Source organism: Acetivibrio saccincola (assembly GCF_002844395.1).
GTDB lineage: Bacteria > Bacillota > Clostridia > Acetivibrionales > Acetivibrionaceae > Herbivorax > Herbivorax saccincola.
This window is the reverse complement of record NZ_CP025197.1, coordinates 1,095,760-1,153,430: the sequence shown is the minus strand read 5'-3', so window position 1 is coordinate 1,153,430 and position 57,671 is coordinate 1,095,760. Positions and strand designations below refer to the sequence as shown.

At 33.9% G+C, this 57,671-nt stretch carries 41 protein-coding genes and 2 CRISPR repeat arrays (2 of these 43 only partly in view); of the genes, 15 read left to right on the top strand and 26 right to left on the bottom strand.

Annotated features, from left to right (window positions below):
- The 6 genes from glgA to HVS_RS05125 form a co-directional block, all read right to left on the bottom strand.
- Nucleotides 1-513, bottom strand: the 5' portion of a protein-coding gene (gene glgA, locus HVS_RS05150) for a glycogen synthase GlgA (protein WP_101299848.1). It extends 933 nt beyond the left edge of the window; only the first 513 of its 1,446 coding nucleotides appear in the window; it begins with the start codon at nt 511-513; the stop codon falls past the left edge of the window.
- A gap of 301 nt (nt 514-814) precedes the next feature.
- Entirely contained in the window at nt 815-2,182 is a 1,368-nt protein-coding gene (locus HVS_RS05145; protein ID WP_101299845.1) for a cache domain-containing protein, read from the bottom strand.
- A gap of 233 nt (nt 2,183-2,415) precedes the next feature.
- A complete protein-coding gene (locus HVS_RS05140) occupies nt 2,416-3,096 on the bottom strand; it encodes an RluA family pseudouridine synthase (RefSeq protein WP_101299843.1) in 681 nt (226 codons plus the stop codon).
- Complete coding sequence (locus HVS_RS05135; protein WP_101304080.1) at nt 3,093-3,962, bottom strand: class I SAM-dependent methyltransferase; 870 nt, start codon at nt 3,960-3,962, stop codon at nt 3,093-3,095. The genes HVS_RS05140 and HVS_RS05135 overlap by 4 nt, the downstream gene beginning before the upstream one ends.
- Before the next feature lie 276 nt (nt 3,963-4,238).
- A complete protein-coding gene (locus HVS_RS05130) occupies nt 4,239-6,341 on the bottom strand; it encodes an RNA degradosome polyphosphate kinase (protein ID WP_101304078.1) in 2,103 nt (700 codons plus the stop codon).
- A 7-nt stretch (nt 6,342-6,348) separates the two neighbouring features.
- Entirely contained in the window at nt 6,349-7,896 is a 1,548-nt protein-coding gene (locus tag HVS_RS05125) for a Ppx/GppA phosphatase family protein (RefSeq protein ID WP_101299841.1), read from the bottom strand.
- 260 nt (nt 7,897-8,156) lie between these two features.
- On the opposite strand from HVS_RS05125, the gene speD reads away from it, so the two are divergent.
- Nucleotides 8,157-8,966, top strand: a complete 810-nt coding sequence (gene speD, locus HVS_RS05120) for an adenosylmethionine decarboxylase (protein ID WP_101299839.1) — start codon at nt 8,157-8,159, stop codon at nt 8,964-8,966.
- 13 nt (nt 8,967-8,979) lie between these two features.
- Here speD and HVS_RS05115 read toward each other — a convergent pair whose 3' ends face one another.
- The 3 genes from HVS_RS05115 to HVS_RS05105 all read right to left on the bottom strand — a co-directional run bounded on the left by HVS_RS05115 (nt 8,980) and on the right by HVS_RS05105 (nt 11,134).
- Nucleotides 8,980-9,354, bottom strand: a complete 375-nt coding sequence (locus HVS_RS05115; protein WP_101299837.1) for a hypothetical protein — start codon at nt 9,352-9,354, stop codon at nt 8,980-8,982.
- A 188-nt stretch (nt 9,355-9,542) separates the two neighbouring features.
- Nucleotides 9,543-9,902 carry a hypothetical protein gene (locus HVS_RS05110; RefSeq protein ID WP_101299835.1) on the bottom strand — a complete coding sequence of 120 codons (360 nt, stop codon included), beginning with the start codon at nt 9,900-9,902 and terminating at the stop codon, nt 9,543-9,545.
- A gap of 185 nt (nt 9,903-10,087) precedes the next feature.
- Nucleotides 10,088-11,134: a patatin-like phospholipase family protein gene (locus HVS_RS05105; protein ID WP_101299833.1), complete on the bottom strand. Its 1,047-nt coding sequence runs from the start codon at nt 11,132-11,134 to the stop codon at nt 10,088-10,090.
- A 149-nt stretch (nt 11,135-11,283) separates the two neighbouring features.
- On the opposite strand from HVS_RS05105, the gene HVS_RS05100 reads away from it, so the two are divergent.
- The gene (locus HVS_RS05100) at nt 11,284-11,586 is read left to right on the top strand and encodes a hypothetical protein (protein WP_101299830.1); all 303 of its coding nucleotides are present in this window, start codon (nt 11,284-11,286) and stop codon (nt 11,584-11,586) included.
- Nucleotides 11,587-11,602: 16 nt separating this feature from the next.
- Nucleotides 11,603-12,031: a hypothetical protein gene (locus tag HVS_RS05095; RefSeq protein WP_101299828.1), complete on the top strand. Its 429-nt coding sequence runs from the start codon at nt 11,603-11,605 to the stop codon at nt 12,029-12,031.
- Nucleotides 12,032-12,049: 18 nt separating this feature from the next.
- Here HVS_RS05095 and HVS_RS05090 read toward each other — a convergent pair whose 3' ends face one another.
- Nucleotides 12,050-12,901 (bottom strand): sporulation peptidase YabG, encoded by an 852-nt coding sequence (locus HVS_RS05090; protein WP_101299826.1) that lies wholly within the window; start codon nt 12,899-12,901, stop codon nt 12,050-12,052.
- Nucleotides 12,902-13,122: 221 nt separating this feature from the next.
- Here HVS_RS05090 and HVS_RS05085 point away from each other — a divergent pair, with 221 nt between their 5' ends.
- Both HVS_RS05085 and HVS_RS05080 read left to right on the top strand, forming a co-directional pair.
- The gene (locus tag HVS_RS05085; protein WP_101299823.1) at nt 13,123-13,329 is read left to right on the top strand and encodes a hypothetical protein; all 207 of its coding nucleotides are present in this window, start codon (nt 13,123-13,125) and stop codon (nt 13,327-13,329) included.
- Nucleotides 13,330-13,715: 386 nt separating this feature from the next.
- Entirely contained in the window at nt 13,716-14,873 is a 1,158-nt protein-coding gene (locus HVS_RS05080) for a D-alanyl-D-alanine carboxypeptidase family protein (RefSeq protein ID WP_101299821.1), read from the top strand.
- A 157-nt stretch (nt 14,874-15,030) separates the two neighbouring features.
- On the opposite strand, the gene HVS_RS05075 is transcribed toward HVS_RS05080, so the two are convergent.
- The gene (locus HVS_RS05075) at nt 15,031-16,326 is read right to left on the bottom strand and encodes a glutamate-5-semialdehyde dehydrogenase (RefSeq protein WP_101299819.1); all 1,296 of its coding nucleotides are present in this window, start codon (nt 16,324-16,326) and stop codon (nt 15,031-15,033) included.
- Between the two features lie 93 nt (nt 16,327-16,419).
- Nucleotides 16,420-16,740 carry a hypothetical protein gene (locus HVS_RS05070; RefSeq protein ID WP_101299817.1) on the bottom strand — a complete coding sequence of 107 codons (321 nt, stop codon included), beginning with the start codon at nt 16,738-16,740 and terminating at the stop codon, nt 16,420-16,422.
- Between the two features lie 185 nt (nt 16,741-16,925).
- Between HVS_RS05070 and HVS_RS05065 the strand changes: the two genes are divergently transcribed.
- Complete coding sequence (locus HVS_RS05065; protein ID WP_101299815.1) at nt 16,926-17,561, top strand: YhcN/YlaJ family sporulation lipoprotein; 636 nt, start codon at nt 16,926-16,928, stop codon at nt 17,559-17,561.
- A 279-nt stretch (nt 17,562-17,840) separates the two neighbouring features.
- Here the strand turns inward: HVS_RS05065 and HVS_RS05060 are convergent, their stop codons facing one another.
- From HVS_RS05060 to HVS_RS04995, 14 genes are all read right to left on the bottom strand, one after another.
- Nucleotides 17,841-18,050, bottom strand: coding sequence for a DUF1657 domain-containing protein (locus tag HVS_RS05060; protein ID WP_101299812.1), 210 nt, complete (start codon nt 18,048-18,050; stop codon nt 17,841-17,843).
- A gap of 55 nt (nt 18,051-18,105) precedes the next feature.
- On the bottom strand, nt 18,106-18,459 hold the full coding sequence (spoVAE, locus tag HVS_RS05055) for a stage V sporulation protein AE (RefSeq protein WP_101299810.1): 354 nt from the start codon (nt 18,457-18,459) through the stop codon (nt 18,106-18,108).
- Between the two features lie 31 nt (nt 18,460-18,490).
- Nucleotides 18,491-19,492: a stage V sporulation protein AD gene (spoVAD, locus tag HVS_RS05050; protein ID WP_101299808.1), complete on the bottom strand. Its 1,002-nt coding sequence runs from the start codon at nt 19,490-19,492 to the stop codon at nt 18,491-18,493.
- Entirely contained in the window at nt 19,493-19,972 is a 480-nt protein-coding gene (gene spoVAC, locus HVS_RS05045) for a stage V sporulation protein AC (RefSeq protein WP_101299806.1), read from the bottom strand.
- Between the two features lie 273 nt (nt 19,973-20,245).
- Nucleotides 20,246-21,106 carry a DUF421 domain-containing protein gene (locus HVS_RS05040; protein ID WP_101304076.1) on the bottom strand — a complete coding sequence of 287 codons (861 nt, stop codon included), beginning with the start codon at nt 21,104-21,106 and terminating at the stop codon, nt 20,246-20,248.
- Nucleotides 21,107-21,117: 11 nt separating this feature from the next.
- Complete coding sequence (locus HVS_RS05035) at nt 21,118-21,324, bottom strand: DUF1657 domain-containing protein (RefSeq protein WP_101299804.1); 207 nt, start codon at nt 21,322-21,324, stop codon at nt 21,118-21,120.
- 319 nt (nt 21,325-21,643) lie between these two features.
- A CRISPR array of direct repeats spans nt 21,644-34,626; the repeat unit is 30 nt; unit sequence GTTTTTACAGTACCTATGAGGAATTGAAAC.
- 217 nt (nt 34,627-34,843) lie between these two features.
- Nucleotides 34,844-36,286 (bottom strand): TIGR02710 family CRISPR-associated CARF protein, encoded by a 1,443-nt coding sequence (locus HVS_RS05030; protein WP_101299801.1) that lies wholly within the window; start codon nt 36,284-36,286, stop codon nt 34,844-34,846.
- Nucleotides 36,276-37,598, bottom strand: coding sequence for a TIGR02221 family CRISPR-associated protein (gene csx2 / locus HVS_RS05025; protein ID WP_101299799.1), 1,323 nt, complete (start codon nt 37,596-37,598; stop codon nt 36,276-36,278). Before csx2 ends, HVS_RS05030 begins: the two co-directional genes overlap by 11 nt.
- Nucleotides 37,599-37,616: 18 nt before the next feature.
- Nucleotides 37,617-39,665, bottom strand: a complete 2,049-nt coding sequence (locus tag HVS_RS05020) for a TIGR03986 family type III CRISPR-associated RAMP protein (RefSeq protein WP_101299797.1) — start codon at nt 39,663-39,665, stop codon at nt 37,617-37,619.
- Between the two features lie 3 nt (nt 39,666-39,668).
- Complete coding sequence (locus HVS_RS05015; protein ID WP_101299795.1) at nt 39,669-40,034, bottom strand: hypothetical protein; 366 nt, start codon at nt 40,032-40,034, stop codon at nt 39,669-39,671.
- Between the two features lie 5 nt (nt 40,035-40,039).
- Nucleotides 40,040-41,362 carry an RAMP superfamily CRISPR-associated protein gene (locus HVS_RS05010; RefSeq protein WP_101299793.1) on the bottom strand — a complete coding sequence of 441 codons (1,323 nt, stop codon included), beginning with the start codon at nt 41,360-41,362 and terminating at the stop codon, nt 40,040-40,042.
- Nucleotides 41,362-42,951, bottom strand: coding sequence for an RAMP superfamily CRISPR-associated protein (locus HVS_RS05005; RefSeq protein ID WP_101299791.1), 1,590 nt, complete (start codon nt 42,949-42,951; stop codon nt 41,362-41,364). The genes HVS_RS05010 and HVS_RS05005 overlap by 1 nt, the downstream gene beginning before the upstream one ends.
- Nucleotides 42,944-43,618, bottom strand: a complete 675-nt coding sequence (locus HVS_RS05000) for an RAMP superfamily CRISPR-associated protein (RefSeq protein ID WP_101299789.1) — start codon at nt 43,616-43,618, stop codon at nt 42,944-42,946. The genes HVS_RS05005 and HVS_RS05000 overlap by 8 nt, the downstream gene beginning before the upstream one ends.
- A gap of 12 nt (nt 43,619-43,630) precedes the next feature.
- A complete protein-coding gene (locus HVS_RS04995; RefSeq protein ID WP_101299787.1) occupies nt 43,631-45,079 on the bottom strand; it encodes a Cas10/Cmr2 second palm domain-containing protein in 1,449 nt (482 codons plus the stop codon).
- A gap of 509 nt (nt 45,080-45,588) precedes the next feature.
- Here HVS_RS04995 and cas6 point away from each other — a divergent pair.
- The 9 genes from cas6 to cas2 all read left to right on the top strand — a co-directional run bounded on the left by cas6 (nt 45,589) and on the right by cas2 (nt 54,003).
- A complete protein-coding gene (gene cas6, locus HVS_RS04990; protein WP_242971691.1) occupies nt 45,589-46,260 on the top strand; it encodes a CRISPR-associated endoribonuclease Cas6 in 672 nt (223 codons plus the stop codon).
- Between the two features lie 15 nt (nt 46,261-46,275).
- On the top strand, nt 46,276-47,940 hold the full coding sequence (locus HVS_RS04985; protein ID WP_101299783.1) for a hypothetical protein: 1,665 nt from the start codon (nt 46,276-46,278) through the stop codon (nt 47,938-47,940).
- Between the two features lie 3 nt (nt 47,941-47,943).
- Nucleotides 47,944-48,825 carry a type I-B CRISPR-associated protein Cas7/Cst2/DevR gene (gene cas7i / locus HVS_RS04980; protein ID WP_101299781.1) on the top strand — a complete coding sequence of 294 codons (882 nt, stop codon included), beginning with the start codon at nt 47,944-47,946 and terminating at the stop codon, nt 48,823-48,825.
- Between the two features lie 17 nt (nt 48,826-48,842).
- Nucleotides 48,843-49,565 carry a CRISPR-associated protein Cas5 gene (cas5, locus tag HVS_RS04975; RefSeq protein ID WP_101299779.1) on the top strand — a complete coding sequence of 241 codons (723 nt, stop codon included), beginning with the start codon at nt 48,843-48,845 and terminating at the stop codon, nt 49,563-49,565.
- A 31-nt stretch (nt 49,566-49,596) separates the two neighbouring features.
- Nucleotides 49,597-51,864 carry a CRISPR-associated helicase/endonuclease Cas3 gene (locus HVS_RS04970; protein ID WP_101299777.1) on the top strand — a complete coding sequence of 756 codons (2,268 nt, stop codon included), beginning with the start codon at nt 49,597-49,599 and terminating at the stop codon, nt 51,862-51,864.
- A gap of 161 nt (nt 51,865-52,025) precedes the next feature.
- Nucleotides 52,026-52,523 carry a CRISPR-associated protein Cas4 gene (cas4, locus tag HVS_RS04965; protein WP_101299774.1) on the top strand — a complete coding sequence of 166 codons (498 nt, stop codon included), beginning with the start codon at nt 52,026-52,028 and terminating at the stop codon, nt 52,521-52,523.
- 22 nt (nt 52,524-52,545) lie between these two features.
- Nucleotides 52,546-53,538 carry a type I-B CRISPR-associated endonuclease Cas1b gene (gene cas1b, locus HVS_RS04960; RefSeq protein WP_101299770.1) on the top strand — a complete coding sequence of 331 codons (993 nt, stop codon included), beginning with the start codon at nt 52,546-52,548 and terminating at the stop codon, nt 53,536-53,538.
- Between the two features lie 8 nt (nt 53,539-53,546).
- Nucleotides 53,547-53,762 (top strand): hypothetical protein, encoded by a 216-nt coding sequence (locus tag HVS_RS04955; RefSeq protein WP_159063396.1) that lies wholly within the window; start codon nt 53,547-53,549, stop codon nt 53,760-53,762.
- Nucleotides 53,740-54,003 (top strand): CRISPR-associated endonuclease Cas2, encoded by a 264-nt coding sequence (cas2, locus tag HVS_RS04950; protein WP_101299766.1) that lies wholly within the window; start codon nt 53,740-53,742, stop codon nt 54,001-54,003. The genes HVS_RS04955 and cas2 overlap by 23 nt, the downstream gene beginning before the upstream one ends.
- Before the next feature lie 265 nt (nt 54,004-54,268).
- A CRISPR array of direct repeats spans nt 54,269-57,671; the repeat unit is 30 nt; unit sequence GTTTTTACAGTACCTATGAGGAATTGAAAC; it runs 6,897 nt beyond the window's last position.

Sequence of the window (57,671 nt, the reverse complement as noted above, 5' to 3'; positions counted from 1 at the left end):
TTGGTACTTAAGGTTATGTATGGTGTAAACAGTCCTTATATCCCGGTAAAATTCCAAATGCCTGTAATGTGCATTAAGGAGTAAGCTAACAACCCCCGTCTGCCAATCGTTACAGTGGATAATGTCCGGTTTAAAATCAACAACAGGCAAAAATTCTATTACTGCTTTGCAGAAAAAAGCAAACCTCTCTGCTTCATCATTATAGCCGTAGTACCCGTCCCTGCCAAAATAATATTCATTGTCCAGAAAATAATATACAACTCCGTCCTGCTCCAGCTTTAAAATAGCACAAAACTGATGCCTCCATGAAACGTCAACATATATGTAGCCTAAATATTCCATCCTGTCAACATACTCTTTGGGTATGTTTTTGTACTTAGGCATAACAACTCTTATATCCTGGCCTAAAGTACCTAATGCCTTAGGAAGAGAAGCAGCTACATCAGCTAATCCCCCTGTTTTTGCAAATGGATCAACTTCTGATGATGCAAAAAGAACTTTGTAATTTTTCATAAAAGACCTCCTGCGTATTATTTTTTAATGCCTAACGTATTATTTTTAAAAATGCCTGTCTTGATTTACCTTTGATTCACCTGAAAAAGGCAGGTTTTTTTGACGTGCTTTTTTTATTATAAACAATTGCCTCACTTATATTATAATAAACATTTTAAATAAGTAAATGATTTTTTACATAAATTATAAACATCTTTTTTAAAATTTTTCAATATGCAAGAAAAAATGAAAATCAGCATTAGAAAATAAAAAAATTGAAGGCGGGAATCTCTCCCCGCCTTATTTTTAAGAAAATATAGTTTTAGTTTATATTTGTCTGAAGCCTCACATCAAAGTTCCTAATATCCGATGCCATCTTTATGGACAAACGCAGGAATGTTATAAATGCTATTATAATAGCTAAAAGACTAATTTGGGTTATTCTTTTTCTTATACCTGTTATGTGGCTTACTGCTACTTTTTTCTCAATTCCATTAGCCCACATTCCGACTATCTTGCCCTCACTGTTTTTAATTGGCACATATTTTGTTATGTATTTTTTGCCGTCGATAGAGGTTTCTGATATGTATTCATTTCCTCCTTTTAAAACATTTTCTATAACCTTGTTAGAGGCTTTAGCCCCTAAAGGTCTTGTCCCGTCGGATTTTAAAATGTTTGTAGAAACTATTGTATCCCACATAAAAATGGTTAAAAAGGAGTTTATATCAGAAGTAATCCTGTCTGTTATGTCAAAATCCCCGTATAAGTTCTTCTCTCCTTTATACAAGGAGTTATATTTAGCTATCCAGTCGCCTTCATATATCTCATCAATTAACATATACCCTAATTCTGAATTAACTGTCAGTATGTTTTCTATATTATCATTTTCAAGCTTACTAACTACATTACCAACGGTAAAGCCCTGTATAACAAACCAAATCAAAAAGAATGTAAATGTCAGCAATAAAGACATCATTAAAACTTTTTTCTGTGTTTTATCGCCGCCGGAATCAGATTCAATAAATGAAACTTTAAGAGTATCTATATCGCTAAGATATTTTTTTGAATATAGCAGCAGTATTATACAGCCTAATATACCACAGAGTATGGAAACCACAACAATGGATATCCTCATTGTAAATATTTGTTTAGCCTGTTCCCCCACATAAGCTTTTGGCATGGCAACAGACCACATTCCAATTATTTCATCTCCACTGTCCTTTATAGGCATGTATCTTACAACATATTTCTGACCGGCAATACTTTCTACATTCCTGTATACAGAACCGTTTTCTAAAACCCTTTTTGCTACATCCCCCGGCGCCTTCATCCCGACAATTCTTTCCCCTTCATTGTCTAAAATGCTACTGGTTACTATTTCGTCTTTAAGATATATAGTAGCAAAGGTGTCTATATTTCTTTTTATCTCATCTACAATTTCATAATTGTAGCTTATGGGTTTCTCCCCTAAAAACAGCCTGCCGTCTTTAACATTCCAGTTGCCTTCATACCTGCTCTCAATAATGTCAAGGGCAAATACCGAAACAGAATCTAATTTTGCAAACATATTGTCTTCTATTAAATTGTTAACTCTGTTGTCTGTAACAAAAAATACGGTGGCTGTAAATAGTATAATGATGGCAATAGAAACCCTCATTAATTTCTTTCTCAACCTAGGCTTGTTTTTCATCCTCACATCTCCTCCCAATATAAAAATAAACATTATCCTTTTAAAAAATCATCTTATAAACCCCTAGAAATGCACTTATTTTTTAAATCCATTATTGAAGGCGCCCTTTGAAACTGCAAAATTATATTTCTATAAAAATTATAATTCTCTATTAAAAATGCAAATATATATTTCTAAACACAATACTACACTATGTAGAAAAAATTTGCAATACCTTTTTAAATCCGTCTCATTTAAAACCAGTTCCAAGGCTCTATGTTAGGAGGGTTACATTCAAATTTTAGATTTTTTTTAGTTGTAGGGTGGGTAAAACTTATTTCACAAGACCATAATGCTATTTGCTGCCCGGGAAAATTGACGGCCTTTCCGTATTTCTGATCCCCATATAAAGGATGACCTGCACCGGAGAATTGAACCCTTATTTGGTGGGGACGCCCGGTATGTAAGTTTATCTTTACCAGGCTAAAATTTCTGCTTTCACTTAAAACACTGTACTCTAAATAAGCATATTTTGCTCCTTTTGTGTTTTCATCCACTACATTTACAATATTGTTTTTTTTATTTTTTAGTAAATAGTCTTCCATTTTCCCCTTTTTATCTTTTAAAACACCGTGGACAACAGCTAAATATGTCTTATAAAACTCCCTTTTTCTTATGGCATCAGAAAGCCTTGACGCTGCTTTAGAAGTCTTTGCAAACACCATTACACCGCCTACCGGGCGGTCTAACCTGTGAACAAGCCCTAAATATACATTGCCGGGCTTTTTATATTTTTCTTTTATATATTTTTTTAAAACCGTCAGCAAATCCTCATCGCCTGTAGAGTCCCCCTGAACAGGCATATTAACAGGTTTTTTTACCACCAACAGATGGTTGTCTTCATAAATTACATCTATGGCACTTTTTAATGTCATCCCTTTGCCTCCCAGCGCCCATAAATACCGCAAGGCAAAATAACACCTGTCTTGGTGGCAGGTATTCCCACTTCCCCACAGGTAATGGTGCCCTTGTACTTCTTTTGAACCGTCATTTTAAGAATATTTGACATTACTGTTGGAGAAAAACCCGTTGTATATGAATTTATAAGGAAAAACAAAGGTTTTGGGGACAAAACTTTCAAACACTCTTCTACAAACATAAAAAGAGAATCTTCTATCTTCCACAGTTCACCCCTTGGACCCCTGCCATAGGAAGGGGGATCCATAATTACAGCATCGTATTTATTTCCTCTGCGCTGCTCTCTTTTAACAAACTTAATGACATCATCAACTATAAACCTCACCGGTCTGTCTGAAAGACCGGACAGAGCCAGGTTTTCCTTTGCCCACTTTACCATTCCCTTAGCAGCGTCAACATGGCACACTGAAGCCCCTGCATACGCTGCCGCCACAGTGGCTCCTCCTGTATAAGCAAACAGGTTTAAAACATTAATCTTTCTTGGGGAGGAACTAATTTTTTCTATTATCCAATCCCAGTTAACCGCCTGCTCCGGAAAAATTCCGGTGTGCTTAAAACCTGTTGGTTCCACAAAAAAAAACAGCCCCTTATATGAAATTTCCCACCTTTGGGGTAGCTTCTTTTTAAAACTCCATTGTCCCCCGCCTTTTGAACTTCTATGATAAACGGCATCCGCCTTTTTCCACAATCCGCTTTCTTCCCTGATGGGCCAGATAATTTGAGGATCCGGTCTTCTTAAAATATATTTTCCCCATCTTTCTAATTTCTCCCCATCACCAGTATCAATAAGTTCATAATCTTTCCAATCTTTTGTAATTAACACAATTACTCCTCCATTTAAATCGTTTAAATTATATATCTGTATATATCTGTTTAAGTTATATATCTGTTTATATATAGATATATCACTGCATAAATATATTACTGTATAAATATATCTTTTATTCACTCTTTTTTTCACAGTTTTTTTAATAACCGCTTTACCTAAACCACTTTTATTAAAACTTTGCTGTTATACTTTATTTTCTGCTATTATATCATTTTACTATAGGTCTTTTTTACCCGCAAATCTTTTTCTATATCCGCTATAAATTATTTACTATAAATCTTTTTCTGTTTTCTCTAAAACGGCTTTTTGAGCTTCTTCAATTGCTAACTTACAAAAATATTCCTGACAGTTTAACCTTTCCTTCCCCTTTCTGCTCACCTTTAAATAATTGCCGTCCTTATCCAGCATCCTGCCTTTTTCAGTATCCTTAAGACAAGCATCCAATATTCTCATTAGTCTCTTTTTAATATCAGGGTCTTCTATGGGAAACAGTATTTCAACCCTGCGGTTTAGATTTCTTCCCATCCAGTCTGCACTAGACAAGAATACCAGCTCTTCACCGTCATTATAAAAATAATATATCCTCCTGTGTTCCAAAAAACGCCCCACTATACTCTTTACCCTGATTCTCTCACTAAGTCCTTCAATCCCGGGTCTTAAGCAGCATATGCCCCTTACTATCAAATCAATTTCAACCCCCGCCTGGGAAGCTTTATAAAGCTCATTTATTATCCCCTCATCCACAAGGGAATTTAAATTGGCAATTATCCTGGCTTTCTTTCCTTCCCGGGCATTTACAGCTTCCTGGCGTATAAGCTTTTCAAATTTCTTCCTCAACGTAACAGGTGCAACAGCCAGCTTATACATTTTGTTTAGTTTTGAATACCCTGACAGCATATTAAAAATTGCCGATGCATCTGCACCAAAATAAGGATTTGCTGTAAACAGCCCTAAATCCGTATAAATTTTTGCCGTTATATCATTGTAATTTCCGGTACTCATGTGGACATATCTCTTTATGCCGTCTTCTTCCCTTCTTACCACCAGAAGTATTTTGCAGTGGGTTTTCAAGCCCACCAGACCGTATATTACATGGCAACCTGCCATTTCAAGGCGTTTTGCCCATATAATATTGTTCTGCTCATCAAATCTGGCTTTAAGCTCCACTAAAACCGTAACTTGTTTTCCATTTTCTGCAGCCTGGGCTAAAGCCTCAACAATAGGTGAATTTCCGCTCACCCTGTACAAAGTCTGCTTTATCGCCAAAACATCCGGGTCATTGGCTGCCTGCCGTACAAACTCAATTACAGGGTAAAAGGTCTGATAGGGATGGTGAAGAAGTATATCCTTTTGGGAAATTACGCTGAAAATATCTTCCTTGCCAATGAGCTCTGGCACCGGCTGGGGCACATACGCCGGATACCGCAAGTGGTCGTAGCCCTCTATTGACTGGACCTTCATTAAAAAAGTCAAATCTAAGGGTCCGTTTATTTCATAAACAGTTTCCCTGGGCACTTCAAACTCCCTGATTAGTATTTCTAAAAGCTCCGTCGACATATCTTTCTCTATTTCCAATCTTATAACCATTCCCCATTTTCTTTTCTTAATATACTGCTGGATGGCTTCTAAAAGGTCATCTGCTTCCTCTTCATTAAGCCCCTGGTCGGTATTTCTGGTAATGCGGTAGCAAGCCATGGTTATAATATTATGTCCTTCAAAAATAGTTTTAATATACATTTTTATTATATCTTCCAGCAATATAAAACACTTTTCATCATCTTCCCCCGGAAGCTCAACAATCCTGTCTAAAACTGAGGGAACCTGTACTGTTGCAAATATTGGTCCTTCATTCTCCTCCTTATTTTCTAGAAGAAGTGCTATATTAAGGCTTTGATTTAAAACAAGAGGGAAAGGTCTGCTCCTGTCCACCACCATTGGAGTAAGTACAGGATAAACAGTATTGTAATAAAATTTATCAATAAATTCCTTTTGCTTTTCATTGAGTTTTTTAGGCTTTAATATAATAATATTTTCTTTTTTAAGGGCAGGTATTATGGAATTATTATAACACTTATACTGGTCCTTTATCATTTTATGAACCCTGAGGGCAACCAAATCAATCTGCTCCCTTGGGGTAAAACCCGCAATATCAGGTTCATTGTATCCCGCCAGCATCTGGTCAAACAAGGATGCAACCCTTACCATAAAAAACTCATCAAGGTTTGAACTTACAATTGACAAAAACTTAAGCCTTTCTAAAATGGGATTGGTATTGCTATTACATGCTTCATTAAGGACCCTCTCATTAAATTCAAGCCAGCTTAGCTCCCTGTTAAAATAATTTGTATTTAGTTTATACTCAAATTTTTTCATAAAAACATCAACCCCTACGTCTAATAACAGGTTTATATCCCATAACTTCTTCAAAAAAATCAGAATTGCTTGCAAAACTCCATTCTTCCAGCATAATATCCTCATCCGACCATACGTCAAAGTACAGCTGCCGTGAGCGCCTGCTAATTTCTACTTTCTTTATTTTTTGTTTGTGGGAAATATCCAAAGCTTCAGCTATCCTTAAAATTACCACAAGCTTTGAAACAATTATTTTCTCCCTGGCATCAAGTACATAGTAATTATCATGCGACAAATCAGGAATTTCATCGCTGTGGTACCTTGCTATATTTGCAACAATATTTAATTCACTGTCTGAAAGTGCCATAATATCCTGAAAACGGATTATGTTATAAGAGTGTGCATCGTGTTTGTTGTGATTTACATATTTTCCAATATCATGAAGTATGGCCGCCACCCTCAAATAAAGTTTTTCAGTTTCACCAAGAACATGAATATCCCTCATCTGGTCAAATATAGACATTGAAATTTCCTCAATAAATTTACTGTGAACTTCATCTATAGAATACTTTTTTCCAATATGCCATACAGAAGCAATTATGTCATTGTAGCTCTCTTTTTTGCCCTTGGTGTTAAATCTGTCATCCACCATATCAACTAAAAGACCGTGTCTTAAGGATACCATAGGTGCGTGTATTGTATTTGCATTGGTCATTTCCAAAAAACTATTAAACAGTATTATAGAGGGCACGAGAATTTCTGCCTGATGGCTGGAAATTTTAAATTCCTCTATTATCTGGGGGGTTGTCAGCCTGTAAACTCTATCATACAGATTTTTAAGCTCTTCTTTTTTTATTTTAGGTTTAAATTTATTGTCTTTTTTCTTAGAAGACAATTCTATAATGGTTTTTAATTCCCCTCCAAGACCAACAAAGCCCTTGATATTAAATTTAGGAAGTATTTGTTTCATAAAATCTATCCTGCTGTCAATAAACTCCTGCATTAATCCCGGAAAGTCAAGGCTTCTCCTTTCAAGACTGGCTAAAATCTCCTTAAGCCTTAAAGAACCGATTTTTAAATATTCAGTAAGCTTTAAATCCCCTTTGTCATATACTGAAATTTCCACGCCTCCTGAACGTATATCCACTATCAATGTGCCTTTATCTAAAAATTTCATTTCACTGGACATATAGTTTCTTATGGCTTTAGACATTAAAAATCGTTCCTGGGCGTTATTGATAACTTCAACTTCTAAACCCGTTCTGGTTTTTATCTGATCTAAAACATACTCCCTGTTTTCTGCTTCCCTAATCCCGCTTGTACTTACAGCCCTGTAGCTGTTAACTTTATAGTCTTTCATGACTTTCAAAAAACCTTTTAATGTCTCGCAGGTATCGTGAATTGACTCAAGCTGGATTCTCCCAAAGGAAAAAGTGTCCCTTCCTATGTAAGTAGGCATATACAAGTCTTCAAGAGGAATAATTTCTCCTTCTGATGTAACCTGTGCTATCATCATTCTGAGTGAATTTGAGCCTACATCAATAGCAGCCATTACTTCATGCTTTTCTTTACACATAAGGCTACATCCTTTCTTTATAAAATCGTCCTTTTTTAAAAATATGCCTGAAAAATAATAATTTTGAATATATTATATCATTTTATCCGTTATTTTTAAACTATCTCTTAACGATAGATAATATACATATTTTTATTGTTTCATTTACAAAATACTATTATAAATTTATAATAGTGTTTAAGTATAGTTTGCTATATTTTTTACATTGCAACATTTTTTGGTGAAAAATGCTTAAAATATTTTATATAAGGAGGAAAACAATGAAGAAAACCAAGCCTCGAAAAAAATTACAATTATACGGTTTTAATAACCTGACAAAAAGTTTAAGTTTCAACATATACGATATATGCTATGCCAAAGACCCTAATGACCGGAAAGGCTATATTGACTATATTGACGAACAGTACAATGCTGAAAGGCTGACTAAAATTTTAACAGATGTGGCATCAATAATAGGTGCTAACATCCTGAACATTGCAAGTCAGGATTATGAACCCCAGGGAGCCAGCGTAACAATGCTTATATCAGAAGAAAAAATTCTTGATGCACCTATAGATGAAGTCCAGTCTGAATCCCCCGGCCCGTTGCCTGAAACGATACTAGGACATCTTGACAAAAGCCATCTTGCTGTGCATACCTATCCGGAAAGTCATCCTGACGACGGTATCAGCACTTTCAGAGTAGATATTGATGTTTCCACATGTGGAAGGATATCACCTCTTAAAGCATTGAACTACCTGATACACAGCTTTGATTCGGATATAATTACAATTGACTACAGGGTAAGGGGCTTTACAAGGGATGTATCCGGAAAAAAGCTTTTTATTGACCATAAAATCAACTCTATACAAAATTATATATCCGCCAATACAAAAAATTTGTATCAAATGATTGATGTTAATGTATATCAAGAAAATATATTCCATACAAAAATGATTTTAAAGGATTTTGATTTGGACAATTATCTGTTTGGAATATCAAAAAAGGAGCTCAAGCCCGGTGAGAGAAGGAAAATAAAGGCGAAGCTGAAGAAGGAAATGACTGAAATATTTTACGGCAGAAATATTTAGTTTTAAACCAGTTTTAAACCAATGCATCGTACACTTTTAGCATTTTATCAACTATTCTTTTTTCTTCACCGCCAAGAACAGGCTTTATAATGCTGAGAGCCTGTGCAATTTTGTCTGCGTCAAAATTTTTTGCATATGTACTAAAATGCTTGTTAATATTGTTGCAGGCTTCTAAACACAGTTTGCCGTTCATTAATTTTGCCCCTAAAACTTTCCTCTCTTCCTGAGGTGCATATTGTGCAAGTATATCTAATATTTTACATGCACCGGTTAAGGGATTGGTTTTGTGCATCCCTTTTCTGTTTTGCTGTAAATAAAGCACTTCACTTATTTTTGCTGCTGCATATATTCCGTTTGCTATATTATACAGCGTACTATATCCCCTCAACGTTTTCACCTCTTTTAAAACTTATTTTGAAAATAACTTTAATTTTATAATATGAATAAGGGCCGTCCCCGGTTACTTTCTATAACCGGGTTTTTATAAAGCGGGATTTTCATAATACCGGGCTTTGACTTTTATAAGGCAAAAATTTAAAGGGGCTAAAAGCCCCCCTTTGATTTGAATTTACATAATTACAATGGCTGGTTGTTTTGGTTTACCTGCCATCCATATCCTTTTGTGCATTCCTCCAGAGCGTCACAGCCAAAGTCCACCCTTGGCCTTTTTCCTTTATTATGCATAAATATGCTGCTCAAAACATCCCCGCTTTCTGCCAACACTTCACATATGCAGTCAATGTCAACAAATTTAATGACGCTCCTGTTTACGCTGGCCATAAGCAAATTCCCCACAACAGCTTCAACACAAACGGTCTGCTTACACCCTGATCTTAAGACAATTATAACTTTTTCGCCCTTAAGGAGTTTAAGCAGTTTTTTTATGTTGTCAGGAAATTCATTCTGCTGTCCAAATCCAAAATTACCACAATACATAGTACAAACCTCCCATAGTAGTTTCTACTATATAATATGTTTAAAATATTTTATTGCTACCTGTTACGTTTACTTGTTATGTTTATTGTAAAAATTTCTTTATAAATAAAAGCATAAATAAAAGCACTAAAATAAACTTTCCGTTAAAATACCAGTAATTAATCCCCCTTTTATTTTTTTTTTTTTTAATTTCCCACTGATTTATATCCGGATTCTATAAGATAATTTATTTCATTTTCATCTAAATCAAAATCCAGAAAAGATATATCAGATACATCTATTTTGATGATATTTTCAGGATTGAAACTCACTTTTTCCGGCATTCCAATATTGTATAAATTCGAAATGATGTTTTTAAGTATATTTAAGGGATTTAGTCCTTTAGAAGATTTCTTGCCCTCTAATTTTATCCCTATGACAGGTATATCACTACTTTCAATTAGCCAAAAGGGAAAATTGTCAAATATACCCCCATCCACAAAGTAGTGGACTTTCTCCCCGCTATCCGTTTTCCTTTTAATTTCAACAGGTTTAAATACAAATGGCACACTTGTGCTCATTCTCACTGCCTTTGCAACTTCAAAATCATCCGGCTGTATACCATAAAACTCTAAGTCATCAGGCAAAACCACAATTTTGTCCCTGGTGGCATCCACCGCCGTCATTCTCATTTTGTACCCCCTGGGGTTTACCCTGTCCTTTAGCCCTCCCCTTAAATCCCCAAAGGTTCTTATCCCCTTCTTTTTCAAAACATCATACATCCACTCTTCTAAATAGTTCCCGTCAAAAAGGTAACCCTTATTACAAAACTTAACTATTTTTTTTACAACACTGCAGCGCATATTATATAAATCCAGCTCATTAAAACCGTCAAAACCACATTCACAGTCTTTTTTTAACTTTTCCATTACCAAAAAAAATTCCCTGTTTTCTTCATTTAAAACCCTCTGGTTTTGAATAAAGTCAATATATTCTGATATAATAGGTATTTTCCTTACAACATCTGTTCCTTTTATTTTTTCAAAATTGAAATTTTTTAAAATATCCATTAAAGCACGTGGACTATAGCCTGACGCAATAATACTTCCCACCATGGCTCCTGCTGATACCCCTGCTATATTTAAAACTTTCCAACCATCCAGATCCAGCGCCTTAAAGGCACCTATATATGCTATCCCCTTAACGCCCCCGCCGCTCAGTACCAGATTTAAGCTTTTATTACCTTTAAACACCCTCTACTACTCCTTTTAAAACACTTAATTTTCCCAATATATTTATATTTTAAAAAAAATTAATCTTAGAATGTAACATTTTAAGCACATTAGTAATATACTGTAATGAAAAAAACTAAACTTAAATTAGCTAAGAAAGGATTGGTCAAATGGATTGCAACAACTTAAATAAAACTCTTTCGGGTATTATGGGAAATATGGATAAAAAATCTTTACAGGATAATTTATCAAAGGCATTGGATATATTAAAAAACAGTGATGCAAATGAACTTGCAAAACAAATAAACTCTGTGTGCAACTCAGATACACCTGATAAACAGCGTTTAGAAAAATTAAATATTAATACCGATGCAGTAAAAAATATCAACCCTTCAGATTTGGAAAAACTTATTAATTACATAGGCAGTCACGGGGACGAAATTAAAAGTAAGCTAAAGGATGTTATAAAATAATACCGGGGGAATGTTTATGAGTGAAGACATGGACAAGAACATACAAAAAGCAATAGAAATAATAAATAAACCTGAAACTTTGCAAGGACTTCTGAATATTTTAGGAAATACTGCAAGTAAACCATCGGACAGTGAAAATCCAACTGATACAAAAAATGAAAACCCATATATGGCAAAAGATATGGGGGAAAATACATTTTTTCCAAAGGACATAGGTGAAAATTTGGAACTTTTGCAAAGGGTTAAAGATGCTGTAAGTGTATTAAATTCTAATAAAGACCCCAGAATTAACCTTTTAAAGGCCATAACACCTTTTATGAACAAAAAGAGGAAAAAGGCAGTTAATGACTGCATACAGCTTTTAATGGTTTCACAGCTTTTACCTGCTATATTGAGCATAAATAACCTGAATATAAATAACCTAAATAAAAGTCCAGGGATATAATTCCCCGGACTTTTAAATTTATATTAGTTTTAATCTTCCTCTTGTATCCACCCCTCCTATTCCCTTTGTTCCTGAATAAGTGCCCATTACCGCCTGTTTTGGAGTTATAATTCTATTATGAGGTGTTAAGGCAATTCTGGAGGCCAAAGTGACAGGGTCTGTTGAATGTATCAGCACCCTGGCGGGAGAACTAGCATAGGTAGCGCCTGCCGAAATAAGTGCTTCATAATAGGACTGGCATGCTCCTGCATATACAAACAAACCTTCAGGGTCAGGCTGGTATGCCCTGGCTTCACTTACCGCCTGATAATAATATCTTGAATATGTATAACTCCCAAAAGATTCGATATCAGTAGCATCTTTACGCAATCCGTCATGACCAGTAAAAACTACAATATCCGGATTGTATTTACTTAAAAGGCTTCTTGCTAAATTGGGCTGTTCCGGTTCATCCACATATACTCCTACAGGATTTAAGCCCAATATTTTATAATACGCCATACTTGAATTTAAAAATTCCCTGCTCCCGTCTATATGTAGTACCTTCCCCGGTATTCCTCTCCTTCTCACATGTCCTATATTAAATAAATTTATGCTTTTGTATAATTGATTAAAAAAACGCTGTCTTTTTAATCCATAAATGTTTCTTTCTGCACTAAGTTTTGCAACCTTAGGGTTTATTTTTACTAAATCATCTTTATCTGCATCAGCTACTAACCTTACAGTCAAACCCTTTAGTACATACCTTTCCCTTCTTTCACCCTCTTCTATACTTCTTTCAACATCCTCTACAATGTCAGAAATTACAAATACAACATCCTTTCCATATGATTTTCTTGCCACAAAATCACCTATACTATAATCCGGCAATGCAAAACCCCCTTTTCCAGGCTAAAATATCCATTAAAATAGCACATTACATCATATGCAAATGCATTTATTTTTGATAATGAAATTGGAGGTAACTTTTATATTGAGGGGTAACATTTTAATATGGAATAGCAACATTTTAAATGAATATGAATATATTGTATTACCACCCATGGTATTTTCATGTTTAAAACAATTTATTTGGAAAGGAGTATGTTGATATGTCTGACGACAGGATTTTCCCAGGAACAAGTCCATCAGTAGGTACAGGTACAACATCCAACCAGTGTGTAAGTTCCCCGTCAATATGTACTGGTATAAGTCCTTTTGCGGGAGGCTTTGAGCTTTTACTTATTATATTATTAATAATCCTTCTTCTTTGCTTCATTGGTTCTTGCTGTTTTGGAGGCTTTGCACTGGCAAATTAAGCATACCGGTTAATTTGCATACCGGTTATTAAAAGGGGGATAATCCCCCCTTTTGGACCACCCGCCCTTTTTCACCTGGGCACTTCTATTTCATAACTAATAAAATTTTCTCCTCTTACATGGTGGCAAATAATGGTTTTTGTCTATTTTGGCATTTATTTATTTTTTGGCACTTTTATATTCTATAAGATTAGATAATCAAAAAGCAAAAAAGGTTTAAAATATTTTTTAAAAAAACAAAACCAAGGCAAAATTTACATTTGTACAGTTGAATAATTTAATGTTAACATAATATAAAAGCATGTTTAATTTTAAAAAAAATTAATGAAGTTAATTTGTAGTTTTTACATAATATTACTTTGTTGTATACAGGGGTGTTAACATTTATGAATAATTTCAAAATATTTAAAAAATTATCTGGAATTATTATTTTATTAGTAATTGTTTTTAATTTTCATGCAAATGCTTTTGCACAATTTGAAACAGCGGCAGGTTCGGCCATTTTAATGGAGGCATCTACAGGGGAAATTCTTTATGAAAAAAATTCTGATGTTCCTCTTCCACCTGCCAGCATTACAAAAGTAATGACCCTTTTAATTGCCTTTGAGGCTATAGAACAGGGTTTAGTTGACTGGAATGATGATGTAAGCATATCTGAAAAAGCCTGGAGAATGGAAGGCTCAAAAATGTTTTTGCAAGTTGGGGACAAAGTAAAATTAGGCGACATAATAACAGGTATTTCAGTTGTGTCAGCTAATGATGGCTGTGTTGCACTTGCAGAACACCTATACGGCAGTGAAAATGCCTTTGTGAATGTTATGAACCAAAGGGCAAAAGAGCTTGGAATGACAAACAGCACATTTAAAAATTCAAGCGGGCTGCCAAGTGAAGGGCATGTAATGAGCGCAAAGGATATAGCTATTTTATCACGGTTTATAATAGAAAACTACCCTGAAATTTTAGAACTGGAATCACAAAGGGAATTTACCTATAACAATATAAGGCAGTTTAACCGCAATCCCCTTCTTGGTGTTTTTGAAGGTGCTGACGGTTTAAAAACAGGCTGGACTGAAGAAGCCGGATACTGCCTTGTGGGAACTGCAAAACAGGATGATATCAGAATGATATCTGTAGTTCTCAATACAAAAAGTGAACAGGAAAGGTTTGAAACTTCCCAAGAACTTCTGACTTATGGATTCAGGAATTTCAAAAAAGCAGATTTTGTTGAGGCAGGTGAAATAATTGAAACCCTCAATGTGAAAAATGGCACCAAGGAAACTGTATCACTGGTGGCTAATGACAGCATTTCACTGGTAATACCTGTTTCCCGGGAAAAGGACATTGAAATAATAACCTCCTTTGATGACGAAACTGTAAAAGCGCCTGTTAAAAAGGGGGAGGTTTTAGGTAAAGTAGAGGTGGTACTTGATGATAAAGTGCTGGCAAGCTCTGATTTATCAGCATCTGAGGATGTTTCACGTTTAGGGTTTTTTAAAATTTTAATACGCAATATAATTAACTTTTTTAAATTCTTCTCTAAATAAAAAACTAAACTCACCATATTTAGAAAGGCACTTCAAAAAGCATCAGGCGGATCTCCCCTCCGCCTGATTCTGCTTTTAAAAAACTTTCTTATCTTTTCCTAAATTCTTTCATATTTTTTACTTAAATTATAGTGGAAAATCAGATTATTATAGATTATTATAATGGAAAATCAGCGTCTTTTTTAATATGCTTAAAAGTCTTAACTCTTTTTGCATAGTCATCTACAATATGACCATTTCCAATAACCTTGTATTTGTAAATTAAAAGACCGTCCAGCCCTACAGGACCTCTTGAATGGATTTTAGAAGTGCTTATACCCACTTCTGCACCAAATCCATATCTGAATCCATCGCTAAACCTTGTTGAACAATTCCAAAATACATTGCCTGAGTCCACCAGGTTCATAAACAAAGCTGCATTGTCTTTATCATCAGTGATAATGCTGTCAGTGTGACCTGAACCATAAGTATTAATGTGGTCAATGGCTTCATGAATATCATCTACCACTTTAATAGACAGCTTGTAGTCTAAATATTCAGTCTTCCAATCTTCTTCAGCAGCCGGTGAAACAGGTATAATTTCCTGGGTTTTTGGACATCCAACCAAAGCTACTTCCTTTTCATCAAGGGCTTTCTTAATCTCAGGCAGCACTTTAGGTGCCACATCTTTATGAACTAAAAGAGTCTCTGTTGCGTTACACACTGCAACGTATTGGGTTTTAGAATCAACTACAATTTTTACTGCCATGTCAATCCGTGCATGTTCATCAATATAGCAGTGGCAAATACCGTCTGCATGTCCCATAACAGGTATTCTTGAATTGTCCATAATATATCTTACAAACTCATTTGAACCACGCGGAATGATAAGATCTATATACTCATCCATCTTTAGCATCTCATTAACATCTTCCCTGGTTTCCAAAAGACAAATCCAGCCTGTAGGAATACCTGCCTTGTCTGTGGCTTCAGCGATAATATCAGCCAGTATACGGTTGGTGTTCCTTGCCTCAGAACCGCCCTTTAGCATTACTCCATTACCACTTTTTAGACATAATGTAGAAATTTGAACAAGGGCATCAGGTCTTGATTCAAAAATCACACCTATAACTCCTATTGGACATGTAACTTTATATAAATCCAGTCCCTGGTCAAGTTCAGTGCAAAATACCGTCTTTCCTACAGGGTCTTCTAACTTTATAAGACTGTTTATTCCGTCAACAACATCTTTTATTTTTGCCTCGTCAAATTTCAGCCTTTTTAAAAGTGGCGCAGCTAAGTTTTCTTCTTCGCTCCTTTTTAAATCCTCAGCATTAGCTTTTATAATCTCGTCTTTTCTATCCATAAGTGCCTTGGCAATTTGAGCTAATGCCTGGTTCTTAAGTTCTGTACTTGCTGCTGCTAATTTAACGGATGCTTTTTTTACATTAAATGCCTGTTCTTTTAACAACATAATATCTCCTCACAGCTGTTTTATTTTACACGATTATAACATATCACAGTAATAGCTGCAAGCATGGGAAATTTGTTGTAATATAAAGTTTTATTATGACCTGTTTAAGGAATCGATATCTCTGGAAGTTTTTTTATCCACATCAGATTTGCAGCAGTCTTCGCCTTGGACATTACGGGATTCTAATTTAGATGCTTCCATTACTTTTTCCATAATTATTTCTTTTATTTCTTCTGTAGTTTCCTCAAGATTAAATGTATTTTTTATTTCTTCTAAAAGCTTACCGTCTGAAGAAATTTCTGCTAAGTCTATGTCTAAACATTTATCGTCTGTGCACAGTCTGAATAATGCTTTGTATTCATAATGATCCTCCGTGATATTCAGGTTAACTACTTTTAAGTCTCTGCACTTCATATTTTTTCCTCCTATTTTAAATTATTTTTTATAATTAATTATATACCACCCTATTTATATATTAAAACAAATTTCTATTTATTTGTTAAATTTTTTTAAAATTCAATGGAAGCTGATAAATCCACATTTTCCTAATATAAAATAATATAAATTGAGAAGAATAATTTTGTGGAGGTGTTTTGTATATGAAAAATAAATTTAAAGTAATTTTATTAGTATTTTTAACAGTATGTGTACTAACTTTTACATTCACCGGATGTGCCCGGCCGGACACAGATGAGCAGAACCAGACTGAAACGCTCCCGGAAAGAGACATGCCGGCTGTACCAGGTGATGATATGGGAAGAACTCCTACCCCTAGAACCGGAAATAGAAACGGGAATATTTTAAACAACGACCTTGATGATGACCTTAATATTAATGAGACACCGGGGGTAAATAACGGAAGAAATACAAATGGATTAGACCGTGAAACTCCTGTACAGCAAACAAATTTTGACAAGGAAAGGGCGGACAAAATAACAACCCAGCTTGAAAAAGTTGAAGGCGTTGATGAAGTCAGCGTTGTTGTAAACGGAAATACCGCTGTTGTTGTCTATACCCCAACGGATCCTGATAAAGCTTCAAATGAAACAGATAACATGGTAGTAGAAAAGGTTAAAGACATAGACAATGGTATAACCAAAGTTGAAGTAAGCCGTTCTGCTGCTGCAATGACAAAAATAAGAAAACTTATAGACGACATTGGAAAAAACAAACCCATGGAAGAATTAAATGATATGTTTGAAGATTTAATGCGTATTATAAACCCTCAAAGTTAAACATTTTAGTAATTACACATTTTAGGACAGGCTATACAGGCATTTTCAGGACAGGCAGGTTTGTCTTTTTAAATTCAAGACTAAAAGACAAACCCCTGTCCATATCTAAAAGAGTTTGCCTGATATTTTTTAATAATGATATTTTTTAATAAAAACAAGCTTTGTAAATAACGACCCGGTATCATGCGAAAATCAACAGAGAATCAGCAAAAAATCAACAAAAAATGTGATGCAAATATTTTTTTAGGTTTTGCATCACATTGCTTTTTTAGCTTTTATTTATTGCTGTCTGTATTGTGATTCCTGCTGTTGGATATACTGCTGTCTTCCCTTTAGTTGTTCTAGTGCATTCTCCAGATTATCGGCTATTTGCTGGAATGTCTGTTTAGCCTGTTCATCCTGTGTTTCAAGGGCAAAGGTTTTCATTATTGTCGCTGCAGCACTTTGAATACCTGCTATGGCCTGCTGCATTTGGGTTTCCACCGTCATTTATTCTCTCCACCTCCCTTCTCTTATCAAAATAAACAGCCATTATATCAAATAATCAGCCTTTAGGTCTGAAAATCAATGAACTTATAAATCCAAAAATTATTGCAGAGGAAATACCGGCGCTGGTTATTTCAAAAATACCTGTAAGCACCCCTACAATGCCTGTCTTTTCTGCTTCTAAAAGGGCACCTCTTACCAGGGAGTACCCAAAACTGCTAATTGGAACTGAAGCCCCTGCTCCGGCAAATTTAATAAGAGGTTCATAAAGTCCTAAACCTCCTAAAATTGCCCCTAAAACAACAAAAGTACACATGGTGTGGGCAGGAGTTAGTTTAAAGCCGTCCATTAAAATTTGTCCTATCGCACAAATAAGACCTCCGATTAAAAACGCCCAGATATAGCTTTGCATTTTTATAAACCTCCTTATATTGCATCTTGTATTACATTTCTAAAGAAACTGCATGAGCAATACATGGGATAAACTCTTTTTGCTGGTATGACATAGGAGACAACAGAGCACCTGTTGCTACCACCAGGATTTTTTTCAACTCGCCTTTTTTCATTCTGTTTATAAAATGTCCATAGGTAGTTACTGCTGCACATCCACAACCACTTCCACCTGAAAAAACAGGTTGCTCATCCTTATATATAATCTTGCCGCAGTCGGTAAACTTTTCTTCCGGCAGGCTGATACCATGCTTTTTTAATAATTCTTTGGCAATTTCATGCCCCACTCTTCCCAAATCCCCTGTGGCAATAATATCATAATCTGATAAATCAATATTTAAATCCCTCATATGGGCTGAAATTGTATCCACCGCTGCCGGTGCCATAGCCGCCCCCATATTAAAGGGATCGGAAAGTCCCATATCCACAACACGTCCGATAGTGGCACATACAACCCTTGGTCCTTCTCCCTCCCGGGCAACTAAAGCTGCTCCGGCTCCTGTAACTGTCCACTGTGCAGTAGGAGGTTTTTGAGCCCCATACTCTGTAGGGTATCTATATTGCTTTTCGCATGCTGCATTGTGACTGGAGGTAGCCGCCAGGGCATTATTTGCAAAATTGCCGTCCACTAAAATAGAAGCCAGAGCCAGCCCTTCCACAGAACTTGAGCAGGCACCGAAAATGCCTAAATACGGTATTCCCAATGTACGGGCAGTAAAGCTGCTTGATATTATCTGGTTTATTAAATCGCCGCTAAAAAAAAATTCAACATCTTCTTTTTTGACTCCGGCCTTTTTTATGGCTATCTCACAGGCATGTTCTAAAAGCTTTCTTTCCGCCTTTTCAAAACTGTCCTGCCCAAGCCATAAATCTTCACTGAACATATCAAAATCATCTGCTAAAGCACATTTTGATTCAAAAGGCCCTCCAACCGCTGCACTTCCTGCAATAACAGGTTTTGATTCAAAAACCCATGTTTGACGGCCCTGCAACAATTACATCCCTCCTAACCCTTGAATTATCAGTTTTATAATTGCTACAACAAAGGCTGAAAAAACGCCGAATACAATAACCGGTCCGGCAATTTTAAACATATTCCCTCCCACTCCCAACACATATCCTTCAGTCCTATGCTCTAAAGCAGCCGAAGTAATTGTATTGGCAAACCCGGTAACAGGTACTGCAGTCCCTGCCCCTGCCCACTGTGCAATATGGTCGTAAAATCCTAAGGATGTAATAAGTGCAGAAATAAAAATCAGCACCGCCGAAGTAGGGTTGGATGCGGTTTCCTCTGTAAATCCAAAATAGTTAACAAACACCGTTTTAATTGCCTGTCCGAGGGTGCATATCAATCCTCCAGTAAAAAAGGCTTTAACTGTATTTAGTACTATAGGACGTTTTGGCTCTTTTGACTTTGCCAGTTGTTGATATTCCTGCTGGGTTGGTGTAAGTTTTTTCTTCTTTTTATCTGACATATTATCCACCTTCTAATTGCGTAGTATTGTTTAGGTAATTATTGTTTTGTGTAGTAGTAATTGTCTGCATTAATGTTATTGTATGTTTTATTGTTATCGCTCCATTATGTTATTGTTTGTTTTAATGCAATCGTTACATTAATATTGTTGCCTATTTTATTGTCTGTTTTAGTGTTATTGTCCCCTTATGTTGCTCACCTTTTTTAATGTTATCGTTTAATTAATGCTATTGCTTGCCTTAATGTTATTGTTTACCTTTAATAAAGTTATTGTTTACCTTAATAAGTAGGGTTCTAATTTTTCCTTTAACTCTTTTAATTTTTGTTCATTTTTCTGATACATATTTTTAGCCTCTTCATTTTTGGTTTCAAGGGCATATTTCATAAAATCAGCATGACACTTTTCTAAGTTTGCATACAGCATTTCCTTAACTTTTGGCTGCGGTATATTTATGGAATCGTCAAAAAGGTCAACATACAGATCCCCAGATGAATCCACCTGTCCTATAAAAACATTGTCAATGGATACCCCCATTTTATCCAGCTGGGTTTTTAACCATCCCTGATTAAGTCCTAAAGATGTTAATGGCTCATTTAAAGGAGTTCCGTCCAGTATCACCGTTTGAGATTCTGACCGGGGAGCAACTTTTTTGCCTATATCATGGGCAGTTAAGGGCTTTTTATCACTTTTCATAAATACATTTATTTCACCATTTGATTCCATAAGTGCAAATTCCACATCAGCTAAGTTAAAAACATTTTTAGACCTTAAATCCCTTAAAAGTTCTTCCCCGGTTATTCTTGCCCTAAGCAAGTTTTCTTCCATAATTTTACCGTTTTTAATAAGTACTGTCCCTTTTCCAATTACAATATCGTGAATCAATTTACTTTTTATTGAAAGATAATCTATTGCAACAGGAAGTAAAACCCATACTCCTAAAGCAATAAATCCAAAGGCGATATTTTTTATAACTTTTGTTGATATTAAAGCAGATATAACTGCAATTGCTATATAGCTCATAAAAGTAAAGGGGGTCACATTTGCCATGTTTTTTTTGCCTATAACTCTGGCTGAAAATAAAACTAAAACCAGCAATGAAAAAGATCTTAATAGTATTTCAATGCATTCCTGCATAGCATCACCCATTAGTTTCCTTCATATTGGGGTTCTTCAAATTCTAAAGTTTGAATTCTTTTTTCCAAATCTTCTACGATGCCGTTTATAGTGTTTATTGCTTCATTAAAGACGGTTTTTGTTTCTTCATCCTGTGATTTGACAGAGTATATCCCTAAAGTCCCCTGAATACCTTTTAAATTTGCTAAAGTTTGTTTAACTTGTGAAGCAACAGTCAATTTAATCAACCTCCAATTTTAAGTTTATTATTACACCAATTGTTATTTTTAATCCGTTATAATGTCAGGTAATTTTTCACATATACATTTCTGTTGTATAATAATTAGTGTAAGTGTAAATGTAGTTAAAGCACATAAATATATTTTTGAAAATTTGTCGATGTCCGATAGCGTAAAAAACCCCGGGGGTCGACAACTTTCATTTTTTTGCGTCAAATGCAGTTTCCTTCCGGCTTTGCAGTTTTTTCTCCTGCCTTACTTGACTTTTTATATTACATGAGGTTAAAATATGAATGTAGGCGTCATGCGATGCCTACGGGTTTTTACAGTACCTATGAGGAATTGAAACGCACTTCATCAGCTATCTTCTCTTTAGCATAAAAGGTTTTTACAGTACCTATGAGGAATTGAAACACGTTCGACGCAATCGGATATGTACCTTCATAAATCGTTTTTACAGTACCTATGAGGAATTGAAACGATACCTTAGAATTAAAAATAATTTGCAACAAAAAGGTTTTTACAGTACCTATGAGGAATTGAAACTCCAAATCATAATATGTTACTATGTCGTCACAGTATGTTTTTACAGTACCTATGAGGAATTGAAACCCCTAAATATTCGCCTACATACGCGCCAACATTGTCTAGTTTTTACAGTACCTATGAGGAATTGAAACGTTTATACCGGGTATTTTCTTCCACACCCATTCTAAAGTTTTTACAGTACCTATGAGGAATTGAAACAATACTGAGTGAACTGAAAGCTACTGTTCCATTGATGGTTTTTACAGTACCTATGAGGAATTGAAACGCCATTTCGTGCAGTTTTTGTGCTGTAATCCAAGTAGTTTTTACAGTACCTATGAGGAATTGAAACAATACATCATTTGACGCTCACACAGGGCAAACCCTGTGTTTTTACAGTACCTATGAGGAATTGAAACAATTAATGATTGGAGTTGATAAAATGACGGACAAAGTTTTTACAGTACCTATGAGGAATTGAAACGCCCTCCTCAACGACCTTTCCCTGCTATCTGTATCCGGTTTTTACAGTACCTATGAGGAATTGAAACAGCGTCACGTAGTAAATATAGGCACGAACTGTTTTTAAGTTTTTACAGTACCTATGAGGAATTGAAACATATAAAATAATAATCAAAGGAGGTTTTAAAATGTTGTTTTTACAGTACCTATGAGGAATTGAAACATATTAAAGAGAGAGTTTTTAAACTCTCTCTATTTTAGTTTTTACAGTACCTATGAGGAATTGAAACATATATAGTATACTTATATTATAAGGTACTTTAACAGTTTTTACAGTACCTATGAGGAATTGAAACTAATATAAGGTATTTTAATTTTAAAGTACCTTAAATAGTTTTTACAGTACCTATGAGGAATTGAAACATTAATGTTATGTAATATAAAGAGAGAGTTTTATACTCGTTTTTACAGTACCTATGAGGAATTGAAACATGGTACAAGTCACTTGCTTGGCTTTAGTGTCGATTAAGTTTTTACAGTACCTATGAGGAATTGAAACTTTTTTTTCCTGGCCACTATTCCATTCCTGGCCACTAGTTTTTACAGTACCTATGAGGAATTGAAACTTCATACCTCTTTTACAAAGTTCTAATTGATAATCAAGTTTTTACAGTACCTATGAGGAATTGAAACTTCCAATTTCCATTGAATACTTCTACATCGTCCATTGTTTTTACAGTACCTATGAGGAATTGAAACTAGCTTCTAGTGCCTCTTTTCTCATTTCTTTTTCTTTGTTTTTACAGTACCTATGAGGAATTGAAACACTGTCATACCATATCGGCTGGACACGAATTGCAGTGTTTTTACAGTACCTATGAGGAATTGAAACATTTCATTTGATTTTCTCTTTCCCATTCATCAGCCAGGTTTTTACAGTACCTATGAGGAATTGAAACATAGTCAATTGCGGTTTTCCCGACACTTGAATAGTTGTTTTTACAGTACCTATGAGGAATTGAAACAGATTTAAATCAGTAAGCATTTTTTTTATATTTTTTGTTTTTACAGTACCTATGAGGAATTGAAACGATTAGGTCTCGTATTTTTTTGAAAGTCTTCTTCAAAGTTTTTACAGTACCTATGAGGAATTGAAACAATACTTCGTGGTGCAAGTCAGCATAATATCCACTATGTTTTTACAGTACCTATGAGGAATTGAAACAGATTATTTAATCAAAAGTTATTGACTTTAATATTAAGTTTTTACAGTACCTATGAGGAATTGAAACAAGTACCTTAAATAATTAAATAAGGAGCTGATTTTGTTTTTACAGTACCTATGAGGAATTGAAACAGTGTCACTTCTGTATTTTTGATAGTACATGTTATTTGTTTTTACAGTACCTATGAGGAATTGAAACGATATAAAATTCACTAAGTTTTTTGATTTTATAAAGGTTTTTACAGTACCTATGAGGAATTGAAACCTACGTGGATAAATCGTCAACAGTTCGTGACCTAAATGTTTTTACAGTACCTATGAGGAATTGAAACAATCAACGAACGCAGAAAATGCTTTTTCATCGAAGTGTTTTTACAGTACCTATGAGGAATTGAAACTGGAGCATCTGTAAGATGCATAAACTTCATCAATCAGTTTTTACAGTACCTATGAGGAATTGAAACATTCATATCTTAGCGCTGTTTCCATTTAACCACCTAGTTTTTACAGTACCTATGAGGAATTGAAACATGTAAATGGAAGCTGAAACCTTGTTGTTACTTTTAATGTTTTTACAGTACCTATGAGGAATTGAAACTCCCATGAAGAGTTGGCGTGATTTTTTCAAATATCGTGTTTTTACAGTACCTATGAGGAATTGAAACATGTTAAGGGGGAAATTTCCCCCTTAACTTAAAATTGTTTTTACAGTACCTATGAGGAATTGAAACGCTTCAAAAAATTTTCCGCCTGAGATGATGACAGAAGTTTTTACAGTACCTATGAGGAATTGAAACATCACTTGACCGTTAATAATGAGTTTTGGTATGTACGTTTTTACAGTACCTATGAGGAATTGAAACTCACACAATTATATATAATATGCCTTATCTTAAAGCGTTTTTACAGTACCTATGAGGAATTGAAACAAACATATGTTCTATATAAAAGCAAAAAACCTGGCCAGTTTTTACAGTACCTATGAGGAATTGAAACTCAACTTCTTCTATCCTTTTTGTTTTACAAAAGCCGGTTTTTACAGTACCTATGAGGAATTGAAACAGGGCGATTTCCCTTATCATGTCGATTTCTAACCCAGTTTTTACAGTACCTATGAGGAATTGAAACATACCATATGCGGTATTAATAATTGTAAATATCGCGTTTTTACAGTACCTATGAGGAATTGAAACATATATGGTACAATATAATTAAGAGGTTAAGAAAAAGTTTTTACAGTACCTATGAGGAATTGAAACAGTTTTAAATGGCGAACTGCATGGGACTACAAGGAGGGTTTTTACAGTACCTATGAGGAATTGAAACTCAAATATAAAGAGTATAAAATAGGCAAATTCAACGAGTTTTTACAGTACCTATGAGGAATTGAAACATAAATAATAATTTTGTCGGTGCTGCTAATGAACTTCGTTTTTACAGTACCTATGAGGAATTGAAACTGTACTTTTTTATCTTTGAAAAAATTTTTAAAACTATGTTTTTACAGTACCTATGAGGAATTGAAACTACATTTTAAAGCCCCCTTTTATATGTTTTTATTTCCGTTTTTACAGTACCTATGAGGAATTGAAACCCCTGCTTTTCTTGTAGGAGGTGTAAAATGGACTTGAGTTTTTACAGTACCTATGAGGAATTGAAACTCTGCCTCAATAAATCATCTGGAAAATCTCTATAATCGTTTTTACAGTACCTATGAGGAATTGAAACATAGATTTACAGCTATCGTATATACTTGCTTTTATGGTTTTTACAGTACCTATGAGGAATTGAAACTCAGTTACATATGGTGCACCCGCTGCAGTTGTGTTATGTTTTTACAGTACCTATGAGGAATTGAAACTGGAAACTTATATTTTGTAAGGAGGAAAGAAAATGAGTTTTTACAGTACCTATGAGGAATTGAAACGTGTCTCCTGACGGGTGATTATGACAAATTATAATCGGTTTTTACAGTACCTATGAGGAATTGAAACTTCGGCTGTATAACTTTTGTAAGATGCTACAAGCCGGTTTTTACAGTACCTATGAGGAATTGAAACAAAGTAATATATTATATATGTAACTAAAAATGAAATAGTTTTTACAGTACCTATGAGGAATTGAAACTCTTATCCTTCATTCGCTTAGGTATATTTTCTTTTATAGTTTTTACAGTACCTATGAGGAATTGAAACTTGGAAAATGGAAAACTGTTGATTTGTATCGTGATGGTTTTTACAGTACCTATGAGGAATTGAAACCCGAACAAATTCACTTCAAAATTTTTATTACCTACAAGTTTTTACAGTACCTATGAGGAATTGAAACTTGAAAATTCTATAATTGCTGAATTGTGGAACCAAGGTTTTTACAGTACCTATGAGGAATTGAAACGACTCAGCCAAAACCTCATCCGCCATTTTTTCCTTAGGTTTTTACAGTACCTATGAGGAATTGAAACTCGTTCCTTCTGGCAACCTACCCCCTACAAGCTGAGGTTTTTACAGTACCTATGAGGAATTGAAACTAATAAAATCAAATTATTATGGCTTTGAGAATGGCAGGTTTTTACAGTACCTATGAGGAATTGAAACACAATAGGAGTCAATTATTAATCTATTTAGTTAATGCGTTTTTACAGTACCTATGAGGAATTGAAACGCTGCCTCATCAACCTTTCTTATCAAGTCCTCATCCGTTTTTACAGTACCTATGAGGAATTGAAACTGCTATTTTATAAAAAGCACTTGCAATTAATATTGAGTTTTTACAGTACCTATGAGGAATTGAAACATCGTAAAGTCCCTGCGTTTGCAGGCTTCACGATAGTTTTTACAGTACCTATGAGGAATTGAAACTTCTACAATATAGTTCTTCACCTAATTCACGGAAAGTTTTTACAGTACCTATGAGGAATTGAAACTTCTGAAAGTTTAGGGCTGCGTTTTCTCTAGTCCGTGTTTTTACAGTACCTATGAGGAATTGAAACACACACGTAAAAGAACTAGGTGGATTTATAAGAGTGGGTTTTTACAGTACCTATGAGGAATTGAAACTGATTTGCTTCGCTGTCGTTTCAATTTCTTTGCCGTTGGTTTTTACAGTACCTATGAGGAATTGAAACATGCTCGCCGCCGCTCTGCTAGCCTGTTTTCTAGCCGTTTTTACAGTACCTATGAGGAATTGAAACAAGCCAACGAATTGAACCAATTCTGGACCTCATCAATGTTTTTACAGTACCTATGAGGAATTGAAACAAGCCCTCCGGCAATTCAGTTGCACCTTCCGGCAACGTTTTTACAGTACCTATGAGGAATTGAAACGAAAATTAGAACAATATGAAAAGATGCTTAAAAAATGTTTTTACAGTACCTATGAGGAATTGAAACACTACATAATAATAATTATATAGGGAATAAATAATAGGTTTTTACAGTACCTATGAGGAATTGAAACTAGCCAAAGTTCGTTACTATTATACACTTAGGATATTGTTTTTACAGTACCTATGAGGAATTGAAACTCGCATAACTGACAGCCTTTTCATAATCCCATATAACGTTTTTACAGTACCTATGAGGAATTGAAACGAAATATTTCTAACTTATACTTTAATTGTACACTATTGTTTTTACAGTACCTATGAGGAATTGAAACTACCATAAGCAGTATGTATTACTGTAAATACGGCTTGTTTTTACAGTACCTATGAGGAATTGAAACAATGTTACTACCCTTTGACCATTGAACTCTTTGGCTTGTTTTTACAGTACCTATGAGGAATTGAAACGTCAACCGGATAAACAAAACATGACAGTTCATCGAGTTTTTACAGTACCTATGAGGAATTGAAACATAAAAATTACTTTTCATAACTCAAATATTCAAAATGGTTTTTACAGTACCTATGAGGAATTGAAACGCGTAAAGTGTTAGACTTTACGTATAAATTATTAAGTTTTTACAGTACCTATGAGGAATTGAAACATCCGTAAGCTACATTTAAAATTGTGAATATTGCTTGGTTTTTACAGTACCTATGAGGAATTGAAACCCATATACATGACGTTGCTATAGACCATTATAACCTGTTTTTACAGTACCTATGAGGAATTGAAACATGCGAGTCTGGTATGATACAAAACCCATTTTATGTGTGTTTTTACAGTACCTATGAGGAATTGAAACTATCAATACAACTTTTTACCAACTAGTGACGGCTCAGTTTTTACAGTACCTATGAGGAATTGAAACACATAAACAACTTCAATTTCCTTATTATTTGTTGTAAGTTTTTACAGTACCTATGAGGAATTGAAACACTGTTCCTGAGCTACCTCTCCGCCCTACAAATCCTGTTTTTACAGTACCTATGAGGAATTGAAACCAATTTGGACAAAGATTTTCTTCTTTGGGTTGTTCTTGTTTTTACAGTACCTATGAGGAATTGAAACGAAATGATATTCTTAATCTCCAACAAACCATCAACAGTTTTTACAGTACCTATGAGGAATTGAAACCTCTTTGGCAGTTTGAGTTTATTTATTCTGTTTTTGAGTTTTTACAGTACCTATGAGGAATTGAAACGGGGTCTGCCACCCCCAAACCCCTGGCGCAAACCGTTGTTTTTACAGTACCTATGAGGAATTGAAACACATAATTACCTTCTTCATCCCTGAATATACTACGTTTTTACAGTACCTATGAGGAATTGAAACATTCGTGTTCACTAATATATGTACAGTTTAGAGTAACTGTTTTTACAGTACCTATGAGGAATTGAAACTTTAATATTTTTTTTGTAAAAAGGTATTGACTTTAAGTTTTTACAGTACCTATGAGGAATTGAAACAGTCCATTTTTTCGATGTTTACATGATAAAATTTAAGTTTTTACAGTACCTATGAGGAATTGAAACTTATATAGCCCTGTAACTTCAGTTCTTTTTCGTCTTCGTTTTTACAGTACCTATGAGGAATTGAAACGCAGCACGCCCAATTAAACCACCTACTCCGTAAGAACGTTTTTACAGTACCTATGAGGAATTGAAACGAATTCTCTAATTTCTATATTTTCAAATTCTTGATTGTTTTTACAGTACCTATGAGGAATTGAAACAAAGAATATTTATCAGTGTCTGTTTATCAATGAAAGTTTTTACAGTACCTATGAGGAATTGAAACCGACACGCCCAAAAACTTGGGATGTGCAAAGAAACAAGTTTTTACAGTACCTATGAGGAATTGAAACTGAGGAAAACAAAATTCACATTCACGACAAGTACAATGTTTTTACAGTACCTATGAGGAATTGAAACGGCCACGAGCTAGCATTTTTTTAAGGGAGGATCCGTGTTTTTACAGTACCTATGAGGAATTGAAACCTAAACAAAAAGGGGTTAATGGTAAAGATGTTTACAGTTTTTACAGTACCTATGAGGAATTGAAACAATAATCGAATAAGGAGCTGGTAACATGTCAAAAGCGTTTTTACAGTACCTATGAGGAATTGAAACATGCAAATATCGGGGTTATAACATTCATAGGCAAGTTTTTACAGTACCTATGAGGAATTGAAACTCTTAAACATTATATCGCCTCCATACTATTTAATTAAGTTTTTACAGTACCTATGAGGAATTGAAACAGGGAATATGATGTAAAAGAAAAAATACCGAAAAGAGTTTTTACAGTACCTATGAGGAATTGAAACGTAAGAAATTTTACAGGTGCTTTTTTGTTCTTGTCTTTGTTTTTACAGTACCTATGAGGAATTGAAACAATAAAATCTCATAGAGGTGATTTTAATGGCAAACAAGTTTTTACAGTACCTATGAGGAATTGAAACATTCTAAGTCGCTAATATATGTACAGTTTAATGTCACGTTTTTACAGTACCTATGAGGAATTGAAACATGGTACTGAAATCAAAACTACAGCTAAGCAAGTGAGTTTTTACAGTACCTATGAGGAATTGAAACCATCTTGTCGGTTATATTCTTTGAACAGATCCCATTTGTTTTTACAGTACCTATGAGGAATTGAAACATGATCTCCAAATGGGAGACTTCCATTCTGTACCATTGTTTTTACAGTACCTATGAGGAATTGAAACAATAATCGAATAAGGAGATGGTTTTAATGACAAAAAGTTTTTACAGTACCTATGAGGAATTGAAACATACATGCTATTTTCCTCCTTTTAAGTCTTCTAGTAATGTTTTTACAGTACCTATGAGGAATTGAAACCGGCATATCTTGGAGATGTTGAACTCTCAGAAGAAAGTTTTTACAGTACCTATGAGGAATTGAAACACTACTACAGGAAGAGCAATGGGCAATAGTTCCATAAGTTTTTACAGTACCTATGAGGAATTGAAACTTTCACTCATTTCTAATTTTAATTCATTTTCTACTTCGTTTTTACAGTACCTATGAGGAATTGAAACAGAAGAATAAATGAAGTAATTTGTTTCGGTGAAAATAGTTTTTACAGTACCTATGAGGAATTGAAACTATGTCATAGCCATTGAAACATCAGACATAAGAATTGTTTTTACAGTACCTATGAGGAATTGAAACAACACATTCCAAACCTCCTTAAAATAATTTTTTTTAAGTTTTTACAGTACCTATGAGGAATTGAAACTCGTATAGAGACGCCTACGACAAGTGATATACATATGGTTTTTACAGTACCTATGAGGAATTGAAACTATGTCATAGCCATTGAAACATCAGACATAAGAATTGTTTTTACAGTACCTATGAGGAATTGAAACTATAATTAGCTTTGTTATGTTATAATTTTACAATTCTGTTTTTACAGTACCTATGAGGAATTGAAACCAATGCTATAACAGATATTTTATAATTTCTGTCATATGTTTTTACAGTACCTATGAGGAATTGAAACTCCTTCTTGGGAAAGGTTCTCTTCTTTCTCAACCCATCGTTTTTACAGTACCTATGAGGAATTGAAACTTGAATTTTCAATGTTCAATGTTCATTTTGTACTTATGTTTTTACAGTACCTATGAGGAATTGAAACGATATAGAGAGAATTCAGAAGAAGACAAAAAAGAAGGGTTTTTACAGTACCTATGAGGAATTGAAACGATATAGAGAGAATTCAGAAGAAGACGAAAAAGAAAGGTTTTTACAGTACCTATGAGGAATTGAAACATAAGTCTTCTTTGGTGATATTAACGCTAAATCTCATGTTTTTACAGTACCTATGAGGAATTGAAACACACGGCGGGAATGGGTGAACAGTTTATTTGTGGATAGTTTTTACAGTACCTATGAGGAATTGAAACATTATATAGTGAATAAGTGGACATGTTGGAAATATAGGTTTTTACAGTACCTATGAGGAATTGAAACCTTAGGTAGGTGCTTGTTCTATGCCTAAAAAGGTGGTGTTTTTACAGTACCTATGAGGAATTGAAACTCTAAAGACCATGGTGCCACATGGGAGCTGATATTTGTTTTTACAGTACCTATGAGGAATTGAAACAAAAAAGTGTTGACACGGTAACGGTAACGTGTTATACGTTTTTACAGTACCTATGAGGAATTGAAACAAGGTACTAGGTAACTATGAACCACTAAAAAGAAAGTTTTTACAGTACCTATGAGGAATTGAAACAGATAAAAGCAAAAGTAGAGCCTGTAGCTGTTATAATGTTTTTACAGTACCTATGAGGAATTGAAACGTGATTTATCAGATTATTTATATCTGATTTTTTTACTGTTTTTACAGTACCTATGAGGAATTGAAACAACCTCCTTGTTAATTAAATTTTCAATGTTCATTTTGTTTTTACAGTACCTATGAGGAATTGAAACTGATGTCTCCAACAGCTCAAATAATGATTCACAATGTGTTTTTACAGTACCTATGAGGAATTGAAACGCTGTGAAAGGTGACAGTTTTGAAATGGATGGATTCCAGTTTTTACAGTACCTATGAGGAATTGAAACTAAGATTCCTCCTTAAAATAATTTAAAATCTGGCATTTGTTTTTACAGTACCTATGAGGAATTGAAACGAAAAAATAGTTGAAAAACTAGAATCAACAGGAATGAGTTTTTACAGTACCTATGAGGAATTGAAACTTTTAAAAGTAAAGGTGAATATATAACACGTTATTGTTTTTACAGTACCTATGAGGAATTGAAACCAGCAGGATTCACTCCAGCTTGTACTGAAATATCATGTTTTTACAGTACCTATGAGGAATTGAAACAACCACCAGCACATACAAAAACTAAATCATCATACGGTTTTTACAGTACCTATGAGGAATTGAAACGCCGTTCTTAACATTTTTTATCATTCCTTTCATATTTTGTTTTTACAGTACCTATGAGGAATTGAAACTAAGAATGATAGTTACAAATACGGTAAATCAGTATATGTTTTTACAGTACCTATGAGGAATTGAAACTTGGTTTTGCCACCCTACCAAATACTTGAGATGTACGTTTTTACAGTACCTATGAGGAATTGAAACTTATAATTGTTTTCTCAAAAGTGGGTTTTGCAGGGCGTTTTTACAGTACCTATGAGGAATTGAAACAGCATAAAAACTATCCGCCCATTGGCCCAAAACATAGGGTTTTTACAGTACCTATGAGGAATTGAAACCAAGTGTGTCCATAAAATCCTTTGCGGTTACATCGTGTGTTTTTACAGTACCTATGAGGAATTGAAACTTATAGCCAAATCATAAAAAACTTCCTGAAAGACTTGTTTTTACAGTACCTATGAGGAATTGAAACTATTTGAATTTGAGCCAATCTTCTAAGTGTCTGAACGTTTTTACAGTACCTATGAGGAATTGAAACGCATAATTGAAAATGCCGGACTTATGGGGGTTCCGAGTTTTTACAGTACCTATGAGGAATTGAAACTAAATGTCTCTACCCACTTCCCATTTCATTCGGTTTGTTTTTACAGTACCTATGAGGAATTGAAACTTAAATAAACTTCTAAACGTCGTTGAGGTGAAAGTACGTTTTTACAGTACCTATGAGGAATTGAAACTCCTCATGCTTAAAATTGTAGTTCGTTTGAATTTTCAGTTTTTACAGTACCTATGAGGAATTGAAACAAATCCTACAAAGGGAATGTAACAGTTAAAATTGTAGTTTTTACAGTACCTATGAGGAATTGAAACTCCGCACGTTTTTTCATGAAACCGTGCGAGGCATTCTGGTTTTTACAGTACCTATGAGGAATTGAAACATTGTGACTTAATTTTTTGCATAAAAATATCCGAATTGTTTTTACAGTACCTATGAGGAATTGAAACACCTAGGCCAAAACTTTACATTGTTGCCTAATTTAACGTTTTTACAGTACCTATGAGGAATTGAAACAAGTTTTTATTTAAAACTAACATTTGATCATAAGTAAGTTTTTACAGTACCTATGAGGAATTGAAACATCACTGCGTTGCCCAAAACTCGGGCGTCATCATAAACGTTTTTACAGTACCTATGAGGAATTGAAACTATTTTGTCAAGCATTTTTCTCAAATTCTTTGAATTGGTTTTTACAGTACCTATGAGGAATTGAAACTATTTAGGATCTTCCGCCCAGACCCATTCAACAGGGTTTTTACAGTACCTATGAGGAATTGAAACCTTGATATTTCTTCATTTTTTAACCTCCTATAACTTGTTTTTACAGTACCTATGAGGAATTGAAACTACCTCCTATTATATTAGATAAAATACCAGTTTTATTGTTTTTACAGTACCTATGAGGAATTGAAACGCAATATATTGTATATTTGTTTATTTATGGTATATTAAAGGTTTTTACAGTACCTATGAGGAATTGAAACCTAAAATTGCACTCTCTACAGTATTCCTAAAACCTAGTTTTTACAGTACCTATGAGGAATTGAAACATGTGATTAATTGTACACCACACGATGTAAACCTTGTGTTTTTACAGTACCTATGAGGAATTGAAACTCTCGAAATTGTTGCCGTTGTATAAACCTGTAAACGGGGTTTTTACAGTACCTATGAGGAATTGAAACTTGCCTTTGTCGGTAATCATTACGCCGAAACGCTCCGTTTTTACAGTACCTATGAGGAATTGAAACGACTTCATCGACAAGTACAGATGATGGTTTGTTATAGTCGTTTTTACAGTACCTATGAGGAATTGAAACAACCTAAATCCTTCAGGTAAGGAGGTAGCTCCTTCTGGTTTTTACAGTACCTATGAGGAATTGAAACGAAAGTTACTCATGGAAAGAGGATAAGTATGAACCTGTTTTTACAGTACCTATGAGGAATTGAAACCTGTGTCAGGACATATTTGTATTTCTAGTACGTCACATGTTTTTACAGTACCTATGAGGAATTGAGTTTTTACAGTACCTATGAGGAATTGAAACTTAGATTTAATGACCTTAAAAAAATATATATACCTAAGTTTTTACAGTACCTATGAGGAATTGAAACTGAAAATTGTCATCGATTTTAATCCGACCACAGAAGAGTTTTTACAGTACCTATGAGGAATTGAAACTGTCGCACACATAATCATTAAATGTTACTTTTATGGGTTTTTACAGTACCTATGAGGAATTGAAACAACAAAGTCCAACTTATATGCTACATATCGATAAAATAGTTTTTACAGTACCTATGAGGAATTGAAACCCTGAGGCTTCATTTGAACTTTTGGATAGTATATTTTGTTTTAACAGTACCTATGAGGAATTGAAACAAATGGATTTAAAACATAAAATAGCAATAAGACTAAGTTTTTACAGTACCTATGAGGAATTGAAACCTTGAATACTTCATACTAACAAACGCTGACATGAGTTTTTACAGTACCTATGAGGAATTGAAACCTGAAAGAGGTTCGAGAATATTTCGAACCAAAAAAGAGTTTTTACAGTACCTATGAGGAATTGAAACATACCAGAAAATAATTCATCTTTACTTATAGGTTCAAAAGTTTTTACAGTACCTATGAGGAATTGAAACGCTTTTTCAGCTAATTTTTTCTGTTTGGTTTCCAGTGTTTTTACAGTACCTATGAGGAAATGTGATGTGCTTGTTTCTACCCCACCTGGTGAGGTAGATGGATTATACTAAATATCACACAGCAGACATACTGTCCGCCTCTGGACTTTGAAAATTTTTAAAAAAAGTTGAAAAAGTGTGCAAACTTTTTCAACTTTAAAATATCCCTTAAAAATATATACTATGAAATGACAAAAAACCTGGAATAATTATAAAAACATACAATTACAATATTAACAAAGACCTACAATCTGATAAATTCACAAACTGAAAGCATTTTTTCCTTATTTATATTTTCAAGTTCAAAAAACAAATTCATATATTCTACAACTAAATCTTTAAATTCTTCAAATTTTTTCTTATCTATAAATTCATACCCGTGTGCAAAAATACTCTTATTTCTTAAATCCACTTTGTGTTTTAATCTGTTTAGCTGGGCTGTTTTTTTATTCTTTATAATATCATCACCTATAGCTGCAAGAAGTATATATCCTGCCATAAGACTCACCTTCTTGTCTAAATGCTCTATTTCGTTAAATCCTTTTATCTTTATTCTTATGGCATTTATTTTTTCGCGCAGTTCCTCATCACTATAGCCTAATTTCGAAAAATCTGCATTTTCAGTATCAATACCATAATTCCACAGCCTTTTTTGCTCAATAGTTTCAAGAATCCTATACAAAAGCAGTGTTGCCATTTCATATCTTTCTTTTGCTTCCCTTCTTACTGCATTTTGATAAAGGTTAGCTATTAGATATCCAATATTATTAAATATAAATTCCTTGTCCCCTTTTTCCCTGCAATGTAGCTTTTCCAATACTTCCAAAAACTCAATCTGATCTTTTATTTTCTGTTCATGTTGTAATAAAACAAGATTCTTTTCAAGCTTCCCCTTTTTTAAAATTATATCATAGCATTTAGAAAGGTTAATCTTTGCTTCACTGATATCAAGGCTGTCCCACCCACTATATGCCTTGGATAAATATTTAAAAGCATCATCTTCTTTTGAATTGGGTACTTTTTTCTCAAGCTCATCAAAAATCCTGTATGCCGAAATATAGTCCATTTCATTAAAAAGACAAAATGCCTGCTCCCTTTCAATATCCCCAAAAACAGTGTAAGGGTCATCAACATAAAAAAGCTTTTCTGTTCCCGGCTCCGGTTTTCTGAGATGGGTAAGATACTTTCCTGGTACATATATAAGTTTTGCCCCTATTGCCGAACCTGCCATTGCACATCCGGCAGCCATGGATTTTGTACCGCCTGTAAAATCCACATAAATATCTTCAGGTCTTCCCCATCTTTCATATGCTTTCTTTATCTCTTGATACAGCTGCAGGGGACTTTCAGAATCAACTTCAGTAGCTTTGTACTGGGTTGGCTTTAACTTTGTAAACTCTATTACATCATCTAATAAATGAAATGATTGCTCTGTATAAAGAATTAATACTTTTTTAGGTTTTAGTGCAAGTATGGAAAGCACTAGCGGCTCATATGAAGTACCCAGGGTTAACACCATTGATTCGCAGGGCTCTTCCTTTTGATATTTTTGCAAAAAACAGTCTATTACAATAGGCATAATTTCAAACTTGTAGTAGTCTTCTGCCAATTTTCTTTGCTCATCTGTGCTTCTTTCCATACCTTTCCATACTTTTGTTTTTTGGGCTAATTGTTCCTCACAAAACATGCTCTTTTTCTCCCTCTTCTAATATTTCTTTTTCCAAAAAGAGTTTTTCAAATTCACTAATAAATGAATTGATTTCATCCAGCACTTTCTTCTTTGACAGCGGATTCTCTCTAAATCCGGCATGATTTAGCGTATTCCTGTATTGACCTAATTTGTCATAATACTTTGCTATATCTTCTGTTATAAACCCTAATTTATCTTTTAAATTTTGTAGTTCTGTTTCTTTATCACTAGTTTCTTTATCACCAGACTCTTGCCCTTTTTCATAATTTTTTTCTTTTCTCACTGCAAGATTTTTTAAGCCTATTACTTTTGCCACATTTTCCCTGTCCTTTAATTTATTCCAATCCAGTCCTGCTTCTAAACAAATATAATTTATAATGTTTTCCAATAAGAATGTATATGCCTGCTGATACATACCAAATTTTACACATAATTTGGCACATCCCAATATGTTTTCCACCAAATTATTTTCTTCAAAAAAATCTACTTGATTTTCTATTTTTTCAAGAATATCGTAGAATGGCTTTATTTCCAAACGTTCATCCTTATTGAGTTCTTTAATTTCATCTAACAAATTCTTTAATTCTACACCGTTTTTTTGTATAGGCTTGCCTTGTGCCAGCTTTAAATCTGTATAAAACTCCTTTATTTTTTTCGCACATTTTTCAGTTAGTGATACTAATTCATCCTTTCCTTGAGTTTGGGATTTTAAAGGTTTTAGCGTCTCCTCTGCCGCTGAACAAAACTTTTCACTTTCTCCTGTTGATATAAGTTGATCTACTCCAAAACTCCAGTCTGTAATTTTATCAAATAGTATTAAATCAAAAATGGGTGATCTGTTATCTTCTTCCTTTACTTCATATGCACCATATAAAATCCTTTTTATATGGCATCCCTTTGTGATTTTTGCATGATTTAAAACTGACATAAAAACCACAGGGATACTTCTTAAAGAATGTGTAATATCAACATATATTTCATCATTTTCTTCTATATTTTCATATACTAAATTAAAAATTTGCCATATTTCTTCATTTGTTTTTCCTTGTGGTATCATTATGTTTTTGCATTTAACATTTGCATTTTCCAATTTGCTTTTAAGACCTTCGTCTTTTGGAATCCAGTTTTTTTGATATGCTTCCTCTGTAGTAAATACTATGACTTCTAATTCAGGTATTTCCAGTGTTTTTACAATTGCCTCCTGGGTAAACCTGCTTTTATAGCTTTTTGTACTTGACTCATCGCCAAAAAAATATTCTGTTTCTTTATAATCATTAGTACCTAAAAAAGTAAACAATTTAACACCCATTACAATCCCCCTCTTTTATTAATCATCAAGTTTAAGATTTTTAAGTATATCAAAGGCATTTGTGTTTAAATTCCGGTTTCTGCCTTCATTATATTTTCCATAGCCCCTATCTCCACTTCCGGATGTCTTATTTTTATGTTTTTTATAATCATTCTTTCTTCCAGCACCATTGTGGTTCCTTTCTTTGTCTGACCCCATTTTCCCTGAACCCATCTTATTTGATACTACATCACCATCTTCATTAATAACATCCTCTATATCCGGAAGTTCTGCCTTCTTAGCAAAGTCACCTACTTTCATATATTTTGCTTTGTCATTTTCTATTGTCTTTTTGCTCAGCTCAAATTCTCTATAGCTTTTAATTTCATTTACACTGTTTACTTTCTTTTTATAATTCTCAACTATGTATTTTTTAAATGAGTCTATGTACTTTTCTATTTCTTCACTTTTTTCAAAATCAGGATTAAAAGAAGAATATTTTGCATTTATATCTTCTATTTTAAGTCCTGTTATTTTTATTTTGCACTTTCCAAAACCATATGGTTTTCCTTTGCCTATGTTAAAATAACCTTCTGTATCTCCCTGCTTCAGGGAATAAATTAAAAGTCCCAATTCCTCATCACTTAAATTTTCAAAAACAACCTTGCCTTTAAATTTTGTTTTTTCATCATAGCACTTTATAACTGTGCTTATTTTGCTTTCGCTATCCTCCCTGTTCCCTATATTTTTTCCTTCTATATCCTTCTTCATCCAATAAAATTTTCTTCCTCTTATTTCAAAACCTTCTGTATTATATGATTCAAGAGAATTCTCTTTTCTTTGCTTCAAATAGCCCCTATACCAGGAAGGTTTAGGTTCTCCCAATACTATTTCATAGTTTTCCGTTAACCTGGGATTGTCACTTTCACAGACAGCATCTTGAAAAGATAATTTTGTCTTAAAATCCTTCCAGCCAAACATAGCATCTACAAAATCCACACCTTCATACTCCATATGTGCTTTTGGTATACCATCGTGTATGCTTCCTTTCGCACTTAACCTTAAATAAGGAGTAAAACCAAAAACAACTCCTTCATCATCTTTTATGTAAAAAACCGGCTTAACTTCACCATTCTTAGGAAGTGCATAATAACTATGTTTTTTACCGTGGAGTTTATTGGTATAATTTAAATCCTCCTCATATAATTCCGCCTGTTCCTTGGTTATAACAATTTCCGCACTTTCCCTGTCTTCTTCAAATATCAGGTAGTGGTGTACTTTCCCTTCTATGTAGTCTGAATTAGCAATCGTGCCTTTATGCTTTCCATTAATGTCAACCTGGGCTTTTCCATTATTTATACTGTAATTTATATCACAATAGTAAGGAGCAAAGTTTGATTCCCTGTTTTCTTTTAGCTTTTCTTTCTTTTTATAATCCTCTCTTTTTAGCCCACTTTTATAAAGATACTTAATTCCGGAAATATTTTTACTTCTCAGTTCATATTCATGTATCGGCGTATACGAATGCATCTTTCCGGGTTGATTCCCTTCTCTTGTCCTTGTATTTTCCAACTTAACAGCCGGGGTTATAATATATTCATTTCCTCTTTTCCTCATATATCCTGCATGTACTTTTTCTAAAATGCTAAATCTATAGCCTGATCTTTTATATTGTTTAAGCCCTGTTTTGATTTTGTACCATTTGCTCATTTCTGTATCCTTTGAAGCAAACGTTCTGAAATAAAACCTTCTGTTTTTAATATCTTCTTTACCATGTGCCTCATTTATTACTGACGAAAATGAAAATATTGATGCATTGTACCTGGTCATTCCCCTTATTGTATTGCCCGGTATAACATATTTGCCTTCAGGATTTTTAAATAGTTTTCCGTCACCGTCAGAAATGTGCAGCAAAGATACAGTTTCTATTTCATATGTTAAATAGCCTGTTTTTAAATTTTCATGATACTTACCATGCATTGATAATTCTTTTTCATCACCGCACCTATCAAGCACAAAATTTTCAAGTCCTATAAAATTATATGGTGCTTTGGATTTAAATGCCGGTTTTGTATTATTTTTAGCCATTTCTTATTCCACCTCCTGAAAAACTAATTTTGACGGCAATATCATTGAAATATACGCCTGGTTATCCTCATCGTATTCAATGTACTTTTTAACAATAATTTTTTTAATACCTCTGAATTTTACTATCTGCTCTTCTTCTAATATTTCTTCACTGCCATCTTCTTCATATAAAAGACCCTTTATTTCATCCTCCCTATATATGTGCAAACACCTGCTGCCGTCAAAGAAAAAAGCTTCATTTACACTGTCAAGATCAATACCAGCTTTGCCTTTTCCTGCATTCAGCCTGTCAAAATAATAAATTATAAATTCATTAAATTCTTCTATCAAAGTACTTATTTTTTCTATTCCAACACTATTAACCTTCACTTATATCACCCCTGTTTCATAAGTTCTGATATATACCGGTTAAATTTTTGTTCAACTTCTTTATCCGGTGAATCAAAATAGTATAAAAGCTTTTCATTATCGATAATTTCCAGTGTTTCTGCTTTTACAAAACCTCTTCCGACTGCATACCCGCTTCCCACATTTAAATTTCCTATACACAAATCTCTCAAAACTAATAGTATTAGTCCCACTTCTTTTGTGTAATCCCCAAGTTCTGACTTATCCAATGTACAAATTAACTCCAAATCCCCCATAACTGTTTCTTCTTTTACTAATGCTCCCTGCTCTACACCACCTGAAAAGTGATCAACTTTTATTTTGTTGTAAACTCCTCTTTTTACATGTTTTAACTCAACATCAAAACAGTTAAATCTTGAAATGCGGCCTTCATCCTTTTTTGACTCAATACCAAAGATATTTGATATTATTTCTTCATTAATTTGCGGGAAAGTCTTTGAAATTTTTTCAGCCCTTGTTCTTAAAGCACCTTTAATAGAACTTCCGGGTATTATTTCATTTCCTTTCGCATTTTTAATATTTATACCGTCAGGTTTATCAGAAAGGCGTACTACCTCATCTTTTATAAGTAACGGTGTGAGGGTTTTTGCCTTTACTTTAAACTGTACTTTTGGAGAAATATATTCTTCCCCCATTATTTTTTCTGTTATATCCGTTGTCTTTCCATCTTCTTTCAGTAAATAACTAAGTATGCCTTCCATACTTTCAAAATTAACAACCTTTTTTAAAACCTTCTCTCCTTTAAATCTTCCAAATCCAATCATTTTGTTATTTCCTAAAGGGATTTCACCATGTAAAAATGCCTTTAATAATTCTTCAAAATCTTTTTGCATTTTATCAAATTCAGGACTTGCCTCATAATTATTCAGTTCAAATGTAAATATAAAATTGATGCCTTCATTTAAGAATTGTCTTTTAAATTTACTTCCTTTGCTCCCTGAAAAAATCTTTCCGGTAAGCCTTTCCCTGTCTATTTTTAAACCCGGTCGTGATGAAATAACTTCTTTTTGGGTAGCATCGGTAAAATACGCATCATAAAAAACTACACTGCTCATGCCGGTCTTTTTTCCGCCAAATAGTACATTGTTATTTTCATCGGAGTTTCTGTCAATATTTTTTTCATAAAAATCTCTGAAAGCTCCTGCTATTGATGTTCCCGGAATATAAGCCTTGCCTGTTAATTCATCTATCTTAATATTGTCTTCTCCATCCTTTACAGACACAGGGGAAATATTTGTTGCCGCCACTTCATACTTTACCGTTTCAGTTAGTTTACTTTTATAAATCATTATTTCACCTCTTTCGTTCTGATACAATATTCAAAAAACACTATAAAAAATTTCATTTTTAAATCATATAAAACCTTTTTGCCCTCATTTTCATTTGGAAATTTAAATCCCCCCACTCTTATTCCTTCTCTTTGTATATTTTCCAATGCTTCAAATATGGGGTTTTTATTGTTTTCCAAAAAATCTAAAAGCATTTTTTGTATACTGATTCTTTCTATTTTGTACTCGGATGTGCTACAATAAACAGAATATTTATTTAGTCTTTGCCAAATTTCTTTTCCTCTTCTGTCTTGTATATGCCCCAGATAATTTTTAAGATGCTCAATAAACTCCTCTTCTGACTTGTATACCCCATTTTCAAAAATGTTAAGAAGTTTTCCTATTTGACTTTGTAAGCTTCCCTTAGGTGTGTCTTTTTCCTTAATCAGGCTTAATACCAGTCTTTTAACCTCTAAATCAGACCTTTTTATAAAAATATTTTTCAAAATGTTGTTAATTAGTTTTTTATCTTCATTTTCCAATTTAACATTTGACTTTCCTTTGTCTTCATCTTTATCTTTCTTGAGTACCGTCAGGGTATCTTGTATTTTTCCCAAAACGGCAATTTGCCCGTTTCCGTCTTCTTTTCTAATCCCAACACCGCTATTTACAAGTTCTTTTATTTTTTCCGGATTAATTTCTTCTTCCACCTGATACTTTAATACAGTACCTTTTGAAACTGCAGTATAACACACTGTATTTGTATTGTATAAAGAATTATAGGTAGCGGACATATTTAAACCTGAATAGGAATCTATGTACTCGCACTTGCCTTTGATGCCTAATTTTTCCTTTAATATGTTAACAGGAATATATGTATTAACCTTGCCATTGTAATAGAGTATTGCATCTGATAAAAAATAAATATACAAGTCCTTTTTAATATCAAAATCTGATTCATACTGACAAACCTGAGAAATATATTTTATATTGCTTATCCTGCATTTCCCATAGCCGCTTCCTCTTGAACCTCCAAAGTACATAATTTCATTTTTTAAAATTCCCATAACATCATCTGCGTACTTTTCATTAACCCTGATATACCCTCTGAAAAATTCACCTTTTTTTATTGCTTCATATCTGAATATTTTAGTATCATTATCCTTTGAATCTCTTTTGTTTATATGGAGATTTTCAGTTTTTGGTGTGTTATACCCATAAACCTTAGACGGGTCGTCTTTATCTACAGCTACAAATTCATAGTTTCTGTACGGAATTACATTTTCGCCTATATCAGCACTAAATGAATGCTTTATGGTTATGGTTTCTTTATTGCCTCTTATTTCCTGCTTATCCCCTACATATCCTTGCATCATAGGTATTGCCGGCATATCATTAATTAAAGGATATGCATTATAAAAAATAGTATCCCCGTTTAGTATTTCCGTTGGTACCTCTCCTTTTTTACTGGCAATATCCCATACAACAGCCCCCTTCACTACAGAGCCGGGGATATAAGAATATGTGTATTCGTTATTCGCATCCCTTTCAAATTTCCCCAGTTTTAAATTGTCCAAAGCTTCTATATCAAATTGTAAATATTTATACATTCAAGTTCACCTTCTCTCTAAGTAAGTTTATATAATCAAAAGTAACATTTTTATCATCCTTATACATTGAAACTTCCACAAGTCCCTTGCCTTTTGTTTCATATGCGCCTAAGTGCCTTAAAAGGGAACAGGCAGATGCTAAAAGTATCTTTTCATACTCATCAAGATTTTCAGGACAGTGAATATATGAATAGAGAATGAGCCCACTGTTTATTACCCTGTAATTTCTAAGTGATTTATCCTTTGCTACCCCGGTTTTTCTGTCAATAGAAGTTTGTTCTTCAATATGTGTCAATGCATCTAAAATTTCACCGGGTTTTATGTTAGATTCTCCCATGTTGTTTTTAAAATAATCTCTCACTTCTTTTGAAATTTCACAATCTGAAAATTTAACCTTGTCATGTCTGTACTCTCCACCTACACCAAAAAGCTTGTCCTTTTTCTCTTCTAATATTTCTCCGATTTCTTTTCCCTTATCACTTGCCTTTACCATGTTGACAAATACTCCTGCCATTTCTCCAAGCTTCCCTTTGAAAGTTTTCCCGTTAATGTATGGAAACCCATATTCATCATACAAGACATCTGCATCAATAAAACCCGGTACAGAGTACCCGCTGCCAAACACGGTATCCGTCAATAACTCTACTTTTATTTTATATTCTTCCATTGTCCTTCCTCCTTAAGAAAGTGATATAAAATAATCCATTACTTCTATTGCATCAAATAAAACGCATTTGCCGTCTACAAAACCTGTTTTAGCCCCTATCCTGTGTTCACCTAATGCTTTGTAGAGCTGGTTTATTTCAATATATGTATCAAGGTGCTTCTCGCCTTTTTTCATTTCCTTTAACATCCCCTTAACTTTACTTCTTGGAACTTTGTTCTGAATATTTTCAATATCTTTTTTAAATAAAATGTATTGATTTATATAATTTGAATTTTCTGAAATGACTAAAGGTCTTAATGAAAGGTTTTTATTATCATGGGTTTTATAAATTACTTCTCTGATTTCAGTTAAATTATTATTATATTCTCCCTGGACTATATGCCAGTCTATCCTGGATTCATTAGCTTCATCGGGTATACCCGACTTTGCATTTTTACAAAGCTCCTCTGCTAATTCATATGTTTTAAAGAAAGGATATTTTTCCTTTACCATTGCAATTCCAACGCCTGCTGTTATTTTTTCTCCGCCGGCATAATGCTTTTCCAGTTCATTTATAAAAATATAAGCACATTCCAGTGCAATCCTTGCATCAGTTATGTAACAAACATCATCACCGGCTAAAATTATCTTCCTTATAGGAACTACCCCTTCTTTTATGTTTAATCCACTTTTAATAAGATACTCACTCTTAGATTTAACCACTTCAACCATCTTATCATAAGCTTTTTCAAAAGCCGTCTTTACTTCTTCCGAAAAATCATTAAATGCTTTTATGTATTCATCATTTACCTCTTTAACATTATTTTCAGTATATTTTTCTTGATATTTATCCCTTAATTTTTTAATTCTTTTTCCCATTCTGTTACCATCTATATAAGTTATGGCTATGTAGCTTTTTTCATTTTTGCTTATCCCTAAATCTTTTATATCAATTGCATATTTTTTAAACTTATCTTCATTATCCTTATACATTTTAACTTTAGACCAACTCTCACCTGAATAAAATTCTTTACTGTTTTTATCTTTTTTTATTGCCGGCAGTTTGGTACTGCTGCACTTTTCCGTGATTCCAAAATCTACAATATATGAGTACTGATCTCTTTTGGCTTTCTTTTTTTCAAGCTTTGTATACAGTTCACGGATTTTTCCTATTATTTGAGACTTACAGGGATCAAATTCTATAGATGTGATAAAAAACTCCAGCATTGGAAACTCATTTAAAAGATACTTAGAATACTCTTTTGTAAAATTTTTATTGTCATCTTCATTTTCAAAATAAAAAATTACATTTCCCCCACCCGAACTTACAATTGAACCATTATGTTTTTTGCAAATTTCTTGCGGCAACTCTTCAGTGACAAAAGCAATTATTTCAGAAGCTCCGATATTTTCCTTCAGTTTGTTAGACTTAAAGATGTAATACTGCTTTCTTGATACTTCTAAAATATTTAAAAATCCCATTTAATTTCTCCTTTCGTCATTTTTTATTTAGTTTTTTATTTTTAAATTTATCTTTTAAAGATAACTGAAATAAATTCATTAGTAAAATTATGAGAAATTTGTCTAATGTGCATTGTAAAAGCCTGCGTGCTTCTAAGTAGTGTAATATTATAAGTAAGTATAGTATTAAAAGACATGTCTCCAATTAGTTCATTACAATTATACCATATTTAGTTGTAAATTCAAGCTTTTTATCTTTTTTATTGTAAACTTTTATGTTTTGCGCTTGTTTTATGTCAAATAATATATTATTTTATATCTAATTTATTTCAAACATTTCTGTCAAATATAATAAAAAAATAAATTTTTTAAAATTTTCATAGAAAACATTGACAAAAATCATAAAATAATGCAGAATATTATTATACTAGTTTTCACTAAAAACCCAAATAATAATTATAAACTTAGAATTGAGGGATATCGTGAGATGCATTATAACCTTAGACTTTGACACAAGTCTTGTCCTACCTTTGAATTACAACAAAATATTGCAAGGATTTATTTACAGAAATATTGCCGACAGGGATCTGGCTGAATTTGTGCATGACAGGGGCTTTAGTTACGGTAAACGTAATTTTAAAATGTTTACATATTCAAGGTTATTAGGACAATACACAATAGATAAGAGATCAAAAAAAATAATTTATAAACCTCCCGTCCAATTAGTCGTCTCTTCTTGCTATGAAGATTTCTTTATAGATCTTTCCGTCACTCTTTTAAAGAAGAAAGTTGAAATAGCCGGCACTGAGTGCTGTGTCAGCAAAATGAATATTCTTGTGGAAGAGCCAAAAGGCATTCAAAAAATAAAAATGCTATCCCCCGTAACAGCATACTCTACACTAAATAACGGGAAAACAGTCTACTACTCCCCTGATGATTACAATTTCAAAAGAATAATAAAAGAAAATATCATAAAAAAATACATTGCGTTTTTTAAAGAAGAGCCACCTGGCATGGATTTTGAAATTGAATGTTCAAATAATAAATTTAAAAAAGTAGTTACCAATTATGACGGTTTTATAATTGAAGGCTGGATGGGTAGTTTTTTCTTAAAAGGAAACACCAACATGATAAAACTTGCTTATGATACCGGAATCGGAGGCAAAAATTCTCAAGGCTTTGGATGTTTTGAGTTAATATAAAGGTGGTGACTATTAATGAAATACTCTTTTAATTTAAGGCGTCACTGGTGGTTTGACGCCGGCATTGCCGGTCTTTATACAATTTCCAAAAGCGGGGATGAAAGACTTCGAAAGTTCAATGTAAACGTAACGGCCACAAGTCTTGGACTGGATTTTGAAGGAGCTGACCAGGATACCATCCGTTCTTTTCTGGAAACTTGTTATGAAATATTGGCAGAGCGGCACTGGAACATCTCAACCGTCAAGCAAAAAGAAAATCCTGAGCTGGTGGTGTACGACAAAGAAAATGACACAATTTCTTTAATGCCAAAGAGAAAGCCTGCACCTATTGTCAGTATGTTTGTAGGAGCAAGAAGCTGGCGGGGCGACGGTATACCCTACAAAGAATTAAAAGAGCCTTTAAAATCCCGGGTGGATGAATTTTTAGAAAAAAACAAGACAAAACTTTGGGGATCTGATAATAAGCTTTTATACAGCCAACCTGTATGCCATCAAATTTTAAAAATACTTCCTGAAACTAAAAAGTCCGGGAAAGAAGAAACATGCAGTGTTTGCGGAAACAAGTCAAAATTTTTGTCAGAAGTAGGACAACCTTCATTTCTTTTATTTGCAAGTTCTAATGCCACTAAATCTTTCAACTCCCAGGGTAAAAATCCGGCTAAAATATGCTGGGAATGTGATTTTATTTCAAAGTTTGCCGTTGAATCTGCAAGCTATAAACAAACCGGAGACTCAACTTTCATCATACAGGTTACATCCCCTGACACTGAAAAATTAATTGAAATGCAAAAAGAATTTGGCTCCCTGTCAAGCATGAGAACCGTTGACGACAAGTACTATTATTCCAATATAGGTTTAGATGCAGACAGTTTAATAAGATACTGCAAAAAACCCCATGAACTTCTGTGGTCTTTTATGGTAGAAAAATATAATTTGCTGGCAAGGGAAAGCACCAAAGAAGAACAGACAGATGAACCATTAGAAGACGACTTTTTAAAAGACTTTTTAGAAAGCATAAGCGCATCAACCGTTCAAATATATCTACTGTACACAGTGGACAGCGGCGATACTTTTCTAACTAAAAACCTCATATTGTATGACGATTTAGGATACTTTTTCAGACTAATACACCATATGAAACAAAACCACGTTGACATTAAAAAAGTATTTAACTCCCTTTATGAAGAGAATAATTTATTCCGTGAGAAAATTTTAAAAAATGTCCTCAAAAAACACAGCATTTTGCGGCTTATGGAGCAGATTTCATTTAAAAAAGTATTGGCAGAAGAGCCTGTTTCAATGAATAATATTTTAAATTTTACAACTGAATATCAAAAAATAATAAGGGGTGATAATATGAACAAGGAGCAAATTGAAACAGCTGTAAACTTAGGAAAACAAATTGTTATCCAGGCTGTTGAAAGAGCAAAAGCCGAAAACGAAAGCGAAAAACAGGCATTGAAAAAAATAAAAGGTGACCTGTACCAGCTTAGAAAATCAAGAACCAGAACTGATTTTTTAGGACAGCTCAACAATTTGCAATTCAAGTATGGAATTTCAGTATCAAACCACATCTTAGACGGGCTTTTAGAAGAAGCTGATTTTGAAGATTTCAGGTCTTACTGTATCTTAGGCGCATTAAATGTATACAATACCAAAAACAGGAATAAGGAGGAATAGGAAATGAAAGATGCAAAGGCAATCACCATTACATACCTTACAAAAGCTTCTTATTCATCTCTTAACGGTGCGGATAAGGAAGCAGATAATATTGTAAGTATTAAAAAGATTCAAAAAAATGACGGAAAAGAGTATCCGTATTGTTCTTCCCAGGCAATAAGAAGGGCTTTACGTGAACAGCTTTCTTCCATGGGGTGGGAACTTTCTGAAACCACTGTAGCAAAGCAAAAAAAAGGAGCTGCCTCCACCTTATGTGAACCTTCAAAATACATCGATGACGATCTCTTTGGGTTTATGAATGCAGATTCAAAAGAAACCGTTAAAAGAACCAGCCCGGTAAGGGTTTCTCCACTTATATCGCTGGAAGAATATAAAGGCGGAATGGATTTTGGAACAAACTACATGTCCGTTAAATCAGGGGGCAACCCAAATATATTTGAAACTGAAATTCACTCAGGGTTTTATGCAGGAACCATACTCATTGAACTTGACAGAATCGGGGTAAAGAGTGCCGGAGACCTCTATGAACTGGATCTTTCCTTATCAGAGCGAAAAAAACGTGCAAAAGCCCTCATTGACGCAATTCAAAACTTGTGGACGGTGGGAAGACAGAGCAGGTTCTTGTCAGATATTTCACCAAAATTTGTTGCATCGGCAGTTTTGAAGGTTAAAAACCCTATATTTTTAGAATGTGTTTCAGTAGACAACGGAAACGTCAACTTAGACCTTATAAATAACACCATTAAGGATTTTTCAAAATACATTTTAGACTATGCAGTTGGCGAAAGAAAGGGCTTTTTTGCAAGGGATAACAATGGTCTTCTTCCTCTTGGAGAGTGCTTTGACAAAATAAATTCCTGGATTGAAGAATACTATACTGACTAAAGAAATGAGGTATTACCATGAACGGATTAATGGTGAAACTTTATGCTAAAACAGCATCCTTTAGAGACCCGGGAGCGCAGCTTTACCACGATACGGTACCTCTCCCGCCTCCTTCTACAATAGTTGGTATTGCCGGTGCTGCTTTAGGACTCTCCTTTGAAGATGCTCTTTCATTCTTCAAAGAAAACAAAATAAAGGTGGGCTGTACAGGGAAAAGCAACGGAAAAGGCAGGGATTTGTGGAATTATATAAAAATAAAATCCAAAGATTTTACCCATGCCATTATACTTAGAAATTTTCTCTATGACGTAGCAGTAAATATATTTTATGCATGTGAAGAAAATGAAGTTATTTTAAAACTATACAATGCTTTCAGCAATCCAGTATATGCCCTTACATTAGGCAACAGCGATGAGCTTGCAAAGGTATGCTGTTTAAATATTTTTGAGAACATAAAAATTGAGCAAAGAAATGTACTTAAAAATACATGGGCACCCGGGGATTTATCTAAAAAGCTTAAAATAGACTGGGATACCGTTAAAAAATCCAAAGTAAATATCACATTAGAACCTCTGGTGGTAAAAAACCTTCCCTGTGATTTTGAAACAGACAAAAAAGGAGTTAGAAAAGCCACAAAGTACAAGGATATAACTTTCATCGGAGAAAATCACCTTTTACAAACCGAAACTGAAACTTTCCTGTTTGCCGACCAATGTGTGCCCATGTTGGAAATAAGCTAGTTAAAAGGCAAAAAACCAAGGGGTGAAAAGATTGTATTTGGCAAAACCTGTTAAAAATGAAGAAGGCCTATATGAATACCACGTTAAGGGCTGTATAGATATTTTTAATTTTGAAATAAAAAATAAATATAGTGCCTTTGAAAAAGTTTTATCAAAATGCAATGTAAGTATTGATGAGTTTATAGAAAATATGAGAAATGCAATTGCTTTTCACGACTTTGGAAAACTAAACAACTACTTTCAAGATTATATGAATCGCAAAGCGGATGAGAAAAAGCTTACAGGTGTAAAACATTTCAGGCACGAAGTGCTTTCGTGCCTTTTTTTAATAGAAGCATTTTTAAAAAAAGAAAACAAAAATGTTTTTTTCCCCTATGACGTATTGTCCGTATTAGGCCACCACAAAATTTTAACTAAAGACTTAAAAAGCTTTGAAAGGGAAATATTGTGGGATGACAAATGGCCTGACATTCCAAAAGAAGCCATGGATTTAGCCGTTGAAACAGCTAAAAGTTTTGGTGCAGAAGTTTTTAGTGAGTATAAAATTCAAAATAAACAAATTGCAAACAAGGTGCTGAAAGCAATTATTGAAAAATCATCCCGGGAATTTGAAAAAGACAGAAAAAACTTAAGGGTACTGTATTCCCTTTCAAAAGGGCTTTTACACAATTGTGACTGGATCTCTTCTTCAACAAAAAATGAGTATGAGAAAGCTTATACCCTAAACACCACTCCATCAGTTATTGAAAACAACCTAAAAAACAAACTGAAATCAGAAAATAAAAAATATGTAAAAAGACGTTTTCATAAATTGTGTGCAGAAAGCAAAGGAAGCAATATAGTAATTGCCCCTACTGGTTCGGGAAAAACAGAGGCGGCTCTTATGTGGGCTTTAAATTTAAAACCCGGTAAAGTAATATTTCTAATGCCCACAATGGTTACTTCCAACAGCCTCTATGAAAGACTTTCCACCAACTACTTCCCTTCCGAAATTTGCGGGCTGACCCATTCAGGTGCGGAAACATACTTTTTTGACAAGCTGCGTAAAAATGATGAAGAAGAAACATACGATAAATTCGCAATGCTTCATCAAAAAGCATTTTTGCCCCCTGTGATGGTTTCAACCGTTGACCAGCTACTGACAACAGGCTTTAATACAGGTTTTTGGACTCAAAAAGAATATGCCCTTTTAGGAAGTTCGGTAATTTTTGATGAAATACACGCCTATGACAGCTACACCATAGGTCTTATAACCTCTACCGTAAAGAAAATACTGGATTTTGGCGGTAAAGTCCTTTTAATGAGCGCCACAATGCCCGAATTTTTAAAAAAACACTTCTTAAATTTACTCGGTCTTAAAAATGCCGTAGTTGCAGAAGAATTTATGGACAGGGTCAGCAATGAATGGATTTATATTGACAAGGATTTACCGGAGATACGGGAAAATATCCTTGAGGAAATATCCAACGGCAAAAAAACTGCACTAATAGTTAATGATATTGAAACGGCTAAAAAAGAGTATAAATTTTTTTCAGGGAAAGGAATTGAAACCCTTTGCCTTCACTCAGAATTCACATTGGAAGACAGAAACAAAAAAGAAAAAATACTGACACAAAAAGACGGTCACCCTTATCAGCTTATAATATCCACCCAGGTGATAGAGGTTTCGCTAGATATCAGTTTTGATGTAATGTTTTCTGAATGTGCCCCCATTGACAGCCTTGTACAAAGGGCAGGACGCTGCAACCGCCATGGCTTAATTGAATACGGCAGGTTTTATGTATTTAATCCTTCAGAAATAAGTTTAAAATGGGTGTATAAAAGGCAGCAGGACATTATGGAAAAAACAAAAGACGTTTTAAAAAACAATACCGGTAAACTCTCTGAAAATGACATTGCCTCTTTAGTTGAAGAGGTTTACAAAGATTTTGACCTTTATAATGAAGACTACAACTCAGGGGCTAAAATATTTGACGAAATACTACAAAAACATGAATTCTTTGACTTAAACATTTTAGAAGAAGATGAAAAACTTCTGACAAGAAAAAGCGATATTATTAAAATACCTATTATTCCAGCAAATCAGTATAAAGAAAAAGTTGAAGAGCATTTTATTAAAAAGCAATACAAACTTATACCACTTTATGAAGTTCCCGTGTCTATAAATAAGTTTAAAAAATATATTCAAAGAAAAATAATAGATAATAAGTTCAAGCTTCCCCTCTTTTCCGTTGATTACAACAGCGATTATGGCATTGATTATGAAAAGGAAGAAGAAACTTCATTTTTTAGTCTATAGGAACGTTACTCATATAGGAACATAGTTTGCGTAGGAATACAATTTTTATATGAACATAATTCAAATAGGAACACAATTTATATTAGAGATAAAATTTACGCAGGGACACTGTTTATGTAGGGGCAAAATTCACGTTAGGATACAATTGAGGAGGTGAACCAATGGAAGGCGGTATTTCCGGGACTTTAATCTGGTATTACTACATTTGCAAAAGAGAGGTATGGCTTATATCCCGTGCATTAGAACCGGACCAGGAAGATGAAAACATTGTAATCGGAAAATTTATTCATGAAAACTCTTATTCAAGGGAAAAAAAAGAACTGGATTTTGGAAATATCAAAGTTGACATTACAGACAATAAAGACGGCAGCATCATTGTACAGGAAATAAAAAAGTCTTCAAAATTTATTGAAAGTGCAAGGATGCAGCTTCTGTTTTATCTTTATGAAATAAGAAAGACAAGTGCAGACACAAAAGGTATATTGCTGATACCTGAGGAGAAAAAGAGAGAAGAAGTAATATTAGATGAAGAGTCTGAAGAAAAGCTTGAAAAAGCCATAGAAGATATTAAAAAAATAGTTTCCATGGAAAAACCTCCCAAGGCTGAAAAAATAAAATACTGCAGGAACTGTGCCTATTCTGAAATGTGCTGGGCATAAAGGAAAGGAGAAATAGATACCTATGAAAAAGAGTGCATACATTTTCAATAATGGAGAGTTAAAAAGAAAAGACAGCACTGTACTTTTTGAAAGTGACGGAGTCAAAAATTACCTTCCCATTGAAGACATCACTGACATTTATGTTTTTGGAGAAGTTACTGTAAGTAAAAAATTTTTAGAAATTGCCTCTCAAAAAGAAATACTGCTTCACTTTTTTAATTATTATGAATACTTTGTAGGAACATATTATCCCAGGGAACACTATAATTCCGGGTACATGATTTTAAAACAGGCAGAATATTATTTAGACACGTCTAAAAGGTTTTTCTTAGCTAAAATGTTTGTATATGGAGCTTCCAGAAACATACTTTCTGTTTTAAAATATTATCACAAACGTGGGAAAGATTTAGAAAAAGAGATTTCCACCATAGAATCTTTAACTGACAGAATAGACAGTGCTTCTGAAATTAGTGAACTCATGGCAATTGAAGGCAACATAAGAGATATTTATTATGATGGGTTTGATAAAATAATAAATGATGAACTCTTTGAATTTAAAAGACGGACAAAAAGACCTCCCCTAAACCGTTTAAATTCACTTATAAGCTTTGGAAACAGCTTATTGTATACATGCGTATTAAGTGAAATTTATAAAACCCACTTAGATCCAAGAATAGGCTACTTACATACAACAAATAACAGACGTTTTACCCTTAACCTGGACGTTGCAGAGATTTTTAAACCTATAATTGTGGACAGGACTATTTTTACATTGACAGGAAGAAAGATGTTGTCTGAGAAGCATTTTGAAAAGAAGGCCGGTGGGGTTATATTAAATGACGCGGGCAAAAAGGTATTTGTCAGCCAGTTCAACGAAAAATTAAAAACCACTCTAATGCACAAGTCTTTAGGCCGGGAAGTTTCCTACAGGCGTTTAATAAGAATGGAGCTGTATAAATTACAAAAGCATTTCATGGGTGAAGAAAATTTCTCTCCTTACATTGCTTCGTGGTAGATACGACGGTGCATGATATAACTGATATTATGGTTAATGGTATGTTGGATGACATGATGGATGATGTGATGAATGGTATGACAGATAGTGTAACGGATAATACAACAGATTGCATGACGAATGATGTGAGGAATGATGTAATGGATGATATGGATGATGGTATGATAAATAATAGATGTATTTATATGGAAGGTGGTAAATGTGTTTGTAATTATGGTATATGATGCAGGTGAAAGGAGAAATGCAAAACTTTTAAAAATAGGACGGAAGTACTTGCACTGGGTTCAAAACTCTGTTTTTGAAGGTGAAATAACAGAAGCAAACTATTTCAAGCTTAAGGCTGAAGTTAAGCAAAGAATACATGATACTGAAGACTCTGTTGTCTTTTACACTTTCAGGTCGACCAGATATACAAACCGTGAAATATTAGGCAAAAAAATCGATCCAGGTAATCTTATCCTGTAATAGTTGAATTTTGAATTTATGTTTTCAGCTACTTACATAGATTTTATGTTATAATTTAGATATAAATTTTGAAACAGTTTAAAAAAATCTATTTAAAAAATTGTCGATGTCCGATAGCGTAAAAAACCCGGGAGGTCGACAACTTTTATATTTTTATGTCAAATGCAGTTTCTTTCCGGCTTTGCAGTTTTTTCTCCTGCCTTACTTGACTTATTATATTACATGAGGTTAAAATATGAATGTAGGCATCATGCGGTGCCTACGGGTTTTTACAGTACCTATGAGGAATTGAAACGCAATTTTGGTTTTCACTTTAGTACCTGTAGAAGGGTTTTTACAGTACCTATGAGGAATTGAAACATCCTCTAAGAAAAAATTAATATCTACATTGTAAAAGTTTTTACAGTACCTATGAGGAATTGAAACATTTGAAATATACGACTGTTATTGAGTTTCAGAAGAGTTTTTACAGTACCTATGAGGAATTGAAACTTTGCTTTTGTAATCCCAATCCTAATCCTAAAGATGGGTTTTTACAGTACCTATGAGGAATTGAAACTTGGCATTACTATTGTGTAATAGTCAATATCTTCTATGTTTTTACAGTACCTATGAGGAATTGAAACATAATCCTCATAATAACCTCCTTTTACGGCGGTTTTTGTTTTTACAGTACCTATGAGGAATTGAAACGAAATAACCTCTAAAACAACAGGCATATAATACTTTAGTTTTTACAGTACCTATGAGGAATTGAAACATAAAAAACCATAATGGCCTCAACATGATGTATACTAGTTTTTACAGTACCTATGAGGAATTGAAACGTGCCACACCTATCATTATGGCCATTATTCCTATTCGTTTTTACAGTACCTATGAGGAATTGAAACATATAAATTAAAAGGAGGAATTAAAATGTTTAGAAAAGTTTTTACAGTACCTATGAGGAATTGAAACTTCCCATATCATTTTCCAAGTTTTTTGATATGTATTTTGGTTTTTACAGTACCTATGAGGAATTGAAACAAGCAAAAAAATAAAGCCTTTTTCAAGGCTTATAATAGTTTTTACAGTACCTATGAGGAATTGAAACTCGTATAAATTTCTTAATCTATCGCTGAATATAAACGAGTTTTTACAGTACCTATGAGGAATTGAAACTTTTAAATCATACAATTGAACCAAACTTCAGAGATGGTTTTTACAGTACCTATGAGGAATTGAAACCTTCCTAATTTGACTGGTTCTGCTTGTGTTACTTTGTTTTTACAGTACCTATGAGGAATTGAAACTTCGAGATGATAAAGATTATTTAGCCCAAGAGAAGATAGTTTTTACAGTACCTATGAGGAATTGAAACGCAGTTACAGAAATATTTAGAAGATGAAACAAATTGGTTTTTACAGTACCTATGAGGAATTGAAACTTCTTCCTTGGACAATTCATACTGTTTGAATTCTGCAGTTTTTACAGTACCTATGAGGAATTGAAACACGATATAACAATTTCTGTAAATGAAACAACCATTAATGTTTTTACAGTACCTATGAGGAATTGAAACCTACTATACATACTAAACAGCGAGAAAAGAAACAAAAGTTTTTACAGTACCTATGAGGAATTGAAACAAGATTATAAAGGACATGTAACAGTTAAAATTGTAGGGTTTTTACAGTACCTATGAGGAATTGAAACGAGAAGACGGCAATCCTACAGAACATTCAATCCTATAGTTTTTACAGTACCTATGAGGAATTGAAACTAATGTTAGCTAATTACATAAAAGATAAGATGCAACAGTTTTTACAGTACCTATGAGGAATTGAAACAGAAATAGCTGGGAATTAAGTCAGGTGTTTAGAAGAGTTTTTACAGTACCTATGAGGAATTGAAACCAGGCGAAAGCATTAAAAGCGCAATAGCACTGAAACGTTTTTACAGTACCTATGAGGAATTGAAACTCTAAATAGGCTACAGGATATTGCAGCAATTAGAGGTTTTTACAGTACCTATGAGGAATTGAAACAATGTCTTCTATGTCTTCTATATCCTTTCCTATGGTGGTTTTTACAGTACCTATGAGGAATTGAAACGAATATTCTGTTATCTTCCACGCATAACTTGTAAAAGTTTTTACAGTACCTATGAGGAATTGAAACCACCCTGGACAGTAGTCAACTTCTTTTTCTAGGGAATCGTTTTTACAGTACCTATGAGGAATTGAAACTAAGCCAGCTTGGTATCGTAAAATAGGCAAGGAATCGTTTTTACAGTACCTATGAGGAATTGAAACTTCTTCCTTCCCATTTCCTTCCTGTACCAAGGACATGGTTTTTACAGTACCTATGAGGAATTGAAACCAGCGTCTGATAGTGCTTTAATAAAGCCAGCAATTGCGTTTTTACAGTACCTATGAGGAATTGAAACTTCTGTTTGGCTTGTTATAAAATCTTATATACCGACTAGTTTTTACAGTACCTATGAGGAATTGAAACCCGCTTCCTTGCTCTCCGCAAATGAACCTAACCCCGGTTTTTACAGTACCTATGAGGAATTGAAACGAAAAAATAGTTGAAAAACTAGAATCAACAGGAATGGTTTTTACAGTACCTATGAGGAATTGAAACGAGTTCCCAAACCTCTTTGTTCCAAGCTGTAACCAAAGTTTTTACAGTACCTATGAGGAATTGAAACTTGCTATTGATACGCCTTCCTGTTGCATCTCTTGCGTTTTTACAGTACCTATGAGGAATTGAAACTATGTTATCTCATTAAAAACCCTGTCCGTCTCAGGGTTTTTACAGTACCTATGAGGAATTGAAACGACGTCGCTTCAATGCATCCTAGTAGTATCGTTGCAGTTTTTACAGTACCTATGAGGAATTGAAACAGAAGAAGTGCTGAAAGTCCCGCAGGAAATTTAGTCGTTTTTACAGTACCTATGAGGAATTGAAACTGAATCATGTGCTTAAAGGAACACCTATTCCTGAAAAGTTTTTACAGTACCTATGAGGAATTGAAACTTAACATAAAACATAGTACCATCGTATCCTTTCGTGCGTTTTTACAGTACCTATGAGGAATTGAAACTTATTGTGTTGCAATAACCACTATTAATTCTTTCTTTGTTTTTACAGTACCTATGAGGAATTGAAACTTGTTATTATCCTCTTTAATGTTACTTGTCACACTGGTTTTTACAGTACCTATGAGGAATTGAAACAAGCCCCCTTTCTGCAAGCCTGAAAGTATATCCCCAGTTTTTACAGTACCTATGAGGAATTGAAACTATGTGCCACTGACGGTAACCTCTTTTTTGCCCCACGTTTTTACAGTACCTATGAGGAATTGAAACTCAAGGTGGCTTGGCAATTCCGACATCCTCTGTAAAAGTTTTTACAGTACCTATGAGGAATTGAAACTTCGGTTTCGTTCACCTCCCTTTGCTTAACCGCAAAGTTTTTACAGTACCTATGAGGAATTGAAACAAAATTTCTTCATATTCACTACCTCCTTTTTTAATTGTTTTTACAGTACCTATGAGGAATTGAAACACTGAAACTGCTCCAACAGGACAAAATATTGAAATAGGGTTTTTACAGTACCTATGAGGAATTGAAACCAACGAATAAAGGTAGATGTTTAGTTAGTGATGAAGCGTTTTT

Bases quoted from the DNA above. Each gene is read 5' to 3' on its own strand.
- HVS_RS05145 (WP_101299845.1), bottom strand. From the start codon at position 2,182: ATGAAAAACAAGCCTAGGTTGAGAAAGAAATTAATGAGGGTTTCTATT.
- HVS_RS05140 (WP_101299843.1), bottom strand. From the start codon at position 3,096: ATGACATTAAAAAGTGCCATAGATGTAATTTATGAAGACAACCATCTG.
- HVS_RS05130 (WP_101304078.1), bottom strand. From the start codon at position 6,341: ATGAAAAAATTTGAGTATAAACTAAATACAAATTATTTTAACAGGGAG.
- HVS_RS05125 (WP_101299841.1), bottom strand. From the start codon at position 7,896: ATGTGTAAAGAAAAGCATGAAGTAATGGCTGCTATTGATGTAGGCTCA.
- speD (WP_101299839.1), top strand. From the start codon at position 8,157: ATGAAGAAAACCAAGCCTCGAAAAAAATTACAATTATACGGTTTTAAT.
- HVS_RS05110 (WP_101299835.1), bottom strand. From the start codon at position 9,902: ATGTATTGTGGTAATTTTGGATTTGGACAGCAGAATGAATTTCCTGAC.
- HVS_RS05100 (WP_101299830.1), top strand. From the start codon at position 11,284: ATGGATTGCAACAACTTAAATAAAACTCTTTCGGGTATTATGGGAAAT.
- HVS_RS05095 (WP_101299828.1), top strand. From the start codon at position 11,603: ATGAGTGAAGACATGGACAAGAACATACAAAAAGCAATAGAAATAATA.
- HVS_RS05085 (WP_101299823.1), top strand. From the start codon at position 13,123: ATGTCTGACGACAGGATTTTCCCAGGAACAAGTCCATCAGTAGGTACA.
- HVS_RS05080 (WP_101299821.1), top strand. From the start codon at position 13,716: ATGAATAATTTCAAAATATTTAAAAAATTATCTGGAATTATTATTTTA.
- HVS_RS05075 (WP_101299819.1), bottom strand. From the start codon at position 16,326: ATGTTGTTAAAAGAACAGGCATTTAATGTAAAAAAAGCATCCGTTAAA.
- HVS_RS05070 (WP_101299817.1), bottom strand. From the start codon at position 16,740: ATGAAGTGCAGAGACTTAAAAGTAGTTAACCTGAATATCACGGAGGAT.
- HVS_RS05065 (WP_101299815.1), top strand. From the start codon at position 16,926: ATGAAAAATAAATTTAAAGTAATTTTATTAGTATTTTTAACAGTATGT.
- HVS_RS05060 (WP_101299812.1), bottom strand. From the start codon at position 18,050: ATGACGGTGGAAACCCAAATGCAGCAGGCCATAGCAGGTATTCAAAGT.
- spoVAE (WP_101299810.1), bottom strand. From the start codon at position 18,459: ATGCAAAGCTATATCTGGGCGTTTTTAATCGGAGGTCTTATTTGTGCG.
- spoVAC (WP_101299806.1), bottom strand. From the start codon at position 19,972: ATGTCAGATAAAAAGAAGAAAAAACTTACACCAACCCAGCAGGAATAT.
- HVS_RS05040 (WP_101304076.1), bottom strand. From the start codon at position 21,106: ATGCAGGAATGCATTGAAATACTATTAAGATCTTTTTCATTGCTGGTT.
- HVS_RS05030 (WP_101299801.1), bottom strand. From the start codon at position 36,286: ATGTTTTGTGAGGAACAATTAGCCCAAAAAACAAAAGTATGGAAAGGT.
- csx2 (WP_101299799.1), bottom strand. From the start codon at position 37,598: ATGGGTGTTAAATTGTTTACTTTTTTAGGTACTAATGATTATAAAGAA.
- HVS_RS05020 (WP_101299797.1), bottom strand. From the start codon at position 39,665: ATGGCTAAAAATAATACAAAACCGGCATTTAAATCCAAAGCACCATAT.
- HVS_RS05010 (WP_101299793.1), bottom strand. From the start codon at position 41,362: ATGATTTATAAAAGTAAACTAACTGAAACGGTAAAGTATGAAGTGGCG.
- HVS_RS05005 (WP_101299791.1), bottom strand. From the start codon at position 42,951: ATGTATAAATATTTACAATTTGATATAGAAGCTTTGGACAATTTAAAA.
- HVS_RS05000 (WP_101299789.1), bottom strand. From the start codon at position 43,618: ATGGAAGAATATAAAATAAAAGTAGAGTTATTGACGGATACCGTGTTT.
- HVS_RS04995 (WP_101299787.1), bottom strand. From the start codon at position 45,079: ATGGGATTTTTAAATATTTTAGAAGTATCAAGAAAGCAGTATTACATC.
- HVS_RS04985 (WP_101299783.1), top strand. From the start codon at position 46,276: ATGAAATACTCTTTTAATTTAAGGCGTCACTGGTGGTTTGACGCCGGC.
- cas7i (WP_101299781.1), top strand. From the start codon at position 47,944: ATGAAAGATGCAAAGGCAATCACCATTACATACCTTACAAAAGCTTCT.
- cas5 (WP_101299779.1), top strand. From the start codon at position 48,843: ATGAACGGATTAATGGTGAAACTTTATGCTAAAACAGCATCCTTTAGA.
- cas4 (WP_101299774.1), top strand. From the start codon at position 52,026: ATGGAAGGCGGTATTTCCGGGACTTTAATCTGGTATTACTACATTTGC.
- cas1b (WP_101299770.1), top strand. From the start codon at position 52,546: ATGAAAAAGAGTGCATACATTTTCAATAATGGAGAGTTAAAAAGAAAA.